Raw genomic sequence first — 49555 nt, forward strand, 5'->3', positions numbered from 1 at the left:
GGAAAATCTGCCCAGTACGGTTTCTATGCAACGGCTCAAGGCATGGCTATCATGCGGGCCTCATTGTGAGGCGGGACTTGCATGCTGACGTTGTTAAAGCTTCTTAAGGATGGCCGATTCCATTCAGGCCAGGCCCTGGGCACCGCTTTAGGTGTCAGTCGCAGTGCTGTGTGGAAGCAGCTTCAGCTTCTCGAGGCTGAGCTTGGCTTGTCCATCCACAAGGTGCGGGGGCGTGGTTATCAATTGGCCTCGCCGTTGACACTGCTCGACTCTGTCGCAATAGCAGAGCAGGCGCCTTCTTGTGATTGGCCCATTCTGGTTTTCGATTCAATTGACTCCACTAACGCCGAGGCGCTGCGTGCAATAGAGCGTGGTCAGGTAGCGCCATTTCTTGTGCTTGCCGAGCGGCAGACGTCTGGCCGTGGGCGCCGCGGGCGTAAGTGGGCGAGTCCTTTCGCGGAAAATATCTATTACAGTCTGGTGCTGCGTATTGAGGGTGGCATGCGCCAGTTGGAAGGCTTGAGCCTTGTTGTAGGACTTGCTGTCCTGCAAACCTTGCGAGCGCTGGGCGTATCAGATGCAGGTTTGAAATGGCCCAACGATGTTCTTGTTGGTCAAAAAAAGCTCGCGGGGATACTGCTTGAGTTGGTAGGCGATCCTGCTGATGTGTGTCATGTGGTTCTGGGTGTCGGGATCAATGTGAACATGCAGATGACCGACGAGGTTGATCAGCAGTGGACGTCCTTGCGGCTCGAGTCGGGGCGGACATTCGATCGCAATCACTTGGTCGCGCAGTTGGGGCAGATGCTCCAGGTTTATTTGAGTCGACATCAAGTCGGCGGATTTTCCGCTATCCAGGCTGAGTGGGAGCAGAATCATCTGTGGCAGGGTCGGGCGGTGTCGTTGATCGCCGGAGTTAACCATATAGATGGCGAGGTACTGGGTATTGATAGTCAGGGTGCTCTGCGCTTGAAGGTGGGCGGTGTGGAAAAAGTCTTTAGTGGTGGTGAGCTCAGCTTGAGGTTGCGTGATGATTCTTGAGCTCGACTGCGGAAACAGTTTTATCAAGTGGCGAGTGCTTGAAGCTGATGCTCGCCAGACGGTTGGCGAGGGCGTCGTCGACTCCAATCTTGCATTGCTGGAGAGTTTGAGCGCGCTCAAGGGGCTCGCCCTCAAGTTTTGCCGATTGGTCAGTGTCCGAACGGCAGAAGAGACCGGTGCATTGATTACTCTGCTGACCGACACTTTTGGAGTGTCAGTAGTTTGCGCTGCGCCCGCTCGCGAAATGTCGGGGGTTCGTAATGGCTATGAAGAGTTCGAACGCCTGGGGCTCGACCGCTGGCTGGCGATGCTTGGGGGGTTCCAATTAGCGTCGGGTGCATGCCTGGTGCTTGATTTTGGTACTGCTGTCACTGCGGATTTCGTTGCCGGTGATGGAGAGCATCTCGGGGGGTTTATTTGTCCGGGAATGCCATTGATGCGAAATCAATTGCGCACCCATACCCGTAAAATTCGTTATGGGGATCTGGCAGCTGAGCGCGCCATGGAGAGTCTCGTTCCAGGTCGCACAACCGTCGAAGCGGTTGAGCGGGGGTGCTCGTTGATGCTTAGAGGCTTTGTTCTGACCCAGCTGGAGCTTGCGCGTAGCTACTGGGGGGCGGATTTCTCCGTGTTTCTGACCGGTGGGGATGCCGGGTTGGTTTCTGAGATTGTGCCAGAGGCTAGAGTGGTTCCGGACCTGGTATTTGTGGGTTTGGCTATGGCATGTCCTTTGTCCTGAGGTTCTTATGCGTTGGTTGTTTCTGCTGCTGCTTGTTCTGAATGTGTTCTATTACATCTGGCACCAACAAGAGGCTCCTCTGCGCGCGAAGGATGTCACTCCTCTCAGTTTGTATAGGGGAGGGCAGCAGGATATTCGCTTGTTGAGCGAGGCGGCTGATCCGGTCCTTGATAAGGGGAAGGCTGCTCTGCCGGACAATAGTTGTTTGTACTTGGGTGGTTTTGTTCGTCAAGAAGCGGTTCAGGCAGTTGAACGGCGCTTGAATGGCATGGAAATCAAGTATCAGCTCCTGCCAAAGGATCATCTTGAATTCGCGGGTTATTGGGTTCGGATCGCCCCTGAAAGCCGGCGTTGGCTGGGTGAGGTTCAGCTGCAAAACCTTTCTAGAGAATTCAATGAGTTAAAACATAAAATAATGCCGTGCGAGGGGGTTGCACCCGCTGAATAGTTTGAATAGAATGGCGCCCGCTTCGCAGTGAACGCCTTTAACGGCAAACACAACGAAGCGATGTCAACGCAGCTAACCTCAGGTTTTTAATGAGAAAATGCTTGACAGAAGGCTGGCATGATATAGAATGCCGGCTCGCTTAGGAGGGGTTCCCGAGCGGCCAAAGGGATCAGACTGTAAATCTGACGTCTACGACTTCGAAGGTTCGAATCCTTCCCCCTCCACCATTTTTAGCGAGAGCTGCAAGCCTCGCGGGTATAGTTTAGTGGTAGAACCTCAGCCTTCCAAGCTGATGATGCGGGTTCGATTCCCGCTACCCGCTCCAAGTTTGCAGGTCCTGCAAAGTGTTACGCTCTTGTAGCTCAGTTGGTAGAGCACACCCTTGGTAAGGGTGAGGTCAGCGGTTCAAATCCGCTCAAGAGCTCCATATAACAAGGCAGATATGAAAATATCTGCCTTTGTTTTAAGGGTTGCGATCAGGCCTTGTTGTTTTTTGTTGGCTGGTTGCGCGGGTGGCTTTGGCCTTAGGGTTGAGGCTGTCGAGTAAGGTGTTGTAATGTCTTTTTCGGGTCGGCATAATGGTCGGCCTGATTTTGTTTTAGGTCAGTAGCTCAATTGGCAGAGCGACGGTCTCCAAAACCGTAGGTTGGGGGTTCGATTCCCTCCTGACCTGCCAGATTCACCTGGTGTGTCTGGCTTTCTTTTCACAGGATCTTCATAGATGACTCCTAAAGCTGAAGCTCAAGGCTCTCGCTTCGATCTGCTCAAGTGGCTAGTAGTAGTCGCTTTGGTGGTTGTTGGCGTTGTTGGTAATCAGTATTACTCTGCTTCGCCGATCCTGTACCGCGTACTTGCATTGCTTGTCATCGCTGCTGTGGCTGCCTTCGTGGGTCTGCAAACAGTCAAGGGCAAGTCTTTCTTTGTACTGGTTAAGGAAGCTCGCACCGAGATTCGTAAAGTCGTATGGCCAACTCGCCAAGAAACCACGCAGACCACGTTGATCGTTGTCGCTGTTGTGTTGGTTATGGCGTTGCTGTTGTGGGGTCTTGATTCCCTGCTCGGCTGGCTTGTTTCCTTGATTGTCGGCTAAGGGTGTCCCGTGGCTAAGCGTTGGTACGTTGTGCATGCTTACTCCGGTTACGAGAAGCATGTCATGCGCTCGTTAGTAGAGCGCGTAAAGCTGGCTGGCATGGAAGATGGCTTTGGCGAAATTCTGGTTCCCACTGAAGAAGTGGTTGAAATGCGTAATGGCCAGAAGCGCAAAAGCGAGCGTAAGTTCTTCCCAGGTTATGTGCTGGTTCAGATGGACATGAACGAGGGTACTTGGCACTTGGTCAAGGATACTCCTCGGGTGATGGGTTTTATCGGCGGTACCGCTGATAAGCCTGCACCAATCACAGACAAAGAGGCAGAAGCGATTCTGCGTCGTGTCGCTGATGGTAGCGATAAGCCTAAGCCGAAGACGTTGTTCGAGCCTGGTGAGTCGGTACGTGTCAACGACGGGCCGTTTGCCGACTTTACCGGCACGGTTGAAGAAGTTAACTACGAAAAGAGCCGGATCCAAGTGGCAGTGCTCATTTTCGGTCGCTCTACTCCGGTAGAGCTAGAGTTCAGCCAGGTCGAAAAAGTCTAGCTGAGCAAGCATCCCAACCCCGCAGCCCTAGGCTGTGGGGTTTTGTCGTCACTGGGATAAACGCGCAAGTAACCGGGGAGCCTTTCGAGGCGTTCGAACCCGTAATTGGAGTGCCTCATGGCCAAGAAGATTACCGCTTACATCAAGCTGCAAGTGAAGGCCGCTCAGGCTAACCCAAGCCCACCTGTTGGTCCTGCTCTGGGTCAGCACGGCGTGAACATCATGGAATTCTGCAAGGCTTTCAACGCCCGTACTCAGGGTATTGAGCCAGGTCTGCCGACTCCAGTGATCATCACTGTCTACAGCGACCGTAGCTTCACTTTCGAAACCAAATCCACCCCTGCTTCGGTTCTGCTGAAGAAGGCGGCTGGTCTGACTAGCGGTTCCGCTCGTCCGAACACCGTTAAGGTTGGCACTGTGACTCGTGCTCAGCTGGAAGAAATCGCGAAAGTTAAAAACGCGGATCTGACTGCAGCTGATATGGAAGCAGCCGTGCGTACCATCGCCGGTTCTGCTCGTAGCATGGGCCTTAACGTGGAGGGTGTGTAATGGCTAAGTTGACCAAGCGTCAAAAGGCTATCGCCGGCAAAATCGAAGCAGGCAAGTCCTACAACTTTGTAGACGCTGCTGCTCTGCTGGCTGAGCTGTCGACTGTCAAGTTCAGCGAGTCGTTCGACGTTGCTGTGAACCTGGGTGTTGACCCGCGTAAATCCGACCAGGTCGTTCGTAGCGCTACTGTGCTGCCGCACGGTACTGGCAAGACTGTTCGCGTTGCTGTGTTCACCCAGGGTCCAGCTGCTGAGGCCGCTCTGGCTGCCGGCGCTGACCGTGTAGGTATGGACGACCTGGCTGCCGAAATGAAAGGCGGCGACCTGAACTATGACGTAGTTATCGCATCCCCGGATGCAATGCGCGTTGTAGGCCAGTTGGGTCAGATCCTCGGTCCACGTGGCCTGATGCCTAACCCTAAAGTCGGCACCGTAACTCCAGACGTAGCTACCGCGGTTAAAAACGCCAAGGCTGGTCAGGTTCGTTATCGCACCGACAAAAACGGCATCATCCACACTTCCGTTGGCAAGATCGGCTTCGACGCCGTCAAGCTGAAGGAAAACGTTGAAGCCCTGATCGCTGATCTGAAGCGTATCAAGCCAGCTTCCTCGAAAGGCATTTACGTCAAGCGCGTTACCCTGAGCACCACTATGGGCCCAGGTCTGGTCATCGACCAAAGCTCGCTCGACGCGTAAGACAAAAGTTGGCGTAAGCGATTACGCCAATTGAAAGATTGGGGTCCCTGCCTGGCGGGGGCTATCCAAGACCGTAGGCGACGCAAGTCTTAAACCACAAGCCTACGCAGATGGTGCTCCCGGTTCCTTACCGAATCAGACACCAAAACGACATCCGGTTTCGACCAGATGAAACGGTAACAAGCAGGAGTTAAACCCGTGGCAATTAAACTCGAAGACAAGAAGGCCATCGTCGCTGAAGTCAACGAGGCTGCCAAAGTCGCTCTGTCCGCTGTCGTGGCTGATGCCCGTGGCGTAACAGTAGGCGCAATGACCGGACTCCGTAAAGAGGCTCGTGAAGCTGGCGTTTACGTACGTGTTGTACGTAACACCCTGCTCAAGCGCGCCGTTGCTGACACTGAATTCAGTGTTCTCAACGACACGTTCACTGGCCCTACCCTGATTGCCTTCTCCAAAGAACATCCAGGCGCTGCTGCCCGGATCTTCAAAGAGTTCGCAAAGGGTCAGGACAAGTTCGAGATCAAGGCAGCTGCGTTCGAGGGCAAGTTCCTCGCAGCTAACCAAATCGACGTACTGGCAACTCTGCCGACCCGTGACGAAGCAATTTCTCAGCTGATGAGCGTGATTCAAGGCGCTACCAGCAAATTGGCTCGTACTCTGGCGGCAATTCGCGACCAGAAAGAAGCCGCTGCAGCCTAAGGCTCGTCAGCTTCTCGCGTTTTTTGTTTTTTTCGATGGTCGCGTAGGCCGTCCCCAATATCAGGAATTAGATTCATGTCTATCTCTCAGAACGATATCCTTGAAGCAGTTGGCAACATGTCCGTAATGGAAGTTGTTGAGCTGATCAAAGCTTTCGAAGAAAAATTCGGTGTTACCGCTGCTGCTGCATCGGCTGGTCCAGCTGCTGCTGCCGCTGTTGTTGAAGAGCAAACTGAATTCAACGTCATGCTGACCGAAGCTGGCGAGAAGAAAGTTAACGTGATCAAGGCTGTACGTGAACTGACCGGTCTGGGCCTGAAAGAAGCCAAGGCTGTAGTTGACGGCGCTCCTGCCATGGTTCTGGAAGCTGTTGCCAAAGACGCAGCTGACAAAGCCAAAGCAGTACTGGAAGAAGCAGGCGCTAAAGTCGAGCTGAAGTAAGCATCGACTTTGCTCCTCCAGCCCGAGCGTTAAGCGAAAGGCTGATGGCTGGTGGCTCTTGCCACCGGCCTTTTTCCGTTATTGGCAGCCGACTGGGTCGGTGCTGATAACGAGTTGTAACCACCCGATGCGGTGGCGCAAACCATGGGGTTTGCACGATTTTCTGGCTGCTCCCGTCGGGAGGGGCCAAACAAGCAGGTGACCAAGCTGGGGAACGCTGATGGCTTACTCATATACTGAGAAAAAACGTATCCGCAAGGACTTTAGCAAGTTGCCGGACGTCATGGATGTGCCGTACCTCCTGGCCATCCAGCTGGATTCGTATCGTGAATTCTTGCAAGCGGGAGCGACTAAAGATCAGTTCCGCGACGTGGGCCTGCATGCGGCCTTCAAATCCGTTTTCCCGATCATCAGCTACTCCGGCAATGCTGCGCTGGAGTACGTCGGTTATCGCCTGGGCGAACCGGCATTTGATGTCAAAGAATGCGTATTGCGCGGTGTAACTTACGCCGTACCTTTGCGGGTAAAAGTGCGCCTGATCATTTTCGACAAAGAATCGTCGAACAAAGCGATCAAGGACATCAAAGAGCAAGAAGTCTACATGGGTGAAATCCCCCTGATGACTGAGAACGGTACCTTCGTAATCAACGGTACCGAGCGTGTAATCGTTTCCCAGCTGCACCGTTCCCCGGGCGTGTTCTTCGACCACGACCGTGGCAAGACGCACAGCTCCGGCAAACTGCTGTACTCCGCGCGCATCATTCCTTACCGCGGTTCGTGGTTGGACTTCGAGTTCGATCCGAAAGACTGCGTGTTCGTGCGTATCGACCGTCGTCGCAAGCTGCCTGCATCGGTACTGCTGCGCGCGCTCGGCTATACCACTGAAGAAGTGCTCGACGCGTTCTACACCACCAACGTCTTCCACGTGCAAGGTGAAAACCTCAGCCTGGAACTGGTGCCTCAGCGCCTGCGTGGTGAAATTGCTGTCCTGGATATCCTGGATGACAAAGGCAAGGTTATTGTCGAGCAAGGTCGTCGTATCACCGCTCGCCACATCAACCAGCTGGAAAAAGCCGGGATCAAAGAGCTGCAAGTGCCTCTGGACTACGTCCTGGGTCGCACTACCGCCAAGGTCATCGTGCATCCGGCAACCGGCGAAATCCTGGCAGAGTGCAACACCGAGCTGAACACCGAAATCCTGGCGAAAATCGCCAAGGCTCAGGTTGTCCGCATCGAAACTCTGTACACCAACGATATCGACTGCGGTCCGTTCGTCTCCGACACCCTGAAGATCGACTCCACCAGCAACCAATTGGAAGCTCTGGTCGAAATCTATCGCATGATGCGTCCAGGCGAGCCGCCAACCAAAGACGCTGCCGAAACTCTGTTCAACAACCTGTTCTTCAGCCCTGAGCGCTATGACCTGTCTGCGGTCGGCCGGATGAAGTTCAACCGTCGTATCGGTCGTACCGAGATCGAAGGTTCGGGCGTGTTGTGCAAAGAAGACATCGTCGCGGTGCTGAAGACTCTGGTCGACATCCGTAACGGTAAAGGCATCGTCGATGACATCGACCACCTGGGTAACCGTCGTGTTCGCTGCGTAGGCGAAATGGCCGAGAACCAGTTCCGCGTTGGCCTGGTACGTGTTGAGCGTGCGGTCAAAGAGCGTCTGTCGATGGCTGAAAGCGAAGGCCTGATGCCGCAAGACCTGATCAACGCCAAGCCAGTGGCTGCGGCGGTGAAAGAGTTCTTCGGTTCCAGCCAGCTGTCCCAGTTCATGGACCAGAACAACCCGCTGTCCGAGATCACCCACAAGCGTCGTGTGTCAGCACTCGGCCCTGGCGGTTTGACTCGTGAGCGTGCCGGCTTTGAAGTTCGTGACGTACACCCGACTCACTACGGTCGTGTATGCCCGATCGAAACGCCGGAAGGTCCGAACATCGGTCTGATCAACTCCCTGGCCGCCTATGCGCGCACCAACCAGTACGGCTTCCTCGAGAGCCCGTACCGTGTGGTGAAAGACGCTCTGGTCACCGACGAGATCGTGTTCCTGTCCGCCATCGAAGAAGCTGATCACGTGATCGCTCAGGCTTCGGCCACGATGAACGACAAGAAAGTCCTGATCGACGAGCTGGTAGCTGTTCGTCACTTGAACGAGTTCACCGTCAAGGCGCCGGAAGACGTCACCTTGATGGACGTATCGCCGAAGCAGGTAGTTTCGGTTGCAGCGTCGCTGATCCCGTTCCTCGAGCACGACGACGCCAACCGTGCGTTGATGGGTTCGAACATGCAGCGTCAAGCTGTACCAACCCTGCGCGCTGACAAGCCGCTGGTCGGTACCGGCATGGAGCGTAACGTAGCTCGTGACTCCGGCGTTTGCGTCGTGGCTCGTCGTGGCGGCGTTATCGATTCCGTGGACGCCAGCCGTATCGTGGTTCGTGTTGCTGATGACGAAGTTGAAACCGGCGAAGCTGGTGTCGACATCTACAACCTGACCAAATACACCCGCTCTAACCAGAACACCTGCATCAACCAGCGTCCGCTGGTGCGTAAAGGTGATCGGGTCCAGCGCAGCGACATCATGGCCGACGGTCCGTCCACCGACATGGGTGAGCTGGCTCTGGGTCAGAACATGCGCATCGCGTTCATGGCATGGAACGGCTTCAACTTCGAAGACTCCATCTGCCTGTCCGAGCGTGTTGTTCAGGAAGATCGCTTCACCACGATCCACATTCAGGAACTGACCTGTGTGGCACGTGACACCAAGCTTGGGCCTGAGGAAATCACTGCAGACATCCCTAACGTGGGTGAAGCTGCACTGAACAAACTGGACGAAGCCGGTATCGTTTACGTAGGTGCTGAAGTTGGCGCAGGCGACATTCTGGTCGGTAAGGTCACTCCGAAAGGCGAGACTCAACTGACTCCGGAAGAGAAGCTGCTGCGTGCCATCTTCGGTGAAAAAGCCAGCGACGTTAAAGACACCTCCCTGCGTGTACCTACCGGTACCAAGGGTACTGTCATCGACGTACAGGTCTTCACCCGCGACGGCGTTGAGCGTGATGCTCGTGCACTGTCGATCGAGAAGACTCAGCTCGACGAGATCCGCAAGGATCTGAACGAAGAGTTCCGTATCGTTGAAGGCGCCACTTTCGAACGTCTGCGTTCCGCTCTGGTCGGCCATAAAGCCGAAGGCGGCGCCGGTCTGAAGAAAGGTCAGGACATCACCGACGAAGTTCTCGACGGTCTTGAGCATGGTCAGTGGTTCAAACTGCGCATGGCTGAAGATGCTCTGAACGAGCAGCTCGAGAAGGCTCAGGCCTACATCGTTGATCGCCGCCGTCTGCTGGACGACAAGTTCGAAGACAAGAAGCGCAAACTGCAGCAGGGCGATGACCTGGCTCCAGGCGTGCTGAAAATCGTCAAGGTTTACCTGGCAATCCGTCGCCGCATCCAGCCGGGCGACAAGATGGCCGGTCGTCACGGTAACAAAGGTGTGGTCTCCGTGATCATGCCGGTTGAAGACATGCCGCACGATGCCAATGGCACCCCGGTCGACGTCGTCCTCAACCCGTTGGGCGTACCTTCGCGTATGAACGTTGGTCAGATCCTTGAAACCCACCTGGGCCTCGCGGCCAAAGGTCTGGGCGAGAAGATCAACCGGATGATCGAAGAGCAGCGCAAAGTCGCCGAGCTTCGCAAGTTCCTGCACGAGATCTACAACGAGATCGGCGGTCGTAACGAAGATCTGGATAGCTTCTCTGATCAGGAAATCCTGGATCTGGCGAAGAACCTGCGTGGCGGCGTTCCAATGGCCACTCCAGTGTTCGACGGCGCCAAGGAAAGCGAAATCAAGGCCATGCTGAAACTGGCAGACCTGCCAGAAAGCGGCCAGATGCAGCTGACCGACGGCCGTACCGGCAACAAGTTCGAGCGCCCGGTTACTGTTGGCTACATGTACATGCTGAAGCTGAACCACTTGGTAGACGACAAGATGCACGCTCGTTCTACCGGTTCGTACAGCCTGGTTACCCAGCAGCCGCTGGGTGGTAAGGCACAGTTCGGTGGTCAGCGTTTCGGGGAGATGGAGGTCTGGGCACTGGAAGCATACGGTGCCGCTTACACTCTGCAAGAAATGCTCACAGTGAAGTCGGACGATGTGAACGGCCGTACCAAGATGTACAAAAACATCGTGGATGGCGATCACCGTATGGAGCCGGGCATGCCCGAGTCCTTCAACGTGTTGATCAAGGAAATTCGTTCCCTCGGCATCGATATCGATCTGGAAACCGAATAACACGTGACGCGAATCGAGAGCGGGGCAGGATTGCCCGCTCTCTGCTCCGCCAGGAGGAAAGGCCTTGAAAGACCTACTGAATTTGCTGAAAAACCAGGGTCAAGTCGAAGAGTTCGACGCCATCCGTATTGGATTGGCATCGCCTGAGATGATCCGTTCGTGGTCGTTCGGTGAAGTTAAAAAGCCGGAAACCATCAACTACCGTACGTTCAAACCTGAGCGTGACGGCCTGTTCTGCGCCAAGATCTTTGGCCCGGTAAAGGATTACGAGTGCCTGTGCGGTAAGTACAAGCGCTTGAAGCACCGTGGTGTGATCTGCGAGAAGTGCGGCGTTGAAGTCGCGCTGGCTAAAGTTCGTCGTGAGCGCATGGCGCACATCGAACTGGCCTCGCCAGTTGCCCACATCTGGTTCCTGAAATCGCTGCCGTCGCGTATCGGCTTGCTGATGGACATGACCCTGCGTGATATCGAACGCGTTCTCTATTTCGAGAGCTATGTCGTTATCGATCCAGGCATGACCACCCTTGAAAAAGGTCAGCTGCTGAACGATGAGCAGTACTTCGAAGCGCTGGAAGAGTTCGGGGACGATTTCGATGCCCGCATGGGTGCCGAAGCTGTCCGCGAACTGCTGCACGCTATCGACCTGGAACACGAGATTGGCCGTCTGCGTGAAGAAATTCCGCAAACCAACTCCGAAACCAAAATCAAGAAGCTGTCCAAGCGTCTGAAGTTGATGGAAGCCTTCCAGGGTTCCGGCAACCTTCCAGAATGGATGGTGCTGACCGTTCTGCCGGTTCTGCCGCCAGATCTGCGTCCACTGGTCCCGCTGGATGGCGGTCGCTTCGCGACTTCCGACCTCAACGATCTGTATCGTCGAGTGATCAACCGTAACAACCGCTTGAAGCGTCTGCTCGATCTGTCCGCTCCGGACATCATCGTGCGCAACGAAAAGCGTATGTTGCAGGAAGCCGTCGATGCACTGCTCGACAACGGTCGTCGTGGCCGCGCTATCACCGGTTCCAACAAGCGTCCTCTGAAATCCCTGGCTGACATGATCAAGGGTAAGCAAGGTCGTTTCCGTCAGAACTTGCTCGGTAAGCGTGTTGACTACTCCGGTCGTTCGGTAATTACCGTAGGTCCGACCCTGCGTCTGCACCAGTGCGGTCTGCCGAAGAAAATGGCTCTCGAGCTGTTCAAGCCGTTCATTTTCGGCAAGCTGGAAATGCGTGGTCTCGCTACCACCATCAAAGCTGCGAAGAAGATGGTCGAGCGCGAGCTGCCGGAAGTTTGGGACGTTCTCGCTGAAGTTATCCGCGAACACCCAGTGCTTCTCAACCGTGCACCGACCCTTCACCGTCTGGGTATCCAGGCGTTTGAACCAGTACTGATCGAAGGTAAGGCTATCCAGCTGCACCCTCTGGTCTGTGCTGCGTACAACGCCGACTTCGACGGCGACCAAATGGCCGTGCACGTACCGCTGACACTGGAAGCCCAGTTGGAAGCGCGTGCGTTGATGATGTCGACCAACAACATTCTGTCGCCAGCCAACGGTGAGCCAATCATCGTTCCGTCGCAGGACGTTGTATTGGGTCTGTACTACATGACTCGTGAAGCGATCAACGCCAAGGGCGAAGGTCGTGTGTTCGCGGATCTGCAAGAAGTTGACCGTGTGTTCCGTGCCGGCGAAGCCGCACTGCACGCAAAAGTCAAAGTGCGGATCAACGAAACCGTCAACGACCGTGATGGCGGCAGCGTGACCAACACTCGTATCGTCGACACCACTGTCGGCCGTGCGCTGTTGTTCCAGGTTGTACCAAAAGGTCTGTCGTACGACGTCGTCAACCTGCCGATGAAGAAAAAGGCGATCTCCAAGCTGATCAACCAGTGCTACCGCGTGGTTGGTTTGAAAGAGACCGTGATCTTCGCTGACCAGTTGATGTACACCGGTTTTGCCTATTCGACTATTTCCGGCGTTTCCATCGGTGTTAACGACTTCGTTATCCCGGATGAAAAAGCCCGCATCATCGGTGCTGCTACCGACGAAGTGAAAGAGATCGAAAGTCAGTACGCCTCCGGCCTGGTAACCCAGGGCGAGAAGTACAACAAAGTAATCGACCTTTGGTCCAAGGCGAACGACGAAGTTTCCAAGGCGATGATGGCCAACCTCTCGAAAGAGAAAGTCATCGACCGTCATGGCGTCGAAGTCGACCAAGAGTCCTTCAACTCGATGTACATGATGGCCGACTCGGGCGCACGGGGTTCTGCTGCGCAGATCCGTCAGCTCGCCGGTATGCGTGGCCTGATGGCCAAGCCGGACGGCTCCATCATCGAAACGCCGATTACTGCGAACTTCCGTGAAGGTTTGAGCGTACTTCAGTACTTCATCTCGACTCACGGTGCTCGTAAAGGTTTGGCGGATACCGCGTTGAAAACTGCGAACTCCGGTTACCTGACTCGTCGTCTGGTAGACGTGGCGCAGGATCTGGTTGTGACCGAGATCGATTGCGGCACCGAACATGGCCTGGTAATGACTCCGCACATTGAAGGCGGTGACGTTGTTGAGCCGTTGGGTGAGCGCGTATTGGGTCGTGTCATTGCTCGTGACGTATTCAAGCCAGGTACCGAGGAAGTTATCGTTCCTGCCGGCACTCTGGTAGACGAGAAGTGGGTCGAGTTCATCGAGCTGAACAGCATCGACGAAGTGATCGTGCGTTCGCCGATCAGCTGCGAAACCCGCTACGGCATTTGCGCCAAGTGCTACGGCCGTGACTTGGCTCGTGGTCACCAGGTGAACATCGGTGAAGCGGTCGGCGTTATCGCTGCCCAGTCCATCGGTGAGCCGGGTACCCAGCTGACCATGCGTACGTTCCACATCGGTGGTGCGGCAAGCCGGACCTCCGCAGCTGACAGCGTTCAGGTGAAGAATGGCGGTACCGTCCGTCTGCACAACCTGAAGCACGTTGAGCGAGTGGATGGTTGCCTGGTTGCTGTGTCCCGTTCCGGTGAGCTGGCAATCGCTGATGACTTCGGTCGTGAGCGCGAGCGTTACAAGCTGCCGTACGGTGCTGTGATTTCGGTTAAAGAAGGTGACAAGGTCGACGCTGGCGCAATCGTGGCCAAGTGGGATCCGCACACTCACCCAATCGTTACCGAAATGAAAGGTACCGTGACCTACGTGGGCATGGAAGAAGGCATCACGATCAAGCGTCAGACTGACGAATTGACCGGTATGACCAACATTGAAGTCCTCGACGCCAAAGACCGTCCAGCTGCCGGTAAAGATATCCGTCCTGCTGTGAAGATGGTTGATGACAACGGCAAGGATCTGTTGCTGCCAGGCACTGACGTTATCGCTCAGTACTTCCTGCCAGCCAACGCCCTGGTCGGTGTTGCGGACGGTGCGAAAATCGCGATCGGTGATGTTATCGCTCGTATTCCGCAAGAGACTTCGAAGACCCGTGACATCACCGGTGGTCTGCCGCGTGTTGCCGACTTGTTCGAAGCCCGTCGTCCGAAAGAAGCCTCGATTCTGGCTGAAGTCAGCGGCACCATCGCGTTCGGTAAAGAGACCAAAGGCAAGCGCCGTCTGGTCATCACTCCGAACGACGGTAGCGATCCGTACGAAGAGCTGATTCCGAAGTGGCGTCACCTGAACGTCTTCGAAGGCGAACAGGTAAACCGCGGCGAAGTTATCTCCGACGGCCCGAGCGATCCACACGACATCCTGCGTCTGCTGGGTGTAAGTGCGCTGGCCAAGTACATCGTGAACGAGATCCAGGACGTTTACCGTCTGCAAGGCGTGAAGATCAACGACAAGCACATCGAGACCATCCTGCGTCAGATGCTGCGTAAAGTTGAAATCGCTGAATCCGGCGATTCCAGTTTCATCAAGGGCGACCAGATGGAATTGACTCACGTACTGGTAGAAAACGAGCGCCTGGCGAACGACGAGAAATTCGTTTCCAAGTTCACTCGCGTGCTGCTGGGTATCACCAAGGCGTCGTTGTCCACCGAATCGTTCATCTCGGCGGCTTCCTTCCAGGAAACCACTCGCGTACTGACCGAAGCGGCGGTAACCGGCAAGCGCGATTACCTGCGCGGCCTGAAAGAAAACGTGGTCGTGGGTCGTCTGATCCCGGCTGGTACCGGTCTGGCTTATCACAGCGAGCGTAAACGCCGTCGTGATGCTGACAAACCGTTGCGCGTAAGCGCCAGTGAAGTGGAAGCTGCACTGACCGAAGCGCTGAACTCGAGCGGTAACTGAGTTCTGCGATAAATGAGCCAAGGCCCTGATCGTTCCGTTCATCGAATCAAGACATTTTGTCGAGGTTGGATAAGCGGGAAGGTCGGGGCCTTGTCTTGACTGGGGACAAGATCCTCTTTAGACTCTTGTACCCCTAAATTTGGCGGGAATTCGTTCCTGCCATTTTGCTTTTCTTGCAAGACAATAGCGTCGCAAGACAACAGTGGAGCTAGTAGATGGCAACTATCAACCAGCTGGTACGTCAGCCGCGTAAGCGTATCGTCGAGAAATCCGACGTGCCTGCGCTGCAGAACTGCCCGCAACGTCGTGGCGTATGCACCCGTGTGTATACCACCACGCCGAAAAAACCTAACTCGGCACTGCGTAAAGTATGCCGTGTGCGTCTGACCAACGGTTTCGAGGTTTCCTCGTACATCGGCGGTGAAGGCCACAACCTGCAAGAGCACAGCGTGGTACTGATCCGCGGCGGTCGTGTAAAAGACTTGCCAGGTGTTCGTTACCACACCGTTCGCGGCTCTTTGGATACTTCCGGCGTTAAAGGTCGTAACCAAGGTCGTTCGAAGTACGGTACCAAGAAGCCTAAGTAGTAGTGGCTTTTTGTAAAAACTGAATCATCTATTTTTCTGAGTCGATAAGAGTAAGGTCGGAGGCGTCCCGAAAGGGCACCGATTCCGAGCGAACCTGAAGACCGTTTGAGGGCTTATCCATGCCAAGAAGACGCGTAGCAGCCAAGCGCGAAGTGCTTGACGATCCAAAATACGGAAGCCAAATCCTGGCCAAGTTCATGAACCACGTGATGGAAAGCGGCAAGAAAGCCGTTGCCGAGCGTATCGTTTATGGCGCGCTGGAGAAGGTTAAAGAACGCAAGAACAGCGACCCCCTGGAAATCTTCGAGAAAGCTCTCGACGCCATCGCTCCGCTGGTCGAAGTAAAGTCGCGCCGTGTAGGCGGTGCTACTTACCAGGTTCCGGTTGAAGTTCGTCCGTCCCGTCGTAACGCTCTGGCAATGCGCTGGTTGGTAGACTTCGCCCGTAAGCGCGGCGAGAAGTCTATGGCTCTGCGTTTGGCTGGCGAACTGTTGGACGCTGCTGAAGGCAAAGGTGCTGCAGTTAAGAAGCGTGAAGACGTGCACCGTATGGCTGAAGCCAACAAGGCTTTCTCGCACTACCGCTTCTAATTTTAGCGTCACTAATTTTGCGAGGGCTTTATGGCTCGTACTACACCGATTAATCGCTACCGTAACATTGGTATCGTTGCTCACGTGGATGCTGGTAAAACCACCACCACCGAGCGCGTCCTTTTTTACACTGGCAAAAGTCACAAAATGGGCGAGGTGCATGACGGCGCCGCGACCACAGACTGGATGGTGCAGGAGCAGGAGCGTGGTATTACCATTACTTCTGCTGCTATTACCGCCTTCTGGCAGGGTTCCGAGAAGCAGCACAAAGATCAGTATCGCTTCAACGTCATCGACACCCCGGGTCACGTTGACTTCACTATTGAAGTTGAACGTTCCCTGCGTGTTCTCGACGGCGCGGTCGTTGTGTTCTGCGGTACCTCGGGTGTTGAGCCTCAGTCGGAAACCGTATGGCGTCAGGCCAACAAGTACGGCGTTCCACGTCTTGTTTACGTAAACAAGATGGACCGTGCTGGTGCAAACTTCCTGCGCGTGATCGGTCAGATCAAGCAGCGTCTGGGTCACACTCCGGTGCCAATCCAGTTGGCTATCGGTTCCGAAGACAACTTCCAGGGTCAGATCGATCTGATGTCCATGGAAGCTGTTTACTGGAATGACGCTGACAAAGGCATGACTCCACGTCGCGAGCCTATCCCTGCTGAATTGCAGGAATTGGCTGACGAGTGGCGCAGCAACATGATTGAAGCTGCGGCAGAAGCCAGCGAAGAGCTGATGAACAAGTACCTCGAAGGTGAAGAACTCACCAACGCGGAAATCAAGGCCGCTCTGCGTCAGCGTACTATTGCTGGCGAGATCGTTCTGGCTGTTTGCGGTTCTTCCTTCAAGAACAAGGGCGTTCCCCTGGTTCTCGACGCCGTTATCGACTACCTGCCTGCTCCTACCGACATTCCTGCCATCAAGGGTACTGACCCGGATGACGAGACCAAGGAAATGGAGCGTCACGCAGACGACAGCGAGCCGTTCTCGGCTCTGGCGTTCAAGATCGCTACCGACCCATTCGTGGGTACTTTGACCTTTGTTCGAGTTTACTCGGGCGTGTTGGCCTCCGGCGACGGCGTGATCAACTCGGTTAAAGGCAAGAAAGAGCGTGTGGGTCGTATGGTGCAAATGCACGCAAACGCCCGCGAAGAGATCAAGGAAGTTCGCGCTGGTGACATCGCGGCCTTGATCGGCATGAAGGACGTCACCACTGGTGAGACTTTGTGCAACGCTGACAAGCCAATCATCCTGGTTCGCATGGACTTCCCGGAGCCGGTTATTTCGGTTGCCGTAGAGCCTAAGACCAAGGATGACCAGGAAAAAATGGGTATCGCTCTGGGCAAACTTGCTCAGGAAGACCCGTCTTTCCGCGTCAAGACTGATGAAGAGACTGGTCAAACGATCATCTCCGGCATGGGCGAGTTGCACCTGGACATCCTGGTTGACCGGATGCGCCGTGAGTTCAACGTCGAAGCCAACATCGGTAAGCCTCAAGTTTCGTACCGTGAGCGCATCACGAAGAGCTGCGAAATCGAAGGCAAGTTCGTTCGTCAGTCCGGCGGTCGTGGCCAGTTCGGTCATTGCTGGATTCGCTTTGCTCCTGCTGACGAAGGTCAGGAAGGTCTGCAATTCCTGAACGAAGTAGTGGGTGGTGTGGTTCCTAAGGAATACATCCCGGCTATCCAGAAGGGTATCGAAGAGCAGATGAAGAACGGCGTTGTTGCCGGCTATCCGCTGATCGGCCTGAAGGCTACCGTGTTTGATGGTTCCTACCATGACGTCGACTCGAACGAGATGGCGTTTAAGGTGGCTGCTTCCATGGCGACCAAGCAACTGGCCCAGAAGGGCGGTGGTGAGTTGCTCGAGCCGATCATGGCTGTAGAGGTTGTTACACCTGAAGACTATATGGGTGACGTGATGGGCGACCTTAACCGTCGTCGCGGCATGATCCTGGGTATGGAAGATACGGTTTCCGGTAAAGTAATTCGTGCCGAGGTTCCGTTGGGCGAGATGTTCGGTTATGCGACCGACGTTCGTTCCATGTCCCAAGGTCGCGCAAGCTACTCTATGGAATTCAAAAAATACAATACAGCTCCGTCGCACATCGTCGAAACTGTAACCAAAAAACAAGGCTGATTCAGTCCTTTAGGCTAGGAGTTAATTGTCGTGGCTAAAGAAAAATTTGATCGTTCCCTTCCGCACGTCAACGTTGGCACCATCGGTCACGTTGACCACGGTAAAACCACTCTGACTGCTGCTCTGACTCGCGTCTGCTCCGAAGTTTTCGGTTCGGCTCGTGTTGACTTCGACAAGATCGACAGCGCACCAGAAGAGAAAGCTCGTGGTATCACCATCAACACCGCGCACGTTGAATACAACTCGCTGATCCGTCACTACGCTCACGTTGACTGCCCAGGTCACGCTGACTATGTGAAGAACATGATCACCGGTGCTGCTCAGATGGACGGCGCTATCCTGGTTTGCTCGGCCGCTGATGGTCCGATGCCGCAAACCCGTGAGCACATCCTGCTGTCCCGTCAGGTAGGCGTTCCGTACATCGTGGTTTTCCTGAACAAGGCTGACCTGGTAGACGACGCAGAGCTGCTGGAACTGGTTGAGATGGAAGTTCGCGACCTGCTCAGCACTTACGACTTCCCAGGTGACGACACTCCGATCATCATCGGTTCTGCTCGTATGGCTCTGGAAGGCAACGACGAAAACGAAATGGGCACCACTGCCGTTCGTAAGCTGGTTGAAACTCTGGATAGCTACATCCCAGAGCCAGTTCGTCTGACCGACAAGCCGTTCCTGATGCCAATCGAAGACGTATTCTCGATCTCGGGTCGTGGTACTGTTGTGACTGGCCGTATCGAGCGCGGTATCGTTCGCGTTCAGGATCCACTGGAAATCGTTGGTCTGCGTGACACCACCGTCACCACCTGCACCGGTGTTGAAATGTTCCGCAAACTGCTCGACGAAGGTCGTGCTGGCGAGAACTGCGGCGTTCTGCTGCGTGGTACCAAGCGTGACGACGTTGAGCGTGGCCAGGTTCTGGTTAAGCCAGGTTCGGTTAAGCCGCACACCAAGTTCACCGCAGAAGTTTACGTTCTGAGCAAGGAAGAAGGCGGTCGTCATACTCCGTTCTTCAAAGGCTACCGTCCACAGTTCTACTTCCGTACTACTGACGTGACTGGTAACTGCGAGCTGCCAGAAGGCGTTGAAATGGTAATGCCAGGTGACAACATTCAGATGACTGTTACCCTGATCAAAACCATCGCAATGGAAGACGGTCTGCGTTTCGCTATCCGTGAAGGCGGTCGTACCGTCGGCGCTGGCGTCGTAGCCAAAATCATCGAGTAAGCTCTTTTTGAGTAAGCTTTGATGAGTTGAAAAAGCCCCCGCTTAGCGGGGGCTTTTTTATTGGGTTGACACCTATCTGGGGCGTCTATAGAATTGCGCCTCCTTTTAACGGGCGTATTGCGCCCGGTGGGAATAGCAGCCGGAGTCTGAAATCCAATGCAAAATCAGCAAATCCGTATCAGGTTGAAGGCTTTTGACCATCGCCTGATCGACCAATCCACCCAGGAAATCGTGGAAACCGCGAAACGTACTGGTGCTCAAGTGCGTGGTCCAATTCCACTGCCTACCCGTAAAGAGCGGTTCACCGTTCTGGTCTCCCCGCACGTCAACAAAGACGCGCGTGACCAGTACGAGATCCGTACTCATAAGCGCGTTCTGGACATCGTCCAGCCAACGGATAAAACCGTTGATGCTCTTATGAAGCTTGATCTTGCGGCCGGTGTGGAAGTGCAGATCAGCCTCGGCTAAGACTCGGTCTTAGTCGTGTAACGCTCTGAAATGGGCGGCCATAGCGGGTGAAAGCCCCGTACACTCATGAGGTTTACAACATGACTATTGGTGTAGTCGGTCGTAAATGCGGTATGACCCGTATTTTCACCGAAGAAGGTGTCTCCATTCCGGTCACGGTCATTGAGATCGAGCCGAATCGCGTCACCCAGTTCAAAACTGAAGAGACCGATGGCTATCGTGCAGTGCAAGTCACTGTAGGCGAGCGTCGTGCTTCGCGTGTTACAGCTGCTCAGGCTGGCCACTTCGCTAAAGCGAACGTTGCCGCTGGTCGTACCGTAATGGAATTCCGTCTTGAAGAAGGCGAGTACCAGGCCGGCGATCTGATCAACGCTGAAATCTTCGCCGCTGGTCAACTGGTTGATGTAACCGGTCAGTCCAAAGGTAAAGGCTTCCAGGGTACGATCAAGCGTTGGAACTTCCGCGGGCAAGATAATACCCACGGTAACTCCGTGTCCCACCGCGTTCCAGGCTCTATCGGCCAGTGCCAGACTCCTGGTCGTGTATTCAAGGGCAAAAAAATGTCCGGTCATATGGGCGCTGAGCGCGTGACCGTGCAGTCCCTCGAAGTAGTGCGCGTGGACGCTGAACGCAATCTGTTGTTGGTCAAGGGCGCTGTTCCTGGCGCTACTGGCGGCAACTTGGTTGTACGTCCAGCAGCCAAGGCTCGCGGTTAAGGGGAAGCTGACATGCAATTAAATGTAAATGACGCTCAAGCGATCGAAGTTTCCGAACTGACATTTGGCGGCGAATTCAACGAGACGCTGGTTCACCAAGCAGTCGTGGCCTACATGGCCGGCGGCCGTCAAGGTAGCAAGCAGCAAAAGACCCGTTCCGACGTTCGTGGTGGCGGTAAGCGCCCATGGCGTCAGAAAGGTACCGGCCGTGCTCGTGCCGGTACTATCCGTAGCCCAATCTGGCGTGGCGGCGGTACCACTTTCGCAGCTCGTCCTCAGGATCACTCCCAGAAGCTGAACAAGAAGATGTATCGCGCAGCAATGCGTTCCATCCTTGCTGAGCTGGTGCGTACTGATCGTCTGGTCGTGGTTCAGGATTTCGCCGTTGAAACGCCGAAAACCAAAGACCTGCTGGGCAAACTGAACAACATGAGCCTGACCGACGTTCTGATCGTGTCGGACGCTGTTGATCAGAACCTGTACCTGGCTGCTCGCAACCTGCCGCACGTAGATGTACGTGATGTGCAAGGTTCCGATCCAGTTAGTCTGATCGCATACGACAAGGTGTTGATCACCGTGTCGGCCGTGAAGAAATTCGAGGAGCTGCTGGGATGAACCAGGAACGCGTATTTAAAGTTCTGCTTGGCCCGCACGTTTCCGAGAAGGCTACGGTTCTGGCAGACAAGAAAGGCCAGTTCGTTTTCAAGGTTGCCACTGACGCAACCAAGCTGGAAATCAAGAAGGCCGTCGAAAGCCTGTTCAGCGTGAAAGTAGAGCGTGTTACTACCCTGAATGTTCTGGGTAAGAGCAAGCGCACTGCTCGCGGTCTGGGCAAGCGTAATGACTGGAAGAAGGCAGTTATCTCCCTTCAGCCAGGCCAAGATCTCGATTTCAGCAGCAGTGCTGAGTAAGGAAGGGGTGCATCATGGCAATCGTTAAATGCAAACCGACTTCCCCTGGCCGCCGTCATGTGGTCAAGGTGGTCAACCAGGAGCTGCATAAAGGCGCTCCTCACGCACCGCTGCTCGAGAAGAAATCGAAGTCTGGTGGTCGTAACAACAATGGTCGTATTACCACTCGTCACATCGGTGGTGGCCATAAGCAGCATTATCGTCTGGTCGATTTCCGTCGCAACGACAAAGATGGCATTCCAGCCACTGTCGAGCGTATCGAATACGATCCAAACCGTACTGCTCACATTGCTCTTATGTTGTACGCAGACGGCGAACGCCGTTACATCATCGCCCCTAAAGGCGTGAACGCTGGTGACCAGCTGATTTCGGGTGCTTTGGCTCCGATCAAGCCGGGCAACCAGTTGCAACTGCGCAGCATTCCAGTTGGTAGTACCGTACACGGCATCGAATTGAAGCCAGGTAAAGGCGCGCAAATCGCTCGTTCCGCTGGTGCTTCGGCTCAGCTGATCGCTCGTGAAGGTGTCTATGTGACCCTGCGTCTGCGTTCTGGTGAGATGCGTAAAGTGCTGGCTGAATGCCGCGCGACCTTGGGCGAAGTCTCGAACTCCGAGCACAGCCTGCGTTCGCTGGGTAAAGCTGGTGCCAAACGCTGGCGTGGCGTTCGCCCAACCGTTCGTGGTGTTGCCATGAACCCGGTTGACCACCCACATGGTGGTGGTGAAGGTCGTACCTCTGGTGGTCGTCATCCGGTATCGCCATGGGGCTTCCCGACTAAGGGCGCGAAGACTCGTGGTAATAAGCGTACCGACAAAATGATCGTCCGTCGTCGCAAGTAAATAGAGGGATACGACAGTGCCACGTTCTCTGAAAAAAGGTCCTTTTATCGATCTTCACCTACTGAAGAAGATCGAAGTGGCGGCGGAAAAGAACGATCGCAAACCAGTTAAAACCTGGTCGCGCCGTTCGATGATCCTGCCACAAATGGTCGGTCTGACCATCGCAGTACACAACGGTCGTCAACATGTGCCAGTTCTCGTGAACGAAGACATGGTCGGCCACAAACTGGGCGAGTTCGCCGGTACCCGCACTTATCGTGGGCACGTGGCTGACAAGAAAGCCAAGCGTTAAGGGGTTAGGAAATGGAAGTAGCCGCTAAGTTGTCGGGCGCTCGAATCTCCGCCCAGAAAGCCCGCTTGGTCGCCGACCAGATCCGCGGGAAGAAGGTGGGCGAAGCGCTCAACTTGTTGGCTTTCAGCAGTAAGAAAGCCGCCGAGATCATGAAGAAAGTGCTGGAGTCGGCCGTAGCCAACGCCGAGCATAACGAAGGCGCAGACGTTGATGACCTTAAAGTCAGCACCGTTTTCGTCAACGAAGGGCGTTCGCTGAAGCGAATCATGCCACGTGCCAAAGGCCGTGCTGATCGCATCGTCAAGCGGTCTTGCCATATCACTGTCAAGGTTGCTGACAAGTAACGGAGTCGAAGAGATGGGTCAGAAAGTACATCCCATTGGCATTCGCCTGGGAATCGTCAAGGAGCACACCTCCGTCTGGTACGCAGACGGTCGGACTTATGCGGACTATTTGTTCGCTGATCTGAAGGTGCGTGAGTATCTCCAAGACAAACTAAAAAGCGCGTCCGTAAGCCGTATCGATATCCATCGTCCGGCCCAAACTGCACGTATCACCATCCACACCGCTCGTCCAGGTATCGTTATCGGGAAGAAAGGTGAAGATGTTGAGAAACTGCGTCAGGACCTGACCAAGCAAATGGGTGTGCCTGTGCACATCAATATCGAAGAAATCCGCAAGCCGGAACTCGACGGTATGTTGGTTGCGCAGAGCGTAGCTCAGCAGCTGGAGCGCCGCGTAATGTTCCGTCGCGCTATGAAGCGCGCTGTACAGAACGCCATGCGCATTGGTGCCAAAGGCATCAAAATCCAAGTGAGCGGTCGTCTCGGCGGTGCTGAAATCGCACGTACTGAATGGTATCGCGAAGGTCGTGTGCCACTGCACACCCTGCGTGCCGACATCGACTATGCCAACTACGAAGCTCACACCACTTACGGTGTGATCGGTGTAAAGGTTTGGATCTTCAAAGGCGAAGTAATTGGTGGTCGCCAAGAAGAACTGAAACCACAAGCACCAGCGCCTCGTAAAAAAGCTGCTAAGTAAGGGGTACGCCAAATGTTGCAACCAAAGCGTACGAAGTTCCGCAAGCAGATGACTGGTCACAACCGTGGCCTGGCATTGCGCGGTAGCAAAGTCAGCTTCGGCGAGTTCGCGCTGAAGTCTGTAGCTCGTGGTCGTCTCACCGCTCGTCAGATCGAGTCAGCGCGTCGTGCTCTGACCCGTCACGTTAAACGTGGCGGCAAGATCTGGATCCGTGTATTCCCGGACAAGCCTATTTCCAAGAAGCCACTCGAAGTTCGGATGGGTAAAGGTAAAGGTAGCGTGGAATACTGGGTTGCCCAGATTCAGCCAGGCAAAGTCCTGTATGAAATCGAGGGTGTTTCTGAAGAGCTGGCGCGTGAGGCATTTGCCCTGGCTGCTGCAAAGCTGCCGCTCGCCACTGCCTTCGTTAAACGGACGGTGATGTGATGAAAGCGAACGAACTTCGTGAAAAAGACGCGCCGCAGCTTAACGAGCAACTGCTCGGCCTGCTGCGCGACCAGTTCAATCTGCGCATGCAGAAAGCAACTGGCCAGTTGGGGCAGTCTCACCTGCTCCGGCAAGTTAAGCGTGACATCGCTCGCGTGAAGACTGTGCTCAAACAGCAGGCAGGTAAGTAATCATGGCTGAAGCCGAAAAAACCGTCCGTACGCTGACTGGCCGTGTTGTCAGCGACAAAATGGACAAGACCATCACCGTTCTGATCGAGCGTCGCGTTAAGCACCCGATCTACGGTAAATACGTTAAGCGTTCGACTAAGCTGCACGCGCACGACGAAACCAATCAGTGCCACATCGGCGACAAAGTCACTATTCGTGAAACTCGTCCTTTGGCCAAGACCAAGTCTTGGGCGCTGGTTGATGTTCTCGAACGCGCTGTGGAAGTCTAAGGACTAGGGGTCGGAGAAATTATATGATTCAGACTCAATCCATGCTCGATGTGGCCGATAACAGCGGCGCTCGCCGCGTTATGTGCATCAAGGTGCTGGGTGGCTCCCATCGTCGTTACGCTGGTATCGGTGACATCATCAAAGTTACCGTGAAGGAAGCAATTCCTCGCGGTAAAGTGAAAAAAGGCCAAGTGATGACTGCTGTTGTAGTCCGCACTCGTCACGGCGTTCGTCGTGCTGATGGCTCCATTATCCGCTTTGATGGCAACGCTGCTGTTCTTCTGAACAACAAGCAAGAGCCAATCGGCACCCGTATCTTTGGGCCAGTGACCCGTGAACTTCGTACTGAGAAGTTCATGAAGATCGTCTCGCTCGCCCCAGAAGTGCTGTAAGGAGATCCGACATGCAAAAGATTCGTCGTGACGACGAGATCATCGTGATCGCCGGCAAAGACAAAGGTAAGCGCGGTAAGGTGCTTAAGGTTCTCGCTAATAACCGTCTGGTTATCGGTGGTCTGAACCTGGTCAAGCGTCATACCAAGCCTAACCCGATGTCGGGCGTACAAGGCGGTATCGTCGAGAAAGAAGCTCCACTGGACGCTTCTAACGTAGCCATTTTCAACGGCGAAACCAACAAGGCTGATCGCGTTGGTTTCAAAGTAGAAGACGGCAAGAAAATTCGTGTCTTCAAGTCGACCCAAAAAGCGGTTGATGCTTGAACACTGCTAGGTAGATGAGACCATGGCACGACTAAAAGAGATTTACTGGAAAGAAATCGCACCGAAGCTTAAGGAAGAACTTAAGCTTTCGAACGTGATGGAAGTTCCACGCGTTACCAAAATCACCCTGAACATGGGGCTGGGCGAAGCAGTCGGTGACAAAAAAGTCATCGAGCACGCTGTTGCTGACCTAGAAAAGATCACCGGCCAGAAAGTCGTTGTGACTTACGCTCGGAAATCCATCGCTGGCTTTAAAGTCCGTGAAGGTTGGCCGATCGGCGTCAAAGTGACCCTGCGCCGTGAGCGTATGTACGAGTTCCTGGATCGTCTGCTGTCGATCTCCCTGCCTCGGGTTCGCGACTTCCGTGGCCTGAATGCCAAGTCCTTCGATGGTCGTGGTAACTACAGCATGGGCGTTAAAGAGCAGATCATCTTCCCGGAAATCGACTACGACAAGATCGATGCTCTCCGCGGTCTGGACATTACCCTGACCACCACTGCCAAGAACGATGATGAAGGTCGCGCCCTGTTGCGTGCTTTCAAATTCCCGTTCCGCAACTGATTGGAGTAGGAAAATGGCCAAGATGAGCATGAAAAACCGCGAGCTGAAGCGTCAGCTCACGGTTGCCAAGTACGCCAAAAAGCGTGCAGCACTGAAAGCTATCATCGTTGATCTGAACGCAAGTCCAGAAGCGCGTTGGGAAGCTACAGTAGCTCTGCAAAAGCAGCCACGTGACGCAAGCGCTTCGCGCATGCGTAACCGCTGCCGCCTGACCGGTCGTCCACACGGCGTTTACCGCAAGTTCGGCCTCGGCCGTAACAAACTGCGTGAAGCTGCAATGCGTGGTGACGTACCTGGTCTGGTTAAAGCCAGCTGGTAAGCACTATCAAAGTCTCGGTGTTCGGGATCGCAAGATCCTGACCGCCGGTGACCTTGAACTTGAATCAAGCCCCTTTTGGGGCTTGATTCATTTGTGGGGTGTGTCTAGAATACCCGGCTCGCCTGAGCCCGTGCTTTTTTTGCACGGATGTCCTCGGCGACACGTAGTAGCCGCAAGGCTAATTTTTTGTGTATTAGGAGCGTCTAGCCCATGAGTATGCAGGACCCGTTAGCGGACATGCTAACTCGAATCCGTAATGCCCAGATGGCTGAAAAGTCCGTCGTAAGCATGCCATCTTCTACTTTGAAGGTAGCTGTTGCCAAAGTCCTGAAGGACGAAGGTTACATTGCGGGTTATCAGATCAGCAGCGAAATCAAGCCACTGCTGTCCATCGAGCTGAAGTACTTCGAAGGCCGTCCGGTCATCGAGGAAGTGAAGCGCGTTAGCCGTCCAGGCCTGCGTCAGTACAAGTCCGTCGATGATCTGCCAAAAGTTCGTGGCGGTCTCGGTGTGTCTATCGTCTCCACCAACAAAGGTGTGATGACGGATCGTGCTGCGCGCGCTGCCGGTGTCGGCGGCGAAGTTCTTTGCACTGTGTTCTAAGGGGGGATAAGCATGTCACGCGTCGCTAAGAACCCCGTTAAGCTGCCAGCCGGCGTCGAAGTCAAATTCGCAGGCCAACAGCTTTCGGTGAAGGGTGCCAAGGGCACTCTCGAACTGAACATCCATTCGTCCGTTGAGATCGTTGAAGAAGCTGGTGAGCTGCGTTTCGCTGCTCGCAATGGCGATCAACAAACTCGCGCAATGGCTGGTACCACTCGTGCGTTGGTAAACAACATGGTCCAAGGCGTAAGCCAAGGCTTCGAGCGTAAGCTCCAGCTGGTCGGTGTTGGTTACAAAGCGCAAGCAAAAGGCACAGTGCTGAACCTGGCTCTTGGCTTCTCGCACCCAGTGGATTATGAACTGCCGGAAGGCATCACCGCTGAGACTCCTAGCCAGACCGATATCCTGATCAAGGGCATCGATAAGCAGCTGGTAGGTCAAGTGGCCGCCGAGATCCGCGACTTCCGTCCACCAGAGCCGTACAAAGGCAAAGGTGTGCGCTACGCGGACGAAGTCGTCCGTCGTAAAGAAGCCAAGAAGAAGTAGGGCATAGCAAATGACCGACAAAAAAGTTACTCGACTGCGTCGCGCTCGCAAAGCACGCCTGAAAATGCACGAACTCGAAGTCGTGCGTCTCTGCGTGTTCCGCTCGTCGCAGCACATCTACGCCCAGGTCATTTCGGCCGACGGCAACAAAGTCCTGGCATCTGCCTCGACTTTGGATAAAGAACTGCGTGATGGCGCCACTGGCAACATCGACGCGGCCACTAAGGTTGGCCAGCTGGTCGCTACGCGTGCTAAAGCCGCTGGCGTCTCGCAGGTGGCTTTCGACCGCTCTGGCTTCAAGTACCACGGCCGCGTCAAGGCGCTGGCTGATGCTGCTCGTGAAGCTGGGCTGGAGTTCTAAGTTATGTCAAATAACGACCAAAAGCGCGACGAAGGCTACATCGAGAAGCTGGTTCAAGTTAACCGCGTAGCCAAAACCGTTAAAGGCGGCCGTATCTTCACTTTCACCGCGTTGACCGTGGTTGGTGATGGTAAAGGGCGTGTTGGCTTCGGCCGTGGCAAGTCACGTGAAGTGCCTGCTGCGATCCAGAAGGCAATGGAAGCTGCTCGCCGCAACATGATCCAAGTTGACCTGAACGGCACCACTCTGCAGTACGCAATGAAGTCCGGTCACGGCGCTTCGAAGGTGTACATGCAGCCTGCTTCTGAAGGTACCGGTATCATCGCTGGCGGCGCTATGCGTGCTGTCCTCGAAGTTGCTGGCGTTCAGAACGTTCTGGCCAAGTGCTACGGCTCGACTAACCCGGTAAACGTGGTTCACGCCACTTTCAAAGGTTTGAAAGCTATGCAGTCTCCTGAATCCATTGCCGCCAAGCGTGGCAAAAGCGTCAAGGAGATCTTCTGATCATGGCTACCGTTAAAGTTACGCTGATCAAAAGCATGACCGGCCGCATCCCTAACCACAAACTGTGCGTTAAGGGTCTGGGTCTGCGTCGCATCGGTCACACTGTAGAAGTACTTGATACTCCCGAGAATCGCGGGATGATCAACAAGGCTTACTACATGCTGCGTGTCGAGGGTTAATCGATGAAACTCAATGATCTGAGTCCAGCGCCGGGTTCCCGTCGCGAAAAGCATCGTCCGGGCCGTGGTATCGGTAGTGGTTTGGGTAAGACCGGTGGCCGTGGCCACAAAGGTCAGTCCTCCCGCTCCGGTGGCACCATTGCTCCAGGCTTTGAAGGCGGTCAACAGCCGCTGCATCGTCGCCTGCCGAAGTTCGGTTTCGTTTCCCTGAAAGCCATGGATCGCGCAGAAGTGCGTTTGTCCGAGCTGGCTAAAGTGGAAGGCGACATCGTCACCGTGCAGTCCTTGAAAGATGCCAACGTGATCAACGTCAACGTACAGCGTGTGAAAATCATGCTGTCCGGTGAAGTGACTCGCGCTGTTACCATCGGAAAGGGAATCGGCGCCACCAAAGGTGCGCGTGCGGCTATCGAAGCAGCTGGCGGCAAGTTCGAGGAATAAATGGCTAAGCAAGGTGCTCTCTCTGCGCTCGGCAAAGGCGGTATGTCTGAACTCTGGGCTCGTCTGCGTTTTCTGTTCCTGGCGATTATCGTCTACCGAATAGGCGCACACATCCCGGTTCCAGGTATCAACCCGGACCGACTCGCGGACCTGTTTCGACAGAATGAGGGGACCATTCTTAGCTTGTTCAACATGTTTTCCGGCGGCGCGCTGGAACGGATGAGCATCTTTGCATTGGGGATCATGCCGTACATTTCGGCATCGATCATCATGCAGCTGATGACCGCCGTCAGCCCGCAGCTGGAGCAGTTGAAGAAGGAAGGTGAAGCTGGCCGTCGCAAGATCAGCCAGTACACCCGCTACGGCACTGTCGTTCTCGCTCTTGTTCAGGCAATTGGCATGTCCATTGGTCTGGCAGGGCAGGGCGTTGCGTTCACTGGTGACTTTGGCTTCCATTTCGTCGCGGTATCCACATTTGTGGCTGGTGCGATGTTCATGATGTGGCTGGGTGAGCAGATTACTGAGCGTGGTGTTGGCAACGGTATCTCGATGTTGATTTTTTCGGGTATCGTCGCCGGTCTTCCGAGAGCGATCGGGCAGTCTTTCGAGTCTGCACGTCAGGGTGATATCAACATCTTCGCCCTGGTTGCCATCGGTTTGCTGGCAGTAGCGATTATCGGTTTCGTGGTGTTCATTGAGCGTGGTCAGCGTCGTATTGCTGTTCACTACGCCAAGCGTCAGCAGGGCCGTAAGGTCTTCGCTGCGCAGACTAGCCACTTGCCGCTGAAGGTGAACATGGCCGGTGTTATTCCGGCCATTTTCGCGAGCAGCATTTTGCTGTTCCCGGCTTCGTTGGGTGCCTGGTTCGGCCAGTCTGAAGGTATGGGCTGGTTGCAGGACATCTCGCAGTCGATCGCTCCTGGTCAGCCGTTGAATATTCTGCTGTTTAGTGCAGGGATTATTTTCTTCTGCTTCTTCTATACGGCGTTGATGTTCAATCCGAAAGACGTAGCGGAAAACCTGAAGAAGTCCGGTGCCTTTATTCCGGGCATCCGTCCAGGTGAGCAGTCTGCGCGCTACATTGATGGCGTTCTGACTCGCTTGACCATGTTCGGTGCTCTTTACATGACGGCCGTGTGTCTGCTTCCCCAGTTCCTGGTGGTTGCGGCAAACGTACCGTTCTACCTTGGCGGGACCTCGTTGCTGATCGTCGTCGTGGTTGTGATGGACTTCATGTCCCAAGTACAATCGCACCTCGTTTCGCACCAGTACGAATCCCTGATGAAGAAAGCCAACCTGAAGGGTTACGGCAGCGGCATGTTGCGCTGAGTACCCATAAGGTTCGAGGAGTTGGTGATGAAAGTTCGTGCATCGGTGAAAAAGCTGTGCCGTAACTGCAAGATTATTCGCCGCGAAGGTGTTGTTCGAGTAATTTGCAGCGCGGAACCGCGTCACAAACAGCGCCAAGGCTGAGTGTGATTGTGCTTCAAGCCCGGTAGCTAGTGCGCTACCGGGTTGATTATTTGTTATTACAGCGATATTATCTCGCGCCCTATTTCTTGGCTTCCGGGGCGTAGGTAGCTGTCAATTGGAGTCCCACTGAATGGCCCGTATTGCAGGCGTTAACATTCCAGATAACAAGCATACTGTTATCTCGCTGACCTACATCTATGGTGTTGGTCGCACTACTGCACAGAAGATCTGTGCAGTGACTGGGGTAAACCCAGCCGCAAAGATCAAGGATCTGAGCGACGAGCAGATTGAACAGCTGCGTGGCGAAGTGGCGAAGTTCACCACTGAAGGTGACCTGCGTCGCGAAATCAACATGAAAATCAAGCGTTTGATGGACCTCGGTTGCTATCGCGGTCTGCGTCATCGTCGTGGTCTTCCAGTACGCGGTCAGCGTACCAAGACTAACGCGCGTACCCGTAAAGGTCCGCGTAAGCCGATCCGCAAGTAATCGCCCCAGCGAATCGACAGGAAATTAATCATGGCTAAACCTGCTGCTCGTCCTCGTAAAAAAGTTAAAAAGACAGTGGTTGATGGCATCGCCCACATCCATGCTTCTTTTAACAACACAATCGTGACCATCACCGACCGTCAAGGCAACGCTCTTTCCTGGGCTACCTCCGGTGGTTCGGGTTTCCGCGGTTCCCGCAAGTCCACCCCGTTTGCTGCTCAAGTAGCTGCTGAACGTGCTGGCCAAGCTGCGCTGGAATACGGTCTGAAAAACCTCGACGTTAACGTCAAAGGTCCAGGCCCAGGTCGTGAATCTGCAGTCCGCGCTTTGAACGGCTGTGGCTACAAGATCGCCAGCATCACCGACGTGACGCCAATCCCGCACAACGGGTGCCGTCCGCCGAAGAAGCGCCGCGTGTAATCCAGGAGATTGTAAAGAATGGCTCGTTACATTGGTCCAAAATGCAAACTCGCTCGTCGCGAAGGCACCGATCTCTTTCTGAAGAGCGGCGTGCGCGCGATCGAATCGAAGTGCAACATTGAAGCAGCACCTGGTATCCACGGCCAACGCCGCGGTCGCCAGTCCGATTACGGCACCCAACTGCGTGAAAAGCAGAAGGTCCGTCGTATCTACGGCGTTCTCGAGCGTCAATTCAGCGGCTACTACAAAGAAGCTGCTGGCAAGAAAGGTGCAACCGGTGAAAACCTGCTGCAACTGCTCGAATGCCGTCTGGACAACGTTGTATACCGTATGGGTTTTGGCTCTACTCGTGCCGAATCCCGTCAGCTGGTATCGCACAAATCCGTCAGCGTTAACGGCCAGACCGTAAACGTACCGTCTTACCAGGTTCGTGCTGGTGACGTGGTCGCGATTCGCGAGAAAGCAAAGAACCAACTTCGCATTGTCCAAGCTCTCGATCTGTGTGCCCAACGTGGCCGCGTAGAATGGGTAGAAGTAGACACTGAGAAGAAGTCGGGCGTTTTCAAGAACGTTCCAGCTCGCAGTGATCTGTCCGCCGACATCAACGAAAGCCTGATTGTCGAGCTCTACTCCAAGTAAGGGCTAGAAAATAGGTGCATCCATGCAGATTTCGGTAAATGAGTTCCTGACACCCCGCCATATTGATGTGCAGGTTGTCAGTCCAACCCGCGCCAAGATCACTCTCGAGCCTCTCGAGCGTGGTTTCGGCCACACCCTGGGCAACGCGCTGCGCCGCATCCTGTTGTCCTCAATGCCCGGCTGTGCAGTAGTCGAGGCCGAGATTGACGGTGTACTCCATGAGTACAGCGCAATCGAAGGCGTACAGGAAGACGTAATTGAAATCCTGTTGAACCTTAAAGGTCTGGCTATCAAGCTGCACGGTCGTGACGAAGTTACGCTGACCTTGTCGAAGAAGGGTTCGGGGGTGGTTACCGCTGCCGATATTCAGCTGGATCATGATGTCGAGATCGTTAACCCCGATCACGTAATCGCTAACCTGGCGTCTAACGGCGCCCTGAACATGAAGCTCACCGTAGCTCGTGGTCGTGGTTATGAACCGGCAGACTCGCGTCAGAGCGATGAAGACGAAAGCCGCAGCATCGGTCGCTTGCAGCTTGACTCTTCGTTCAGCCCGGTTCGCCGTATCGCATACGTGGTGGAAAACGCCCGTGTCGAGCAGCGTACTAACCTGGACAAGCTGGTTATTGATCTGGAAACCAACGGTACTCTGGATCCTGAAGAGGCTATCCGTCGCGCTGCAACCATTCTGCAACAGCAGTTGGCTGCGTTCGTCGACCTCAAAGGTGACAGTGAGCCAGTGGTTGTCGAGCAGGAAGACGAGATCGATCCGATCCTGCTTCGCCCGGTTGACGATCTGGAACTGACTGTACGTTCGGCTAACTGCCTTAAGGCGGAAAACATCTACTACATCGGTGACCTGATTCAGCGTACCGAAGTAGAGCTGTTGAAGACTCCGAACCTTGGCAAGAAATCCTTGACTGAAATCAAGGACGTTCTGGCCTCCCGCGGTCTGTCCCTCGGCATGCGCCTCGACAACTGGCCGCCTGCAAGTCTTAAGAAGGACGACAAGGCGACTGCCTGATCGTCGTAATCACCGAACGTCGTGTTTGGTAAGGAATGAACCATGCGTCATCGTAAAAGTGGTCGTCACCTGAGCCGCACTAGCTCGCACCGCAAGGCCATGTTCCAAAACATGGCAGTGTCGCTGTTCGAGCACGAGCTGATCAAAACTACACTGCCGAAAGCTAAAGAACTGCGTCGCGTTGCTGAGCCGCTGATCACTTTGGCCAAGACAGACAGCCTGGCTAACCGCCGTCTGGCTTTCGACCGTACTCGTTCGAAAGCTATCGTTGGTAAGCTCTTCAACGACCTGGGCAAGCGTTACGCTACCCGTGAGGGTGGCTACCTGCGCATCCTCAAGTGCGGCTTCCGCACTGGCGACAACGCGCCTATGGCGTACGTCGAGTTGGTTGATCGTGCTACCGGCGGTGAAGCTGTATCCGCTGAGTAAGACGTCAGTCTGAAACGAAGAACCGGGCCTAGTGCCCGGTTTTTTGTGGGCGTCTGAAAAGTAGACTCTACGTTAGTAATTTTCTATCGACGCTTACAAGTTAATGAATTTGTAGGTGTAACGTTGGTGATCAATACTCCCTCTCAGCCGATTAGCCGGCAGTTCAAGACTGACAGAGGAAGAGATCGCATGAGCCAAAATAAAATACTTACCACCGCCAGTGGCGCTCCTGTCGCCGACAACCAGAATTCCCGCTCCGCCGGCCCTCGTGGCCCATTGCTGCTCGACGACTTCCACCTGATCGAGAAGCTTGCCCACTTCAACCGTGAAAACATTCCTGAGCGCCGCGTACACGCCAAGGGCTCGGGTGCTTACGGTACGTTCACTGTGACGCGCGACATCACTGAATACACCAGCGCCAAGCTGTTCGAGTCCGTCGGCAAGCAGACCCCAACGTTTCTGCGGTTTTCCACCGTGGGCGGTGAGCGCGGCTCGGCCGACACAGAACGCGATCCGCGTGGCTTCGCCCTGAAGTTCTACACCGAAGAAGGCAACTGGGACATCGTTGGCAACAACACTCCAGTGTTCTTCATTCGCGATCCGCTCAAGTTTCCGGACTTTATCCACACCCAAAAACGCCTGCCACAAAGCAACCTGAAAAGTGCGCAGATGATGTGGGACTTCTGGTCGCACTCGCCTGAGGCGCTGCACCAGGTCACCATCCTGTTTTCGGACCGTGGCATCCCTGACGGCTACCGTCACATGCACGGCTTCGGCAGCCACACTTACAGCCTGATCAGTGCCAGCGGCGAGCGTCACTGGGTGAAGTGGCATTACAAGACCCAGCAAGGGATCAAGAACCTGGCGCCGGCAGAAGCTGCTCGCCTGGCGGGCACCGATCCGGATTACGCACAGCGCGACTTGTTCGAAGCGATTGAGCGTGGCGACTTTCCAAAATGGCGTGTATGCATTCAGATCATGACCGAGGCCCAGGCTGCGGCGCATTACGAGAACCCTTTCGATGTGACCAAGACCTGGTCGCAAAAAGAGTTCCCACTGATCGAAGTGGGTGAGCTCGAGCTCAATCGCAATCCGCTGAACTACTTCGCGGAAGTTGAACAAGCGGCGTTCGGTCCGAGCAACATGGTGCCAGGTGTCGGCCTGTCGCCAGACCGCATGCTGCAAGGGCGAGTGTTCGCTTACGCCGATGCGCACCGCTACCGTGTTGGTACCAACCATCAGCAACTGCCGGTGAATGCGCCGCGCAGCCCGGTCAACAGCTACCAGCGTGATGGCTCCATGGCGTTTGGCAGCAATGGTGGTGCAGCGCCGAACTACGAGCCGAACAGTTACGTAGAGTCGCCAAAACAGGCGCCTCGTTATGCTGAGCCTGCTTTGGCATTGAGCGGTGCGGCTGATCGTTACGATCATCGCGAAGACACGGACTACTACAGCCACGCAGGTGCGTTGTTTCGTTTGATGAGTGATGAGCAGAAAAACCTGCTGATCAACAATATTGCGGGCGCGATGGCAGGGGTCTCCGCTGATGTAGTGGATCGCCAGTTGCAGCATTTCTTCAAGGCCGACCCGGCTTATGGAGACGCAATCGCAAAGGCACTCAACGTACAGATTAACGAAGTCTAAACGAGAAGCAGAACCGCCCTCATTAGGGCGGTTTTTGCGCTATTTAAACTACTTTTCTCAGAATATCTTCGCTTTTATCGCGCAAACCAAGTGACCAAACAGTCGCTGTGGTTCAAACTACAGACTTTCAAGCAGGGAGATGTAGGGCGATGCAAGGCCACCCAGACGTAATCGATTACCTCAACACGTTGCTGACCGGCGAACTGGCCGCGCGTGATCAATATTTCGTTCACTCGCGGATGTATGAGGACTGGGGATTCACCAAGCTCTACGAACGAATCAACCACGAGATGGAAGAGGAAGCGGGGCACGCCGATGCGCTGATGCGCCGAATTCTGATGCTCGAAGGCACGCCACGCATGCGTCCGGACGATCTTGATGTCGGCACCACGGTTCCTGACATGCTAGCTGCCGACCTGCGACTGGAATACAAAGTCCGCGCCGCGCTCTGCAAGGGCATCGAACTCTGCGAGCAGCACAAAGACTACGTCAGCCGCGAGATGCTGCGCATTCAACTGAACGATACCGAAGAAGACCACACCTACTGGCTCGAGAAGCAGTTGGGTCTGATCAAGTTGATCGGTCTGGAAAATTACCTGCAATCTCACACCTGACATTGAACCGTAGGAGCACAGCTTGCTGGCGAAGGCTTCCTTGATATCGCCATCGCCAGCAAGCTGTGCTCCTACAGTGTCAACGAAAAAGCCCCTGTCACCGACAAAGTGACAGGGGCTTTTTCATGGGCTTGATTCAGTCCCTGTCGCGAGCCAGCAGCGGTTTGAGATAGAAACCGGTGTGAGACTGCTTCATCTCGGAGACTTCTTCCGGCGTACCGACGGCAATGATCTGCCCGCCTTTGGAACCACCTTCCGGCCCCAGATCCACCAACCAGTCAGCGGTCTTGATCACGTCCAGGTTGTGCTCGATCACCACCACGGTGTTGCCGTGGTCGCGCAGTCGATGCAGCACGTCGAGCAGTTGCTGAATATCCGCGAAGTGCAAACCAGTGGTTGGCTCATCGAGGATGTACAGCGTCTTGCCGGTATCGCGCTTGGACAGCTCGCGGGACAGCTTCACCCGCTGCGCTTCACCACCAGACAGGGTGGTCGCCGATTGCCCCAGCTTGATGTACGACAGGCCGACATCCATCAGCGTCTGAAGCTTGCGTGCCAGTGCCGGCACCGCGTCGAAGAACACCCGGGCTTCCTCGATGGTCATCTCGAGGGTTTCGTGGATGCTCTTGCCCTTGTACTTGATCTCCAGCGTTTCGCGGTTGTAGCGCTTGCTCTTGCAGACGTCGCACGGAACATAGATGTCCGGCAGGAAGTGCATTTCAACCTTGATCAGGCCATCGCCCTGGCAGGCCTCGCAGCGTCCGCCCTTCACGTTGAAGGAGAAACGCCCCGGCCCGTAACCGCGGGAACGGGATTCCGGCACGCCGGCGAACAGTTCGCGAATCGGCGTGAACAGCCCGGTGTACGTCGCCGGGTTGGAGCGTGGCGTGCGGCCGATCGGGCTCTGGTCGATGTCGACGACCTTGTCCAGGTGTTCCAGCCCTTTGATGCTGTCGTGAGCCGCAGCCTCAAGCGTCGTCGCACCGTTGAGTGCCGTCGCGCTCAAAGGAAACAGCGTGTTGTTGATCAGCGTCGACTTGCCCGAACCGGACACGCCGGTAACGCAGGTCAGCAGGCCAATCGGAATCTCCAGATCGACGTTGCGCAAGTTGTTGCCGCGAGCGCCTTTGAGGGACAGCGACAATTTTTTGTTGCGCGGCGTGCGTTTGGCTGGAACGGCAATCTTCACCCGGCCAGACAAATACTTGCCGGTCAGCGAGTCAGGGTGAGCCATCACCTCCGCTGGCGTACCTTCGGCGACGATATGCCCCCCGTGCACGCCGGCACCCGGGCCGATATCCACGACATAGTCAGCCAGGCGAATGGCATCTTCATCGTGTTCGACCACGATCACCGTGTTGCCGATGTCACGCAGGTGCTTGAGCGTGCCGAGCAAACGGTCGTTGTCGCGCTGGTGCAGGCCAATCGACGGTTCATCGAGGATGTATAGAACGCCCACCAGGCCGGCACCAATCTGACTGGCCAGACGAATCCGCTGCGCCTCGCCACCGGACAACGTGTCGGCACTGCGATCCAGCGACAGATAGTCGAGGCCGACGTTGACCAGGAACTGCAGGCGCTCGCGGATTTCCTTGAGGATCTTGTCGGCAATTTCACCGCGACGCCCGGTCAGCTTCAGCACGCCGAAGTATTCGCATGCATCGCCAATCGGCAGATTGGTTACCGCCGGCAGTGTCTTCTCGCCGACCCAGACATGCCGCGCCTCGCGACGCAGGCGGGTGCCACGGCAATCCGGGCAATGCTGGGTGCTGAGGAACTTGGCCAGCTCTTCACGCACCGAAGCCGATTCGGTTTCGCGGTAGCGACGTTCCAGGTTTGGCACGATGCCTTCGAACGGGTGCGAACGTTTGACGATGTCGCCACGGTCATTCAGGTATTTGAAATCGACGTTCTGGGAACCGCTGCCGTGCAGGATGAATTTCTGCTGCTCGGCCGGCAGTTCGTTGAACGGTACTTCGAGGCTGAACTTGTAGTGCGCCGCCAGCGATCCGAGCATCTGGAAGTAATAGACGTTTCGCCTGTCCCAGCCGCGAATCGCACCTTCGGCCAGGGTCAGTTCGCCATTGACCAGTCGCTTGATGTCGAAGAATTGCTTCACACCCAGACCATCGCACGTCGGGCAGGCGCCGGCCGGGTTGTTGAAGGAGAACAGCTTGGGTTCCAGCTCGCTGATCGCGTGACCGCAGATCGGGCAGGCGAAGCGCGCAGAGAAGATCATCTCTTCGCCGGGTTCGTCGTCCATCGGTGCGACCAGGGCAATGCCGTCCGCCAGTTTCAGCGCAGTCTCGAAGGATTCGGCCAGACGCTGTTGCAGATCGGCGCGGACCTTGAAGCGGTCGACGATGACGTCAATCGAATGCTTCTTCTGCTTGTCCAGCTTCGGCAGTTCGTCCAGTTCGCAGATCCTGCCGTTGACCCGGGCCCGGACAAAGCCCTGGGCGCGCAGTTCTTCGAAGACCGAAAGGTGTTCGCCTTTGCGCTCGCGGATCACCGGCGCCAGCAGCATCAGTTTGCTGCCCTCCGGTTGGGCGAGGACCAGGTCGACCATCTGGCTGACGGTCTGCGCTTCCAGCGGAATGTCGTGATCCGGGCAGCGCGGAATACCGACGCGAGCGTAGAGCAGGCGCAGGTAGTCGTAGATTTCGGTGATGGTGCCGACCGTCGAACGCGGGTTGTGCGAGGTCGACTTCTGTTCGATGGAAATGGCTGGCGACAAACCTTCAATGGTGTCGACGTCAGGCTTTTCCATCATCGACAAAAACTGCCGGGCATAGGCCGACAGCGACTCGACATAGCGGCGCTGGCCTTCGGCGTACAGCGTGTCGAACGCCAGGGACGATTTGCCGGATCCGGACAAGCCGGTGATGACGATCAGTTTGTCCCGTGGCAGGGTCAGGTCGATGTTCTTCAGGTTGTGGGTTCGGGCCCCACGAATCAGGATCTTGTCCAAAGTGGCCTCGCTCGGCGGGCGTCGAAAACGTAGGAGTATACGGCCAAATACTGGATGGATGCACACTATCAAACGAGTGGTTTACTGTCGTACATGAAGAGTCTGTCAGCGGAACGCGTCAAAGCGTCGCGATATACCCTGTCAATCGATGGGACTGGTAGAATCGCCGCCGGTTCACATGAGGTTTTTCCATGCACGATCCCCACAGCGAACGCATGAGTGGCAGTGAGACCCGCGCAGCAAGCGGTCTGGCCCTCGTGTTCGCGTTCCGTATGCTTGGCATGTTCATGGTGTTGCCGGTACTGGCGACCTATGGGATGGATCTGGCAGGAGCGACCCCGGCCCTCATCGGGCTGGCGATTGGCGCTTACGGCCTGACCCAGGCGATTTTTCAGATTCCGTTCGGCTTCATTTCCGACCGCATCGGGCGCCGCCCGGTGATTTACCTGGGGCTGATCGTGTTCGCCCTCGGCAGTTTGCTGGCGGCCAACGCTGATTCGATCTGGGGCGTTATCGCCGGACGAATCCTGCAAGGCGCCGGGGCGATTTCCGCAGCAGTGATGGCGTTGCTGTCAGACCTGACCCGCGAACAGCATCGGACCAAAGCCATGGCCATGATCGGCATGACGATTGGTCTGTCGTTCGCGGTCGCCATGGTGGTAGGGCCTTTGCTGACTCGTGCCTTTGGGCTGTCCGGGTTGTTCCTCGCCACCGGTGGCATGGCGCTGGTGGGTATCGTGATCGTGATGTTCATGGTGCCGCGCTCCACCGGGCCGTTGCAGCACCGTGAATCCGGCGTCGCGCGCCAGGCACTGATGCCGACGCTCAAGCACCCGGACCTGCTGCGCCTGGACCTGGGTATTTTTGTGTTGCACGCGATGTTGATGTCGAGCTTCGTTGCATTGCCGCTGGCCCTGGTCGAAAAAGCCGGGCTGCCCAAAGAGCAGCACTGGTGGGTCTACCTGACCGCGCTGCTGATTTCCTTCTTCGCCATGATCCCGTTCATTATCTACGGCGAGAAGAAACGCAAAATGAAACGAGTTTTATTGGGCGCAGTGCTGACGCTGATGCTCACTGAGCTATTCTTCTGGCAGTTCGGCGATAGCTTGCGGGCCCTGGTGATCGGGACGGTGGTGTTCTTTACCGCGTTCAACTTGCTGGAAGCTTCGTTGCCATCGCTGATCAGCAAGGTTTCACCGGCGGGCGGCAAGGGCACGGCGATGGGGGTTTATTCCACCAGTCAGTTCCTCGGATCGGCACTGGGCGGGATCCTCGGCGGCTGGATGTTCCAGCATGGCGGTCTGTCGGTTGTCTTCCTCGGATGCGCCGGCCTGGCTGCCCTCTGGCTGGCCTTTGCTGTTACCATGCGCGAACCACCTTATGTCACGAGCCTGCGCTTGCCGTTGTCGCCCGAGGCGATCCGCGAAGCGGGTCTGGTTGAGCGCCTGAAGGCCGTCGTAGGGGTAACAGATGCGGTAATCGTTGCTGATGAAGCAGCGATTTACATCAAATTGGACACAGAACTATTGGATCGCACTACCCTCGAGCGCCTGGTGAACAACCCGCCCGAGGCAGCGTGCGTAGCCTAGGAGAACGTTATGGCCCGTGGGGTTAACAAAGTCATATTGGTCGGCACTTGCGGCCAGGATCCCGAAGTTCGCTACTTGCCTAACGGTAACGCCGTGACCAACCTGAGTCTGGCGACCAGCGAACAGTGGACCGACAAGCAGACCGGTCAGAAGGTCGAGAAGACCGAATGGCACCGTGTGTCGATGTTCGGCAAAGTGGCGGAAATCGCCGGCGAATACCTGCGTAAAGGTTCGCAGGTCTACATCGAAGGCAAGCTGCAGACCCGCGAGTGGGAAAAAGACGGTATCAAGCGTTACACCACTGAAATCGTGGTCGACATGCAAGGCACCATGCAACTGCTGGGCGGCCGTCCACAGCAGGGCGACCAGCAAGGCGGGGGCAACAACTACCAGCAGTCCGCTCCGGCTCCACGCCAGCAGCAGGCGCCGCGTCCACAGCAGTCGGCACCGCAACAGTCGCGTCCGGCTCCACAGCAGGCCGCTCCTCAGCCGGCTCCGGATTTCGACAGCTTTGATGACGATATCCCGTTCTAGGATATGGCTTAGGCCTTTGTAAGGTTTAGCCTCGAAACCCCCGATCGGTCCTCTGGACTGGTCGGGGGTTTTCTTTTGCGCACTATTTGTAGGAGCCGGCTTGCTGGCGATTCAAGCACCGCGGTTAACCAGGTAAACCGCGTAATCGTTCATCGCCAGCAAGCCGGCTCCTACAGGTTTGCGCTCAGCGGGATGATGTGGTGACGGCGGCCCGCGCCGTGTGCAGTTTTTTGTAGCTGTCGATCAGGCGCAGATGCCTGTCGAGCCCTTCCAGTTTCATGCTGGTCGGCGTCAAGCCATGGAAGCGTACGGTCCCGTCCACCGAGCCGATTGCTGCGTCCGTCCGCTCGCTGCCAAACATCCGGCGGAAATTGGCCTCGTAGTCTTCCAGTTCCAGGTCTTCGTCCAGTTTCATCTCCAGCACCACATTGACGGCCTGGTAGAACAAGCCGCGCTCAACCGTGTTGTCGTTGTACTGCAGGAACATTTCCACCGCCTCTTTCGCCTCTTCAAATTGTTGCAGGGCGAGATAAATCAGCAGCTTCAACTCCAGGATCGTCAACTGACCCCAAGCGGTATTGTCGTCAAATTCGATGCCGATCAAGCTGGTGATGTCGGTGTAGTCGTCCAGCTCACTTTCCACCAGACGCTCGACCAGCGCTCGCAGTTCGTCTTCGTCCAGGCGATGCAGGTTCAGGATGTCTTCGCGGAAGAACAGCGCTTTGTTGGTGTTATCCCAGATCAGATCGTCTACCGGATAAATTTCCGAATAGTCCGGCACCAGGATGCGGCAGGCCGTCGCGCCGATATGCTCGTAGACCGCCATGTACACTTCCTTGCCCATGCCTTCGAGAATGCCGAACAAGGTCGCGGCTTCCTCGGTATTCGAGTTTTCACCCTGGCCGGAGAAGTCCCACTCCACGAATTCGTAATCCGACTTCGAACTGAAGAAGCGCCACGACACAACGCCGCTCGAGTCGATGAAGTGCTCGACGAAGTTGTTCGGCTCGGTCACCGCATGACCTTCAAACGTCGGCTGGGGCAGGTCGTTGAGGCCTTCGAAGCTGCGGCCTTGCAGCAATTCGGTGAGGCTGCGTTCCAGTGCCACTTCAAGGCTTGGGTGCGCGCCGAACGAGGCGAACACACCGCCGGTACGCGGGTTCATCAACGTAACGCACATCACCGGGAATTCACCGCCCAGGGACGCATCCTTCACCAACACCGGGAAACCCTGTTCTTCCAGCGCCTGAATACCGGCGAGGATCCCTGGGTACTTTGCCAGCACGTGGGCCGGCACATCCGGCAGTGCAAATTCACCTTCGATGATTTCGCGTTTTACCGCGCGCTCGAAGATCTCCGACAGGCACTGCACCTGCGCTTCGGCCAGCGTGTTGCCGGCACTCATGCCGTTGCTCAGGTACAGGTTTTCAATCAGGTTGGACGGGAAATACACCACCTCACCGTCCGACTGGCGCACGTACGGCAGCGAGCAGATACCGCGCTCTTCATTGCCCGAGTTGGTGTCGATCAGATGGGAGCCGCGCAGCTCGCCGTCGCGGTTGTAAATCTTCAGGCAGTACTCGTCGAGAATCTCGGTCGGCAGCGCGTCTTTGCGGCCAGGCTTGAACCAGCGCTCGTCCGGATAATGCACAAATTCCGCGTTGGCGATGTCTTCGCCCCAGAACTGGTCGTTGTAGAAGAAGTTGCAGTTGAGCCGCTCGATAAACTCGCCCAACGCCGACGCCAGTGCGCCTTCCTTGGTCGCACCCTTGCCGTTGGTGAAGCACATCGGCGAGTGCGCATCGCGGATATGCAGCGACCACACATTGGGCACGATATTGCGCCACGAGGCGATTTCGATCTTCATGCCCAGGTCCGCCAGGATGGCCGACATGTTGGCGATGGTCTGCTCCAGCGGCAGGTCCTTGCCGGCAATGTAAGTGCTGGCGTCTGAAGTGGAGGCAGGCATCAGCAACGCCTGGGCATCGGCGTCGAGGTTTTCCACTTCTTCGATCACAAACTCAGGCCCGGCCTGCACCACTTTTTTCACGGTGCAACGGTCGATGGAACGCAGGATGCCCTGGCGGTCCTTGTCGGAGATGTCCGCCGGCAACTCGACCTGGATCTTGAAAATCTGGTTGTAGCGGTTTTCCGGGTCAACAATGTTGTTCTGCGATAGGCGGATGTTATCCGTGGGGATATTGCGTGTGCTGCAGTACAACTTCACGAAATACGCCGCACACAACGCCGACGAAGCCAGGAAGTAGTCGAACGGACCGGGTGCCGAGCCATCGCCCTTGTAGCGGATTGGTTGGTCGGCCACCACCGTGAAGTCGTCGAACTTGGCTTCAAGCCGAAGGTTGTCGAGAAAGTTGACCTTGATTTCCATGGGGGGGTACCAGAATAACGGGCTAGACGATTTGGCCGCCATTATCCGGCTTTTCAGCGGTAAGTCTTGTGGTTGTCGGGTCCCTGATCGGGTTTACACCTGTTTCACCCCGACGCCCGATGCATGGCAACGGGCTTTTTCACTGACGGTAAATGTTCAGTCGAGTATCAGGTGCGGCAAGAATCGGCTGGAATCCTTGGTAATCAGGCTGTTGTCCTCGCGCACCCCGATGCCCGCCGCTTGATCGCCGATCACCCAGGAACCGATCAGCGTGTAGCTATCGCCAAACTTCGGCAGCGGCGCGAACTCCTGAAGGATAAACGGCGCGTCCGTGTAGGGCCCATCCTCTTTCACGATCAGACCATCCGCTGTTTGCAGCTCGATGTTGGCGCCTTCCCGCGAGAAGAATGGCTTGCGCACCCAACCCTTGGGCACCGCTTTGTTCGGGGCGGTATCCAGGTGGGCGGCGAGCAGGTTCGGATGGCCTTTGTTGAATTCCCACAGCAGCGGCAGGATGCCTTTGTTGGAAATGATGGATTTCCAGGCTGGTTCGAAAAACTGCGTATCGCTCTGGGCAATCGCTGCACCAAAGGGCTCGTGGAAGATGAACTCCCAGGCGTGCAGTTTGAACAGGTGAGGAATCCAGCGATCTTCAAGATCGACGAAACGTCCGTCACTGGTGAGGCCAATGTCTTCGATGTCGATGTGGCGGGATTCGATGCCGACTTTTTCCGCAACCAGCCGCAGGTAATCGGTGGTGCCCTTGTCCTCGACCGAGTCTTTCATCGAAGCGAAATAGAAGGGCTGCGTGATCTGCAGTTGAGCAAAGGCCTGATGCAGCTTGGTGTCGATGCTGTTGAACTGGTCGGCGTTCTTGGGCAACAAACCGCGCTCAATGCACTGCTCCAGCCAGCCCCACTGGAACGCCGCCGCTTCGTAGAGGCTGGTCGGCGTGTCGTAGTTGAGCTCCAGCAGCTTGGCCGGGCCGTTGCCGTTGTAGGAAAAGTCCATGCGCCCGTACAGATGCGGATGACCTTCGAGCCATGACGTACGAACCAGGTCGTAGAACGGTGCCGGAATGCTCAGGCGTTCCAGCAACTCCTCGCTCTGCACCACGCGAGCCACCAGGTCCATGCACATCTCATGGATCTCGGTGGTCGGGTCTTCGAGATCGTTCTCGATCTGTTTGAGCGTGAACTGGTAGTACGCGCTCTCGTCCCAATAGGGTTCGTCGTCGATGGTGTGGAACAGAAAGCCGAGGCTTTCAGCGGTCTGTTTCCAGTCATGACGCTCTGCGCAGAGGATTTTCTTCATGGCCCTGTTTCCTTAACTGCTCGACCCGCCGCCACCCCAGCCGCTGCGCGCACTGGCTTTGCTGCCGAAGCCACCACGGGAAGTGGACGAGGCAACGGACACCGGTTTGCTGGCGGAACGAATTGAGTCGGCGTAGTTGCTGCTGCCGTATCGCGCCTGATTGGATTTGGTAAAGGTCGAACCTTTCGAAATCCGCTGGCCGAGTGTCGAAGACGAATAGCTGCCACGGTCATCGCGGTAGCGGTACACCGGCTCGGAATAGTAGCTGTTGCGGTTGTTGCTCAGCATGTTGCCGATCAGCAGACCAGTCAGCAGGCTGGTGCCGGAGAACCCCGAACCGCCACTGTTCGCTTCCGAGGCAGGCAGTTGCGCTTTGGCGGCGTCCACCTGGGATTGCGTCACCTCGCCATTGGCGGTCAGCTCGAAGCCGCCGAGTTTGGGGATGAACTTGCCGGCGGAGTCCTGCTGGCACCAGTCGGCGACGAAGTCGGCTTCGCAATCGGCCTGGTTGTCGTACACCGGTGCAATGCGTCGATGTTCGGCCATGGCGGTCATGAAGGCGTCCGAGCAGACGTCCACCGGAAGTTTTTCATCGGCGCATTGCTGCACGGACTGGAAGTTGTACTTTTTCTGCATCGAGTAGGTTTTTTCCGTCGGCCCGCAGCCCGAAATCGCCATCGCGACCGAGGCTGCCAGCGACAGCTGAACGTACTTGCTTCGTTTCATCGGGAGCTCCGTGCGCGATCAGTTCGAGGAAGGGGTCATGCAGGCGGCGTTCAACATGCCGACGCTGATGGCCACGGCTGCCACGTAGATACCGGCGGCGATTTCACCTTTCTTGATGCGCTCGGAGGTGCCCTTGAGCACCAGGCTGGTCATCAGGAACGCCAACAATTGCACGAACGCGGCGATGACTGCCCAGACCACGAAGTCGAGGAGGCTGACCGAGTAGGCGATCACGTTGCTGGCCGGAATCGCGAAACCGATGACCGCACCGCCCAGGGCGATTGCAGCCGCGACGTTGCCCGAACGGATCAGCTCGAATTCCTTGTGCGGGGTGATGCGGGTGTAGATGAACTGGAACAGCGCGAACAGCACGGCGGCGCCGAGGATGTACGCAACAAACCCGAGCACGGCGGCTTTGTTCAGGGAGACGGAGAGCGCTTCTAGCATGGGGTTTCTTCCTTTTTAAAAAGTGTTCAGGTCGGTGGTGTACAGCGAAATGCCCAGCGAAGTGCTCAAGCTGATCGTGCCTTCGGCGTCTTCTTCGACAGAAAACAGCAGGAATTCACGGCGGTCGGTCAGGCCGGTTTCGCGGGCGTATAACATCGAACGGTGCTCGACGCTGTAGGACTCATCCGGGTTTTTCAGCTGTTCGCTCAACGCCACCAGTTCAGTCTGGCCATTCTCGGTGCCCCATTCGCGGGTGTATTCGACGCCGTTGTGGGTGTAGGTCGGCAGCCCGATCAGGCTGTTCGGGCCGGCCAGACGGCGCAGCTCCGCTTCGCTGCTGATGGTGATGTAGCTGAGGTAGTTGAACAGGATCACCGACTCGACCTGGCCGGCGATGTCGCCGGTGGTGTGCACTTGCAGCCAGTAGTCTTCGTCGTTCATGTAGTAGCGCGACAGCCAGGTCGACTGCCCGAGGTCAATGGTGCCGTTGCTCCAGATCTGCTGCGAGCCGGGGATGGCCACGGCGGTTTTTTCGTCGAGCAACAATTGCAGCGTGCTGTCGAACATCACGCCTTTGCCCAGCGCCAGACCCAGCGGGCCGGCGGCCGGTTGGGTTTCGCTGGCGGTCCATTTCGATTCTGAATTCGCGTTCGGGGCCTCAAGCCCCAACAACTGTTTAAACCATCCCATTGGAGATTTCCTTGAGGCGAGTGGAGGCGATGTAGAAGAGCTCGCCGCCCTCGACGCGTGTGGCGCCAGGCGGGTTGATCGATGGTTGTCGGGCGCCCTTGGCGCGGTAGCCGATGAGGGTGGCGTTGTGACGTTCTTTCATCTGCGTGTACAGATCGCCGAAGGTCGCGTTAAACGTCTCGGGCAGTTTCATCAGGTATTGGGTCGCGCCCTGGCCCACGCACAGCAATTCGTTGATGACCACGGACGAGCCGGGGTCCTGGGACGCGCGCACAAGCATCTCGATGGCCATGCTTGATGTGCATTCCAGGCTGGGGGCGTAGGCGCTGGCGAGCGAGGCGATTTCACTGTCATTGAAGTGGGCGACCACATGCCCGACAGGCTTCAGTTGATTGACCGCCAGCACGGTGGCCAGGGTCAGGTCGTCTGAATGGGTTCGCACCAGAACGCGTTCGGCACCGGGAACGCCAGCGCGCAGTAGCAGCGCCACCGAGGACAGGCTTTCGCCCTTGATGAAGGACGCCTGGCCGGGCATGGGGTTTTCTTCAAGGGTGCAATCGCAAATGACGATCAGGTTGTCGTTGGAGGTTTCATCCTGAAGCAACAACTCAACGACCCGTTCGCTGGACGCACCTTCCCAGCCGATGAGCACCGTATGCCCGACATTGCCGGTGTAGTCACCTTTGCCCTTCATGCTTTTTCTCCATACATCGATAACGCTGCTGGTGGTTTTGCCGATGGCTGCCGTCAGCAGCGCAATGCCGCCGAGCATGACCCAGGTGGCCACGAAAATGCGCCCCGCCGATGTCTGTGGCGCGAGATCGCCATAGCCTACGGTAAGCGTGGTAGTGAGATAGAAGTAGGTAAACGTGGCGGGGGCGGTGAGGTGCTGTTCGCCCAGCAACACCAGGCCCAGATACGCCGTGGTCAGGTGCACGGCCAAGGCGATGACCAGTCCCGCCCAACCGAATCGGTGGAAGAGGGACGAGGCATACATGCGCAATAAAAGGAAAATCGACATTTCGTCCCTGACTCCGTGGGTACTCATTCCTGGCGACGTTATCGCCTCGGCGTCTGAATGCTCAAGTGCGGTTAACCGGCGGCATTAAACCTGCTGCGCGGCGCAGAGAAAAGTACCTTGGCTGCAATAAATCCGGCGAGCGCCCCAAAGAGATGTCCTTCGAAGGACACACCCTGACGCGGAAGGAAGCCAAAGACCAGGCCGCCATAGAGCAGCGCCACGACGCTGGCCGTGATCAGGTTGCCCCAACTGCGGTGAAACCAGGCGCGGGACAGGAGGTAGGCCCACAGCCCGAATACCCAGCCGCTGGCGCCAATGTGCACGCCGGAAAATCCGAACAGCCAGACCAGCGCGCCGCCCAGCAGAATGATGATCGCGCTGACGGCCAGGAACCGGTTGAGCCCGTCGACAATGACCAGGGTGCCCAGAATCAGGAAGGGAATCAGGTTGGCGCTGAGGTGCGCAAAGGACGCGTGTAAAAAAGGCGAGGTGATGATGCCGACCAGTCCGTGGGCCGTTCTCGGCACCAGGCCGAATGCCACAAGGCTGTAGCCGGTCGCGACGTTGAGCAGTTGCAGCGCCACCATGAAAATGGCGAGGCTGGCGATTGTCTTGAAACCCTTCAGGGCATCCATCCTTGACCTCGATTCAACGAAAAACTGAAACGCATATCCAATGTGGGAGCGAGCCTGCTCGCGAAGAGGGAGTGTCAGTCAATATTAATGTCGCCTGACAAACCGTAATCGCTAGCAGGCTAGCTCCCACAGGTTATGCATCTGCGACTGGGTGGGTTACTCAGCCGATTTCTGCTTCAGGCGCTCCAGGATCGCGTTGGCGCTGCCCGCGTCCGGCGTGATGCCGGCTTCGCGCAGTTTGCGCTCCAGGTCAGTGCCAGTCGATGCATCGGCCAGTTGGTCCTGGGCTTCCAGTTCAGCGGCGCGTTGCTGCTGCTTGGCTTGCAAGCGGTTCAGCGTGCCGACTGCGGTTTCCAGTTTGCCGTTGGCGCCGCCGCTGGCGATGGACGCACTGACCTGGGCTTTCTGTACGCTTTCACGGGCCTTGGCCATGTCCACTTGCTGGCGCAGGCTCTTGATGCGGCTTTCAGCCTTGGTGATGTCTTTGCGCATGTTGTCCGCATAACCGCCGAATTCGGTGGCCTGCTTCTGCTCGACATCCAGCTCGTTGGTCAGGGTCGAAATGGCTTCGGCCACTTCCAGTGCCAGGTCTTCGCGGTTGGCCTGAATGGCGGCCAGCGCCTTGGATTCCAGGTCCTTGATCTTGGCGTTGTACTCGCTGACGCGATCAGCGGACAGTTTGTGCTTGGCCATGATGGTGACCAGCTCACGCTTGGCGTTGGCCAGCGCGCTGTCGGCATCGCGGATTTCCTGGTCGAGGATGCGCAGGGCCTGTTGGTCGACGATCGATTCGCCGACTTCATTGGCACCGCCACGCAGTGCGGTGAACAATTTGCTCCAGATGGACTGAGTCATTGGATTTTCCCTGATTCCCGAATAATTAATTGAAAAAACGTTCGAAGGCTTCGCTGGCGCGCTGCACGTTGTCGACGAGGGTTTTGACCTCGGTCACGACGTTGGTCAGGCTCGAGTCGGAGCTGAGCGCGCCAAACATGTTGTAAACGACCTGCCCGTTGGGCATGGACTCGATGCCGATCGACGACAGCGGGAACATTTCCCGGCTGCGCAGCACGGCATCATTGAAGGCCGGCACGTCCTTGATCGACTCGACGTCGACCAGCACGGTATCGACGATGATCTGGTCGCCCACAACCGCGATGTAAATCGGCAAGCCACCGAAGTCGTTCATTTCCAGCTTGATGCTGGATTCGGAGCCTTGGACGAGGGAGAGGGTGATGTCGTTCGAGACCACTTCGTCCAGGGCTTGAAGGGCGCTGTAGAGGCGATCGATGTTCCAGTTGTTACCTGCGCTCATGTAATTCTCCGACATGAATGAGCCAGCCAGGATCGGTTGGCGTAGCTGTTTCTCCATCTGCTTGAGCAGGCTTCGGTTTTCGGGAAGCACCCAAGTCTCGTGTTTTACATAACCGGCGGCACCCAGGCCCGCGCGCATCTGCTTCATGTAGAAGCTCGACGGTTTTTTCGCGGACGGTTTCGAGCGCTCTCCCTTGCGGCTTGCTGAATCGTTCACAGACCCGGAAGGCGGATCTGATGGAGAGCTGCTGTTCATGGTGCTGACCTCGTTGTGAAAAACTCACGCGTGAGAAACACTACAGGCAATTTTCGCTGGGCTCAATAGCTCACGCGTGAGATTTTTTTATGGGTGGTGGAGGGTATATCCATTATTTGGGTGATGGCGGATATTGGTTTCGCCCTTACGGCGAGTCACTTGGAAGAGCCCCAAGTAACCAAGGGCTCTTGCCCCTTTCGTTCGGTGCCT

57 protein-coding genes and 4 tRNA genes are annotated in these 49555 nt (G+C 56.0%); 51 read left to right on the forward strand and 10 right to left on the reverse strand.

Annotation, left to right across the window (positions count from 1 at the left end; all coding sequences use genetic code 11):
* Positions 1–81 precede the first annotated feature (81 nt).
* The 49 genes from birA (at position 82) to bfr (ending at position 35459) form a co-directional block, all read left to right on the forward strand.
* Positions 82–1041 (forward strand): bifunctional biotin--[acetyl-CoA-carboxylase] ligase/biotin operon repressor BirA, encoded by a 960-nt coding sequence (birA, locus tag ACM6IO_RS17145; protein ID WP_008030874.1) that lies wholly within the window; start codon positions 82–84, stop codon positions 1039–1041.
* Positions 1031–1780: a pantothenate kinase gene (locus ACM6IO_RS17150; RefSeq protein WP_008030876.1), complete on the forward strand. Its 750-nt coding sequence runs from the start codon at positions 1031–1033 to the stop codon at positions 1778–1780. The genes birA and ACM6IO_RS17150 overlap by 11 nt, the downstream gene beginning before the upstream one ends.
* Before the next feature lie 7 nt (positions 1781–1787).
* A complete protein-coding gene (locus ACM6IO_RS17155; protein WP_008041291.1) occupies positions 1788–2228 on the forward strand; it encodes a hypothetical protein in 441 nt (146 codons plus the stop codon).
* A gap of 142 nt (positions 2229–2370) precedes the next feature.
* A tRNA-Tyr gene (locus ACM6IO_RS17160) sits at positions 2371–2455 on the forward strand.
* 24 nt (positions 2456–2479) lie between these two features.
* Positions 2480–2553: transfer RNA gene (locus ACM6IO_RS17165), tRNA-Gly, on the forward strand.
* Positions 2554–2579: 26 nt separating this feature from the next.
* Positions 2580–2655 (forward strand) — tRNA-Thr (locus ACM6IO_RS17170).
* A gap of 173 nt (positions 2656–2828) precedes the next feature.
* Positions 2829–2904 (forward strand) — tRNA-Trp (locus ACM6IO_RS17175).
* Positions 2905–2949: 45 nt separating this feature from the next.
* The gene (gene secE / locus ACM6IO_RS17180) at positions 2950–3318 is read left to right on the forward strand and encodes a preprotein translocase subunit SecE (RefSeq protein WP_007896620.1); all 369 of its coding nucleotides are present in this window, start codon (positions 2950–2952) and stop codon (positions 3316–3318) included.
* 9 nt (positions 3319–3327) lie between these two features.
* Positions 3328–3861 carry a transcription termination/antitermination protein NusG gene (gene nusG / locus ACM6IO_RS17185; RefSeq protein ID WP_007896622.1) on the forward strand — a complete coding sequence of 178 codons (534 nt, stop codon included), beginning with the start codon at positions 3328–3330 and terminating at the stop codon, positions 3859–3861.
* Positions 3862–3978: 117 nt separating this feature from the next.
* On the forward strand, positions 3979–4410 hold the full coding sequence (gene rplK / locus ACM6IO_RS17190) for a 50S ribosomal protein L11 (RefSeq protein WP_008030880.1): 432 nt from the start codon (positions 3979–3981) through the stop codon (positions 4408–4410).
* Positions 4410–5105, forward strand: a complete 696-nt coding sequence (gene rplA / locus ACM6IO_RS17195) for a 50S ribosomal protein L1 (RefSeq protein WP_008041297.1) — start codon at positions 4410–4412, stop codon at positions 5103–5105. Before rplK ends, rplA begins: the two co-directional genes overlap by 1 nt.
* A gap of 198 nt (positions 5106–5303) precedes the next feature.
* Positions 5304–5804 (forward strand): 50S ribosomal protein L10, encoded by a 501-nt coding sequence (rplJ, locus tag ACM6IO_RS17200; protein WP_110755008.1) that lies wholly within the window; start codon positions 5304–5306, stop codon positions 5802–5804.
* Positions 5805–5879: 75 nt separating this feature from the next.
* Complete coding sequence (rplL, locus tag ACM6IO_RS17205) at positions 5880–6245, forward strand: 50S ribosomal protein L7/L12 (RefSeq protein WP_008030886.1); 366 nt, start codon at positions 5880–5882, stop codon at positions 6243–6245.
* Positions 6246–6465: 220 nt separating this feature from the next.
* Positions 6466–10539 carry a DNA-directed RNA polymerase subunit beta gene (gene rpoB, locus ACM6IO_RS17210; RefSeq protein WP_008030889.1) on the forward strand — a complete coding sequence of 1358 codons (4074 nt, stop codon included), beginning with the start codon at positions 6466–6468 and terminating at the stop codon, positions 10537–10539.
* Between the two features lie 64 nt (positions 10540–10603).
* Positions 10604–14803, forward strand: coding sequence for a DNA-directed RNA polymerase subunit beta' (gene rpoC / locus ACM6IO_RS17215; protein ID WP_008030891.1), 4200 nt, complete (start codon positions 10604–10606; stop codon positions 14801–14803).
* Positions 14804–15018: 215 nt separating this feature from the next.
* Entirely contained in the window at positions 15019–15390 is a 372-nt protein-coding gene (gene rpsL / locus ACM6IO_RS17220) for a 30S ribosomal protein S12 (protein WP_002555494.1), read from the forward strand.
* Between the two features lie 119 nt (positions 15391–15509).
* Positions 15510–15980, forward strand: a complete 471-nt coding sequence (rpsG, locus tag ACM6IO_RS17225; RefSeq protein ID WP_002555493.1) for a 30S ribosomal protein S7 — start codon at positions 15510–15512, stop codon at positions 15978–15980.
* Positions 15981–16010: 30 nt separating this feature from the next.
* Positions 16011–18116: an elongation factor G gene (gene fusA, locus ACM6IO_RS17230; protein WP_008030893.1), complete on the forward strand. Its 2106-nt coding sequence runs from the start codon at positions 16011–16013 to the stop codon at positions 18114–18116.
* Positions 18117–18146: 30 nt separating this feature from the next.
* Positions 18147–19340 carry an elongation factor Tu gene (gene tuf, locus ACM6IO_RS17235; RefSeq protein ID WP_008030895.1) on the forward strand — a complete coding sequence of 398 codons (1194 nt, stop codon included), beginning with the start codon at positions 18147–18149 and terminating at the stop codon, positions 19338–19340.
* 156 nt (positions 19341–19496) lie between these two features.
* A complete protein-coding gene (rpsJ, locus tag ACM6IO_RS17240; RefSeq protein WP_003186070.1) occupies positions 19497–19808 on the forward strand; it encodes a 30S ribosomal protein S10 in 312 nt (103 codons plus the stop codon).
* Positions 19809–19888: 80 nt separating this feature from the next.
* A complete protein-coding gene (gene rplC, locus ACM6IO_RS17245) occupies positions 19889–20524 on the forward strand; it encodes a 50S ribosomal protein L3 (protein ID WP_003186059.1) in 636 nt (211 codons plus the stop codon).
* Positions 20525–20536: 12 nt separating this feature from the next.
* A complete protein-coding gene (gene rplD / locus ACM6IO_RS17250; RefSeq protein ID WP_003228735.1) occupies positions 20537–21139 on the forward strand; it encodes a 50S ribosomal protein L4 in 603 nt (200 codons plus the stop codon).
* The gene (rplW, locus tag ACM6IO_RS17255; protein ID WP_002555488.1) at positions 21136–21435 is read left to right on the forward strand and encodes a 50S ribosomal protein L23; all 300 of its coding nucleotides are present in this window, start codon (positions 21136–21138) and stop codon (positions 21433–21435) included. The genes rplD and rplW overlap by 4 nt, the downstream gene beginning before the upstream one ends.
* 14 nt (positions 21436–21449) lie before the next feature.
* On the forward strand, positions 21450–22274 hold the full coding sequence (gene rplB / locus ACM6IO_RS17260) for a 50S ribosomal protein L2 (RefSeq protein WP_008030897.1): 825 nt from the start codon (positions 21450–21452) through the stop codon (positions 22272–22274).
* 16 nt (positions 22275–22290) lie between these two features.
* Entirely contained in the window at positions 22291–22566 is a 276-nt protein-coding gene (gene rpsS / locus ACM6IO_RS17265; protein ID WP_002555486.1) for a 30S ribosomal protein S19, read from the forward strand.
* 11 nt (positions 22567–22577) lie between these two features.
* Complete coding sequence (rplV, locus tag ACM6IO_RS17270; protein ID WP_003103908.1) at positions 22578–22910, forward strand: 50S ribosomal protein L22; 333 nt, start codon at positions 22578–22580, stop codon at positions 22908–22910.
* Positions 22911–22923: 13 nt separating this feature from the next.
* On the forward strand, positions 22924–23610 hold the full coding sequence (gene rpsC, locus ACM6IO_RS17275) for a 30S ribosomal protein S3 (protein ID WP_003176422.1): 687 nt from the start codon (positions 22924–22926) through the stop codon (positions 23608–23610).
* 12 nt (positions 23611–23622) lie between these two features.
* The gene (gene rplP, locus ACM6IO_RS17280; RefSeq protein WP_008030899.1) at positions 23623–24036 is read left to right on the forward strand and encodes a 50S ribosomal protein L16; all 414 of its coding nucleotides are present in this window, start codon (positions 23623–23625) and stop codon (positions 24034–24036) included.
* Positions 24036–24227 (forward strand): 50S ribosomal protein L29, encoded by a 192-nt coding sequence (rpmC, locus tag ACM6IO_RS17285; RefSeq protein WP_008030901.1) that lies wholly within the window; start codon positions 24036–24038, stop codon positions 24225–24227. Before rplP ends, rpmC begins: the two co-directional genes overlap by 1 nt.
* Positions 24228–24229: 2 nt before the next feature.
* Complete coding sequence (gene rpsQ, locus ACM6IO_RS17290; protein WP_003176419.1) at positions 24230–24496, forward strand: 30S ribosomal protein S17; 267 nt, start codon at positions 24230–24232, stop codon at positions 24494–24496.
* A 23-nt stretch (positions 24497–24519) separates the two neighbouring features.
* On the forward strand, positions 24520–24888 hold the full coding sequence (gene rplN, locus ACM6IO_RS17295) for a 50S ribosomal protein L14 (protein WP_002555479.1): 369 nt from the start codon (positions 24520–24522) through the stop codon (positions 24886–24888).
* Positions 24889–24899: 11 nt separating this feature from the next.
* Positions 24900–25214 (forward strand): 50S ribosomal protein L24, encoded by a 315-nt coding sequence (gene rplX / locus ACM6IO_RS17300; protein ID WP_003176416.1) that lies wholly within the window; start codon positions 24900–24902, stop codon positions 25212–25214.
* Positions 25215–25236: 22 nt separating this feature from the next.
* A complete protein-coding gene (gene rplE / locus ACM6IO_RS17305; protein ID WP_003176415.1) occupies positions 25237–25776 on the forward strand; it encodes a 50S ribosomal protein L5 in 540 nt (179 codons plus the stop codon).
* Between the two features lie 13 nt (positions 25777–25789).
* Positions 25790–26095 carry a 30S ribosomal protein S14 gene (gene rpsN / locus ACM6IO_RS17310; RefSeq protein WP_003176414.1) on the forward strand — a complete coding sequence of 102 codons (306 nt, stop codon included), beginning with the start codon at positions 25790–25792 and terminating at the stop codon, positions 26093–26095.
* A gap of 210 nt (positions 26096–26305) precedes the next feature.
* Complete coding sequence (gene rpsH / locus ACM6IO_RS17315; RefSeq protein ID WP_003186040.1) at positions 26306–26698, forward strand: 30S ribosomal protein S8; 393 nt, start codon at positions 26306–26308, stop codon at positions 26696–26698.
* Between the two features lie 12 nt (positions 26699–26710).
* Positions 26711–27244, forward strand: a complete 534-nt coding sequence (rplF, locus tag ACM6IO_RS17320; protein WP_003176412.1) for a 50S ribosomal protein L6 — start codon at positions 26711–26713, stop codon at positions 27242–27244.
* Between the two features lie 10 nt (positions 27245–27254).
* Entirely contained in the window at positions 27255–27605 is a 351-nt protein-coding gene (rplR, locus tag ACM6IO_RS17325; RefSeq protein WP_003186037.1) for a 50S ribosomal protein L18, read from the forward strand.
* Positions 27606–27608: 3 nt separating this feature from the next.
* A complete protein-coding gene (gene rpsE / locus ACM6IO_RS17330) occupies positions 27609–28109 on the forward strand; it encodes a 30S ribosomal protein S5 (protein ID WP_007943782.1) in 501 nt (166 codons plus the stop codon).
* 2 nt (positions 28110–28111) lie between these two features.
* Positions 28112–28288: a 50S ribosomal protein L30 gene (rpmD, locus tag ACM6IO_RS17335; protein WP_003186033.1), complete on the forward strand. Its 177-nt coding sequence runs from the start codon at positions 28112–28114 to the stop codon at positions 28286–28288.
* A gap of 3 nt (positions 28289–28291) precedes the next feature.
* Positions 28292–28729: a 50S ribosomal protein L15 gene (gene rplO / locus ACM6IO_RS17340; RefSeq protein ID WP_007896782.1), complete on the forward strand. Its 438-nt coding sequence runs from the start codon at positions 28292–28294 to the stop codon at positions 28727–28729.
* The gene (secY, locus tag ACM6IO_RS17345) at positions 28730–30058 is read left to right on the forward strand and encodes a preprotein translocase subunit SecY (RefSeq protein WP_003228718.1); all 1329 of its coding nucleotides are present in this window, start codon (positions 28730–28732) and stop codon (positions 30056–30058) included. It abuts the gene before it with no gap.
* A 27-nt stretch (positions 30059–30085) separates the two neighbouring features.
* Positions 30086–30202 carry a 50S ribosomal protein L36 gene (gene rpmJ, locus ACM6IO_RS17350; RefSeq protein WP_002555468.1) on the forward strand — a complete coding sequence of 39 codons (117 nt, stop codon included), beginning with the start codon at positions 30086–30088 and terminating at the stop codon, positions 30200–30202.
* Between the two features lie 130 nt (positions 30203–30332).
* Positions 30333–30689 carry a 30S ribosomal protein S13 gene (gene rpsM / locus ACM6IO_RS17355; RefSeq protein WP_003186020.1) on the forward strand — a complete coding sequence of 119 codons (357 nt, stop codon included), beginning with the start codon at positions 30333–30335 and terminating at the stop codon, positions 30687–30689.
* Positions 30690–30719: 30 nt separating this feature from the next.
* A complete protein-coding gene (gene rpsK / locus ACM6IO_RS17360) occupies positions 30720–31109 on the forward strand; it encodes a 30S ribosomal protein S11 (RefSeq protein ID WP_002555466.1) in 390 nt (129 codons plus the stop codon).
* A gap of 18 nt (positions 31110–31127) precedes the next feature.
* On the forward strand, positions 31128–31748 hold the full coding sequence (rpsD, locus tag ACM6IO_RS17365; protein WP_003210056.1) for a 30S ribosomal protein S4: 621 nt from the start codon (positions 31128–31130) through the stop codon (positions 31746–31748).
* Between the two features lie 22 nt (positions 31749–31770).
* Positions 31771–32772, forward strand: coding sequence for a DNA-directed RNA polymerase subunit alpha (locus ACM6IO_RS17370; RefSeq protein WP_003186012.1), 1002 nt, complete (start codon positions 31771–31773; stop codon positions 32770–32772).
* Between the two features lie 42 nt (positions 32773–32814).
* The gene (gene rplQ, locus ACM6IO_RS17375; protein ID WP_007943777.1) at positions 32815–33201 is read left to right on the forward strand and encodes a 50S ribosomal protein L17; all 387 of its coding nucleotides are present in this window, start codon (positions 32815–32817) and stop codon (positions 33199–33201) included.
* A gap of 189 nt (positions 33202–33390) precedes the next feature.
* Complete coding sequence (locus ACM6IO_RS17380) at positions 33391–34845, forward strand: catalase (protein ID WP_414911914.1); 1455 nt, start codon at positions 33391–33393, stop codon at positions 34843–34845.
* A gap of 149 nt (positions 34846–34994) precedes the next feature.
* Positions 34995–35459, forward strand: coding sequence for a bacterioferritin (bfr, locus tag ACM6IO_RS17385; protein ID WP_008030905.1), 465 nt, complete (start codon positions 34995–34997; stop codon positions 35457–35459).
* 136 nt (positions 35460–35595) lie between these two features.
* On the opposite strand, the gene uvrA is transcribed toward bfr, so the two are convergent.
* Positions 35596–38430 carry an excinuclease ABC subunit UvrA gene (gene uvrA, locus ACM6IO_RS17390; RefSeq protein ID WP_008041305.1) on the reverse strand — a complete coding sequence of 945 codons (2835 nt, stop codon included), beginning with the start codon at positions 38428–38430 and terminating at the stop codon, positions 35596–35598.
* A 191-nt stretch (positions 38431–38621) separates the two neighbouring features.
* Here uvrA and ACM6IO_RS17395 point away from each other — a divergent pair, with 191 nt between their 5' ends.
* Together ACM6IO_RS17395 and ACM6IO_RS17400 are read left to right on the forward strand one after the other, a co-directional pair.
* A complete protein-coding gene (locus ACM6IO_RS17395) occupies positions 38622–40019 on the forward strand; it encodes an MFS transporter (protein ID WP_414911915.1) in 1398 nt (465 codons plus the stop codon).
* Between the two features lie 9 nt (positions 40020–40028).
* Entirely contained in the window at positions 40029–40553 is a 525-nt protein-coding gene (locus ACM6IO_RS17400; RefSeq protein ID WP_008041307.1) for a single-stranded DNA-binding protein, read from the forward strand.
* 184 nt (positions 40554–40737) lie between these two features.
* Here the strand turns inward: ACM6IO_RS17400 and ACM6IO_RS17405 are convergent, their stop codons facing one another.
* The 9 genes from ACM6IO_RS17405 to ACM6IO_RS17445 form a co-directional block, all read right to left on the reverse strand.
* Positions 40738–42942, reverse strand: coding sequence for an OsmC domain/YcaO domain-containing protein (locus tag ACM6IO_RS17405; protein WP_414911916.1), 2205 nt, complete (start codon positions 42940–42942; stop codon positions 40738–40740).
* Positions 42943–43098: 156 nt separating this feature from the next.
* On the reverse strand, positions 43099–44256 hold the full coding sequence (locus ACM6IO_RS17410; RefSeq protein ID WP_414911917.1) for a glutathionylspermidine synthase family protein: 1158 nt from the start codon (positions 44254–44256) through the stop codon (positions 43099–43101).
* Between the two features lie 12 nt (positions 44257–44268).
* Positions 44269–44982: a DUF1190 domain-containing protein gene (locus ACM6IO_RS17415; protein ID WP_192228087.1), complete on the reverse strand. Its 714-nt coding sequence runs from the start codon at positions 44980–44982 to the stop codon at positions 44269–44271.
* A gap of 18 nt (positions 44983–45000) precedes the next feature.
* Positions 45001–45429 (reverse strand): DUF350 domain-containing protein, encoded by a 429-nt coding sequence (locus ACM6IO_RS17420; RefSeq protein ID WP_008030949.1) that lies wholly within the window; start codon positions 45427–45429, stop codon positions 45001–45003.
* Positions 45430–45444: 15 nt separating this feature from the next.
* A complete protein-coding gene (locus ACM6IO_RS17425; protein WP_192228086.1) occupies positions 45445–46119 on the reverse strand; it encodes a DUF2491 family protein in 675 nt (224 codons plus the stop codon).
* Positions 46106–47140, reverse strand: coding sequence for an ion channel (locus ACM6IO_RS17430; protein WP_192420654.1), 1035 nt, complete (start codon positions 47138–47140; stop codon positions 46106–46108). Before ACM6IO_RS17430 ends, ACM6IO_RS17425 begins: the two co-directional genes overlap by 14 nt.
* 71 nt (positions 47141–47211) lie before the next feature.
* Positions 47212–47775, reverse strand: coding sequence for a rhomboid family intramembrane serine protease (locus ACM6IO_RS17435; RefSeq protein WP_008041319.1), 564 nt, complete (start codon positions 47773–47775; stop codon positions 47212–47214).
* A 156-nt stretch (positions 47776–47931) separates the two neighbouring features.
* Positions 47932–48630, reverse strand: coding sequence for a PspA/IM30 family protein (locus ACM6IO_RS17440; protein ID WP_008041320.1), 699 nt, complete (start codon positions 48628–48630; stop codon positions 47932–47934).
* Positions 48631–48655: 25 nt separating this feature from the next.
* On the reverse strand, positions 48656–49237 hold the full coding sequence (locus ACM6IO_RS17445; protein ID WP_085988408.1) for a YjfI family protein: 582 nt from the start codon (positions 49235–49237) through the stop codon (positions 48656–48658).
* Positions 49238–49555 lie beyond the last annotated feature (318 nt).

Origin of the sequence: Pseudomonas sp. IT-P44, from assembly GCF_949768225.1 — a bacterium.
In the GTDB taxonomy this organism is placed as follows: domain Bacteria; phylum Pseudomonadota; class Gammaproteobacteria; order Pseudomonadales; family Pseudomonadaceae; genus Aquipseudomonas; species Aquipseudomonas migulae.

Excerpts from the sequence above, each read along its gene's own strand:
- rplR (WP_003186037.1), top strand. The coding sequence starts at position 27,255 with ATGACCGACAAAAAAGTTACTCGACTGCGTCGCGCTCGCAAAGCACGC.
- rpoB (WP_008030889.1), top strand. The coding sequence starts at position 6,466 with ATGGCTTACTCATATACTGAGAAAAAACGTATCCGCAAGGACTTTAGC.
- rplX (WP_003176416.1), top strand. The coding sequence starts at position 24,900 with ATGCAAAAGATTCGTCGTGACGACGAGATCATCGTGATCGCCGGCAAA.
- secY (WP_003228718.1), top strand. The coding sequence starts at position 28,730 with ATGGCTAAGCAAGGTGCTCTCTCTGCGCTCGGCAAAGGCGGTATGTCT.
- ACM6IO_RS17420 (WP_008030949.1), bottom strand. The coding sequence starts at position 45,429 with ATGCTAGAAGCGCTCTCCGTCTCCCTGAACAAAGCCGCCGTGCTCGGG.
- rpsE (WP_007943782.1), top strand. The coding sequence starts at position 27,609 with ATGTCAAATAACGACCAAAAGCGCGACGAAGGCTACATCGAGAAGCTG.
- ACM6IO_RS17425 (WP_192228086.1), bottom strand. The coding sequence starts at position 46,119 with ATGGGATGGTTTAAACAGTTGTTGGGGCTTGAGGCCCCGAACGCGAAT.
- rpsN (WP_003176414.1), top strand. The coding sequence starts at position 25,790 with ATGGCCAAGATGAGCATGAAAAACCGCGAGCTGAAGCGTCAGCTCACG.
- ACM6IO_RS17415 (WP_192228087.1), bottom strand. The coding sequence starts at position 44,982 with ATGAAACGAAGCAAGTACGTTCAGCTGTCGCTGGCAGCCTCGGTCGCG.
- rplL (WP_008030886.1), top strand. The coding sequence starts at position 5,880 with ATGTCTATCTCTCAGAACGATATCCTTGAAGCAGTTGGCAACATGTCC.
- rpmJ (WP_002555468.1), top strand. The coding sequence starts at position 30,086 with ATGAAAGTTCGTGCATCGGTGAAAAAGCTGTGCCGTAACTGCAAGATT.
- rpsC (WP_003176422.1), top strand. The coding sequence starts at position 22,924 with ATGGGTCAGAAAGTACATCCCATTGGCATTCGCCTGGGAATCGTCAAG.
- rplD (WP_003228735.1), top strand. The coding sequence starts at position 20,537 with ATGCAATTAAATGTAAATGACGCTCAAGCGATCGAAGTTTCCGAACTG.
- ACM6IO_RS17395 (WP_414911915.1), top strand. The coding sequence starts at position 38,622 with ATGCACGATCCCCACAGCGAACGCATGAGTGGCAGTGAGACCCGCGCA.
- rplB (WP_008030897.1), top strand. The coding sequence starts at position 21,450 with ATGGCAATCGTTAAATGCAAACCGACTTCCCCTGGCCGCCGTCATGTG.
- rplN (WP_002555479.1), top strand. The coding sequence starts at position 24,520 with ATGATTCAGACTCAATCCATGCTCGATGTGGCCGATAACAGCGGCGCT.
- ACM6IO_RS17380 (WP_414911914.1), top strand. The coding sequence starts at position 33,391 with ATGAGCCAAAATAAAATACTTACCACCGCCAGTGGCGCTCCTGTCGCC.
- rpsM (WP_003186020.1), top strand. The coding sequence starts at position 30,333 with ATGGCCCGTATTGCAGGCGTTAACATTCCAGATAACAAGCATACTGTT.
- rplQ (WP_007943777.1), top strand. The coding sequence starts at position 32,815 with ATGCGTCATCGTAAAAGTGGTCGTCACCTGAGCCGCACTAGCTCGCAC.
- ACM6IO_RS17400 (WP_008041307.1), top strand. The coding sequence starts at position 40,029 with ATGGCCCGTGGGGTTAACAAAGTCATATTGGTCGGCACTTGCGGCCAG.
- ACM6IO_RS17430 (WP_192420654.1), bottom strand. The coding sequence starts at position 47,140 with ATGTCGATTTTCCTTTTATTGCGCATGTATGCCTCGTCCCTCTTCCAC.
- rplC (WP_003186059.1), top strand. The coding sequence starts at position 19,889 with ATGACTATTGGTGTAGTCGGTCGTAAATGCGGTATGACCCGTATTTTC.
- rpsQ (WP_003176419.1), top strand. The coding sequence starts at position 24,230 with ATGGCTGAAGCCGAAAAAACCGTCCGTACGCTGACTGGCCGTGTTGTC.
- rpsK (WP_002555466.1), top strand. The coding sequence starts at position 30,720 with ATGGCTAAACCTGCTGCTCGTCCTCGTAAAAAAGTTAAAAAGACAGTG.
- bfr (WP_008030905.1), top strand. The coding sequence starts at position 34,995 with ATGCAAGGCCACCCAGACGTAATCGATTACCTCAACACGTTGCTGACC.
- ACM6IO_RS17435 (WP_008041319.1), bottom strand. The coding sequence starts at position 47,775 with ATGGATGCCCTGAAGGGTTTCAAGACAATCGCCAGCCTCGCCATTTTC.
- rplP (WP_008030899.1), top strand. The coding sequence starts at position 23,623 with ATGTTGCAACCAAAGCGTACGAAGTTCCGCAAGCAGATGACTGGTCAC.
- rpmC (WP_008030901.1), top strand. The coding sequence starts at position 24,036 with ATGAAAGCGAACGAACTTCGTGAAAAAGACGCGCCGCAGCTTAACGAG.
- rpsD (WP_003210056.1), top strand. The coding sequence starts at position 31,128 with ATGGCTCGTTACATTGGTCCAAAATGCAAACTCGCTCGTCGCGAAGGC.
- rplV (WP_003103908.1), top strand. The coding sequence starts at position 22,578 with ATGGAAGTAGCCGCTAAGTTGTCGGGCGCTCGAATCTCCGCCCAGAAA.
- rpsL (WP_002555494.1), top strand. The coding sequence starts at position 15,019 with ATGGCAACTATCAACCAGCTGGTACGTCAGCCGCGTAAGCGTATCGTC.
- rpsJ (WP_003186070.1), top strand. The coding sequence starts at position 19,497 with ATGCAAAATCAGCAAATCCGTATCAGGTTGAAGGCTTTTGACCATCGC.
- fusA (WP_008030893.1), top strand. The coding sequence starts at position 16,011 with ATGGCTCGTACTACACCGATTAATCGCTACCGTAACATTGGTATCGTT.
- rplE (WP_003176415.1), top strand. The coding sequence starts at position 25,237 with ATGGCACGACTAAAAGAGATTTACTGGAAAGAAATCGCACCGAAGCTT.
- rplK (WP_008030880.1), top strand. The coding sequence starts at position 3,979 with ATGGCCAAGAAGATTACCGCTTACATCAAGCTGCAAGTGAAGGCCGCT.
- ACM6IO_RS17410 (WP_414911917.1), bottom strand. The coding sequence starts at position 44,256 with ATGAAGAAAATCCTCTGCGCAGAGCGTCATGACTGGAAACAGACCGCT.
- birA (WP_008030874.1), top strand. The coding sequence starts at position 82 with ATGCTGACGTTGTTAAAGCTTCTTAAGGATGGCCGATTCCATTCAGGC.
- ACM6IO_RS17440 (WP_008041320.1), bottom strand. The coding sequence starts at position 48,630 with ATGACTCAGTCCATCTGGAGCAAATTGTTCACCGCACTGCGTGGCGGT.
- rplA (WP_008041297.1), top strand. The coding sequence starts at position 4,410 with ATGGCTAAGTTGACCAAGCGTCAAAAGGCTATCGCCGGCAAAATCGAA.
- rpsH (WP_003186040.1), top strand. The coding sequence starts at position 26,306 with ATGAGTATGCAGGACCCGTTAGCGGACATGCTAACTCGAATCCGTAAT.
- ACM6IO_RS17150 (WP_008030876.1), top strand. The coding sequence starts at position 1,031 with ATGATTCTTGAGCTCGACTGCGGAAACAGTTTTATCAAGTGGCGAGTG.
- secE (WP_007896620.1), top strand. The coding sequence starts at position 2,950 with ATGACTCCTAAAGCTGAAGCTCAAGGCTCTCGCTTCGATCTGCTCAAG.
- rpmD (WP_003186033.1), top strand. The coding sequence starts at position 28,112 with ATGGCTACCGTTAAAGTTACGCTGATCAAAAGCATGACCGGCCGCATC.
- ACM6IO_RS17405 (WP_414911916.1), bottom strand. The coding sequence starts at position 42,942 with ATGGAAATCAAGGTCAACTTTCTCGACAACCTTCGGCTTGAAGCCAAG.
- rplO (WP_007896782.1), top strand. The coding sequence starts at position 28,292 with ATGAAACTCAATGATCTGAGTCCAGCGCCGGGTTCCCGTCGCGAAAAG.
- ACM6IO_RS17155 (WP_008041291.1), top strand. The coding sequence starts at position 1,788 with ATGCGTTGGTTGTTTCTGCTGCTGCTTGTTCTGAATGTGTTCTATTAC.
- ACM6IO_RS17445 (WP_085988408.1), bottom strand. The coding sequence starts at position 49,237 with ATGAAGCAGATGCGCGCGGGCCTGGGTGCCGCCGGTTATGTAAAACAC.
- ACM6IO_RS17370 (WP_003186012.1), top strand. The coding sequence starts at position 31,771 with ATGCAGATTTCGGTAAATGAGTTCCTGACACCCCGCCATATTGATGTG.
- rplF (WP_003176412.1), top strand. The coding sequence starts at position 26,711 with ATGTCACGCGTCGCTAAGAACCCCGTTAAGCTGCCAGCCGGCGTCGAA.
- rplW (WP_002555488.1), top strand. The coding sequence starts at position 21,136 with ATGAACCAGGAACGCGTATTTAAAGTTCTGCTTGGCCCGCACGTTTCC.
- rpsG (WP_002555493.1), top strand. The coding sequence starts at position 15,510 with ATGCCAAGAAGACGCGTAGCAGCCAAGCGCGAAGTGCTTGACGATCCA.